The sequence below is a fragment of the Streptomyces viridochromogenes DSM 40736 genome, from assembly GCF_000158955.1.
In the GTDB taxonomy this organism is placed as follows: domain Bacteria; phylum Actinomycetota; class Actinomycetes; order Streptomycetales; family Streptomycetaceae; genus Streptomyces; species Streptomyces venetus.
In genome coordinates this window covers 1,472,165-1,514,965 of sequence record NZ_GG657757.1, presented here as the reverse complement: position 1 = coordinate 1,514,965, position 42,801 = coordinate 1,472,165, and the positions used below count along the sequence as shown (strand labels likewise).

Genomic DNA, 42,801 nt, shown 5'->3' with positions numbered 1-42,801 from the left:
GAGCATCCTGGCCTGTGGTGCTGACCCGCCGTCACGGCCACCGTTTCCCGAGCACGGGCCCGCCGGAGACGCCGACGCGACAGCTGGGCGACGACCCTTCGGACCCGGGCTCGCGAGTCCGCCGGGACCGTACGGTGCGCGGCGCCCTGCTGCTGGTCCCGGCCGTGGCCGCGGTGTGGGGCGCACTCGACGAGTACACCCCACTGCTGGTCGGGGACCTCGGCGTCGCCGAGGCGACGGTGCCCTACCTGATCATGCTGATCTGGGCGGGCGTCACCGTCGGCAGCCTCCTGACCGGACCGGCCGAACGCCTCGGCACGGCCGGACTCGCTGCGCTGCTCGCGGGCGCCGCACTCGCTCTGGCGGCGGGTGCCGCGGCCCGCTCACTGGCCGGCATCGCTCTCGTGAGCGTCGCCTTCGCCGGGTTCCAGCTCGCGGAGGTGCTGGCCGACGTCCGTCTCCAGCACCGTATCGACGAGTCCCGGCGGGCCACGCTCACCTCCCTGGCGAGCCTGGGCACCGAACTCGCCACGGTCGCCACGTTCGGCGTGTACGCGCTGCTCGGCACGGACCTGGCGCACAGCACCGTCTTCGCGGTGCTCGCGGTTCCCTACGTGGTCACGGCGTTGGCACTGGCTAGAGCTTCGGCTGCCACGGCACGACCCTGAAGTCGCCCGTACCCTTCTTCACCTTCTCGTACGGGGCGGAACTCACGCACTTCGGCGGCTCGTTCCCCTCGCCGGGGCGGCCGGTCGAGGCCCAGCTGTAGCCGAGCCGGTCGTGGTGGCCGAGATCGTGGACGGTGACGCCGACCCGCTTGCCCTCCGCGCCCGGGAGGTCGGATTCGGTGATGACGCCGGACACGACGGCCACCTTCCCGCCGGTGACCAGACAGTCGACCTTGACCTTGGCCCGGGCGCCGAAGTCCTTGAGGTAGTGGCTGAACTCGAAGGTGCCGGTCGCCTTCATCGGGTCGGCGGTGTCCTTCGCCGCCAGATGCGCGTCGAACGAGAACGTGATGTCGTCCCCGGCCGAGCGGTACAGCTTGGCGGTGCCGGTGAGCGCGGCGGCCTCCCGCTCCCGGGGCGGGGCGTCCGAAGCGGTGGCGGTCTCCCGCTGCCGCGGCGGCTCGTCGGACGCGGTGGCGGCAGAGGCCGCTCCGGCGGTGAGGAGCAGGGCGGAGCCGAGCACGACGATCTTCGTACGGCGGTTCATCACGGTCCTTTCGGCAGGTCGAGTGGACGGCCCCCACTCTTCCGGCGCCGCGCCCCCGCCACATCGCACCCGAGGCGGGACCCTGCCTCCGCCGACCGGCGGGGAGGCAGGACCGCCCTGCGCCCCAGGGATGAGCCGACCTGCGACCTCGGCGGCGCAACGAATCGCCGCTCACACCCGGAGCACGCAACAAACCGGTCATCGGCGCGCAACGGCGCCTTCTTGTCCCTCCCGCTCCGCCGCCCGTACCGTCTACGTGGCCCCCACAACCACCCTTCCGCCCGGTGAGGAACACCCATGCGCACCGCCCTGCTCCAGAGCTCCGGCCGCCCCGGCTCGACCGTCGAGAACCTCAAGGTCCTCGACGAGGCCGCGGGCCGGGCCGCCGCCGCGGGCGCCGGGCTGCTCGTCACGCCGGAGATGTTCCTGACCGGGTACGCGATCGGCGACGACATCGGCCGCCTGGCGGAGCCCGCCGACGGACACCGCGCGGACGCCATCGCGGAGATCGCGTCGAGCCACGGCCTGGCGATCGCCTACGGCTACCCCGAGCGGGACGGCGACGCGGTGTTCAACTCCGCCCAGCTGATCTCCGCCGACGGCACCCGTCTCGCCAACTACCGCAAGACGCACCTCTTCGGCTGCTTCGAGCGCGACCACTTCCACCCGGGTGACCGGACGGTCGTCCAGACCGAGATCGACGGCCTCCGCGTCGGCATCCTGATCTGCTACGACGTCGAGTTCCCGGAGAACGTCCGCGCCCACGCCCTGGCCGGCACCGACCTGCTGGTCGTCCCGACGGCGCAGATGCACCCGTTCCAGTTCGTCGCCGAGTCGCTGATCCCGGTGCGGGCCTTCGAGAACCAGATGTACGTCGCGTACGTCAACCGGGCCGGCCAGGAAGGGGAGTTCGAGTTCGTCGGCCTCTCCACGCTCGCCGGGCCCGACGGGGTCGCCCGCACCCGCGCCGGACGCGGCGAGGAACTGGTCCTCGCCGACGTCGACCCGGTGTTCCTCGCCGCGTCGCGCGAGGCCAACCCCTACCTGCGGGACCGGCGCCCGGGCCTGTACGGGCCGCTCGTCTGAGAACCCCCTGATCCGCACACCCTGATCGTTCCTCTGCAAGGAGTCCGCACCCCATGACGTCCACCGTGCCCAACGCCGTCGAGCACGCAGACGCGCAGCAGCCGCCGATCACCATGTTCGGCCCGGACTTCCCGTACGCGTACGACGACTTCCTCGCCCACCCGGCGGGGCTCGGGCAGATACCCGCGACGGAGCACGGTACGGAGGTCGCGGTCATCGGCGGCGGCCTGTCCGGCATCGTCGCCGCGTACGAGCTGATGAAGATGGGCCTCAAGCCGGTCGTGTACGAGGCCGACCGGATCGGCGGCCGGCTGCGGACGGTGGGCTTCGACGGGTGCGACGAGTCCCTCACCGCCGAGATGGGCGCGATGCGCTTCCCGCCCTCCTCCACCGCCCTCCAGCACTACATCGACCTGGTCGGCCTGCAGACGCGGTCCTTCCCCAACCCCCTGGCGGAGGCGACCCCGTCGACCGTCGTCGACCTCAAGGGCGAGTCGCACTACGCCGAGACGATCGACGACCTGCCGCAGGTGTACCGGGACGTCGCCGAGGCCTGGAACCGCTGCCTGGAGGAGGGCGCCGACTTCTCCGACATGAACCGCGCCCTGCGCGAGCGGGACGTGCCGCGCATCCGCGAGATCTGGTCCCGGCTCGTCGAGAAGCTCGACAACCAGACCTTCTACGGCTTCCTGTGCGACTCCGAGGCGTTCAGGTCGTTCCGGCACCGGGAGATCTTCGGCCAGGTCGGCTTCGGCACGGGCGGCTGGGACACCGACTTCCCCAACTCCATCCTGGAGATCCTGCGCGTCGTCTACACCGAGGCCGACGACCACCACCGCGGCATCGTCGGCGGCTCCCAGCAGTTGCCCCTGCGCCTGTGGGAGCGCGAGCCGGCGAAGATCGTCCACTGGGCGCAGGGGACCTCGCTCGCGAGCCTGCACGAGGGGGGCGAGCCCCGCCCGGCCGTCACCCGCCTGCACCGCACGGCCGGCAACCGCATCACCGTGACCGACGCCCACGGGGACATCCGCACCTACCAGGCGGCGATCTTCACCGCCCAGTCCTGGATGCTGCTGTCGAAGATCGCCTGCGACGACTCGCTCTTCCCGATCGACCACTGGACGGCGATCGAGCGCACCCACTACATGGAGTCCTCCAAGCTCTTCGTCCCCGTGGACCGGCCGTTCTGGCTCGACAAGGACGAGGAGACGGGCCGGGACGTCATGTCGATGACGCTCACCGACCGCATGACGCGCGGCACTTACCTGCTCGACGACGGTCCCGGCAAGCCCGCCGTCATCTGCCTCTCCTACACCTGGTGCGACGACAGCCTGAAGTGGCTGCCGCTGTCCGCGAACGAGCGGATGGAGGTCATGCTGAAGTCGCTCGGCGAGATCTATCCCAAGGTCGACATCCGGAAGCACATCATCGGCAACCCGGTGACGGTCTCCTGGGAGAACGAGCCCTACTTCATGGGCGCGTTCAAGGCCAACCTGCCCGGCCACTACCGCTACCAGCGGCGCCTCTTCACGCACTTCATGCAGGACCGGCTGCCCGAGGACAAGCGCGGCATCTTCCTCGCCGGTGACGACATCTCCTGGACGGCCGGCTGGGCCGAGGGCGCCGTCCAGACCGCCCTCAACGCGGTCTGGGGCGTCATGCACCACTTCGGCGGCACGACCGACCCGACCAACCCGGGCCCCGGCGACGTCTACGACGAGATCGCCCCCGTCGAGCTGCCGGAGGACTAGCGGACACCCCATGGGGCCGGCGACCCGGGCTCGGTCAGGGGCGTGAGCAGCATGCGCCCCGCGAAGCCCACCGCCGTGTCCAGGCGGGCGGTGAACTCCTCGGCGACGTCGGGGAAATCGCGCAGCGCCCAGAGCGCCCGGGCCGCCGTCCAGGTGGCGTCGCGGGCACGGTCCAGGCTCCACGAGCCGAGCAGATGGGTCAGCGGGTCGGCGATCTGGAGGAGGTCGGGGCCCGGCATCAGATCTTCGCGGATGCGCTCCTCCAGCGAGACGAGGAGATCGCCCACCGCGTCGAACTCGTCCTCCAGCTCGGCGGGTGCGCAGCCGAGCGTACGGCAGGTGTCCACCACGGCCAGCGCGAGATCGTGCCCGATGTGCGCGTTGATGCCCGCCAGCGCGAACTGCAACGGCCGTACACCGGGATGGCGGCGGAACTGGAACAGCGGCCTCCAGCAGGCGGGCGGAAGCCGCTCGTCCGCCACTGCCTCGACGGCGTCCAGGTACCGCCGCGCGAACCGTACGTCCAGCGTGATCGCGGCGTGCGGGTCCGCGAACCGCCCGGTGTCGACGTACCGGTCCACCGCCTCCGTCACGGCGAGGTAGACGCGGTTGAAGACGGCCACCCCGTCCCGGGGGTGCAGGGCGGCGTCGAGGGCGCGCATACGGGAGATGACTCCGTCGACCGGAGTGTCCACGGCTGGGGGGACTTGTTCGCATCGCGGCATGCGGGCAGAGTCCCAGCTCTAGGCTGGCGGGAGTACCGGCGGGCCCGGCGCTTCCCCGAAACGGGGGAACACCGCCCGCCGCAGGGGGAGGGGGAGCGGCACCGTGTCAGGCTCACGTGCCCGGCGCCTAGCCGCCCGCAGGGCCGAGCGCAGGCGCGCCGCCCGGCGCGGCGCGATGGTCGTGGCGGCCTCGGTCGTGGTCGCCGCCGGAGTCGTCGCGGGGGGCCTCGCAGCCGTCGACGACGGGCGGGCCGCCGACGAGGCTGCACGCCCCTCAGTGTCCGCCTCGCACCGCCTGGCACCGCTGCCCGCCATGCCGTCGGCGTCCGCGCCGACCGCCGCCGAGTCCGCTGCTCCCACGCCTTCTCCGAAGCGGAGCGCGAGCCCCGCACCGTCCCCGTCGTTAGCCGCGCGGGACGAGCGGGACGAGGAGCCGACCGCCGTGACCCGGCCGGCTCTACCGCCACCCCGACTCCCAGGTGCTCGACTGGGTCCGGGCCCACTCCGGCGACCCCCGCCGCGCGGTCATCGCGTCCCGCATCGCGGAGCAGCCGGCCGCCGTCTGGTTCGCCGACTACGCGCCGGACACCGTCACCGCCCGCGTCGCCGCCGTGACCTCGGGCGGGGCCGCGCAGGGCCGCGTGCCCGTCCTCGTGCCGTACGCGATACCCGGCCGGGACTGCGGCGGCCACTCCCAGGGCGGGGCACCGGACCTGGACGCGTATGACGCCTGGATCGACCGGTTCGCCGCGGGACTGGGCACGGGCGAGGTCATCGTCGTCCTGGAGCCCGACTCCGTCGCCCAGACCGAGTGCCTGTCCGCCGGCCGGCGCGCGGACCGGTTCGCCTCGCTGGCCCGGGCCGGACGCGTGCTGAAGGCCGCCAACCCCCGGGCGCGGGTGTACTTCGACGCGGGTCACTCGGGCTGGAACGCGCCGGGCGAGCAGGCGGCGTGGCTGCGGCAGGCCGGGGCCGCCTCGCCCGAGTCCTCCGACGGGATCTTCAGCAACGTCTCCAACTTCCACACCACGGCCGCCGAGGCCGCCTACGACCGGCGGGTCCTCGACGCGCTCGGCGGCCCGGCGAGCCTCGGCGCCGTCATCGACACCAGCCGCAACGGCAACGGCGCCCCGGCCGACGGGGAGTGGTGCGACCCGGCCGGCCGCAAGCTCGGCCGCACCCCCACCCTCAGCACCGGCGAGGCCCGAATCGACGCCTACCTCTGGGTCAAGCTGCCGGGGGAGTCGGACGGCTGCAAGGGCAGGCCGGGGACGTTCACGGCGTCGTACGCCTACGACTTGGCGTCGTCGTAGGAGGAGGTGCCCTCGTCCAGCAGCGGGTGCTGCGTCTTGAGGTGGGCCGGGGCGAAGGTCCGCAGCGCGTGGTAGCCGGTGATGACGACCAGGGTGCCGAGGGCGATGCCGCTCAGCGAGAACGTGTCCGTGATCTTCATGGAGACGTTGCCGACGCCGACGATGATGCCCGCGGCCGCCGGCACCAGGTTCAGCGGGTTGCGCAGATCCACCTTGGCGTTGATCCAGATCTGGGCGCCGAGCAGCCCGATCATGCCGTACAGGATGACGGTGATGCCGCCGAGGACACCGCCCGGGATGGCCGCGACGACCGCGCCGAACTTCGGGCAGACGCCGAAGAGGAGCGCGAAACCGGCGGCGGCCCAGTAGGCGGCCGTGGAGTAGACGCGGGTCGCCGCCATCACGCCGATGTTCTCGGAGTACGTGGTGTTGGGCGGGCCGCCGACCGCGGTGGACAGCATCGAGCCGACGCCGTCGGCCGCGATCGCCGTGCCGAGCTTGTCGTCCAGCCGTTCGCCGGTCATCTCGCCGACCGCCTTCACATGCCCGGCGTTCTCCGCGACCAGCGCGATGACGACCGGCAGGGCGACCAGGATCGCCGACCACTCGAACGACGGGGCGTGCAGCGTGGGCAGCCCGATCCAGTCGGCCTTGCCCACGCCGGAGAGGTCGAGCCGCCAGTGGTCGGTGAGCTTGCCGCTCGCGTCCACCGAGTGGATCTTGCCGAAGGCCAGGTCGAAGATCCACGAGATGCCGTACCCGAAGACCAGCCCGAGGAAGATCGCGATCCGGGACCAGAAGCCGCGCAGGCACACCACGGCGAGCCCGGTGAACAGCATCACCAGCAGCGCCGTCCACTGGTCCTGAGGCCAGTACGTCGAGGCCGTCACGGGCGCCAGGTTGAAGCCGATCAGCATCACCACCGCGCCGGTCACGATCGGCGGCATCGCGGCATGGATGATCCGCGCCCCGAACCTCCGCACGGCGAGCCCCACCAGGAACAGCGCTCCACCGACGACGAAGACCGCGCCGGTGACGGTGGCGCTGCTGCCGCCCTGCGCGCGGATGACCGCCGCCACGCCGACGAAGGACAGCGAGCAGCCCAGGTAGCTGGGGACGCGCCCGCGCGTGGCGAGCAGGAACACGACGGTCGCGACGCCCGACATCATGATCGCGAGGTTGGGGTCGAGGCCCATCAGGACCGGAGCCACGAAAGACGCCCCGAACATGGCCACCACGTGCTGGGCACCGAGCCCGGCCGTGCGGGGCCACGAGAGCCGCTCGTCGGGGCGGACCACCGCGCCGGGCGCCGGGGTGCGTCTGTCGCCGTGCAGTTTCCAGCGGACGCCGAGATCCATGGTGCGGTTTCGCTTTCGTCGTGCGTGCGAGTGTCCGGACCATTGTCGGGGTGCGTCAGGGGCGGTGGTGACCGGGGGCCGACCGGGACGGCGGCGGTCCGCTCAGGGCCGCGGGTCGGGGACCGCCGCGTCCGGCTTGCTGATCGTCGCCCGCTCGCCGGGACGCAGCACGCCCGCGAACGCCATCAGACCGCAGGACAGCAGCGTCACCAGGCAGAAGGACACCATCAGGCTGGTCGCCTGTGCGAGCATGCCGATCGCGCTCGGCGCGATCAGACCCGAGGTGTACGTGATGGTCGCTACACCCGCGATGGCCAGGCTCGGATTGGAGCCGCTGCGCCCCGCCGCCGCGAAGCACAGCGGTACGACGACGGCGATGCCCAGCCCCATCAGCGCGAACCCGGCCATCGCCACCGCCGGCTGCCGGGCGGCGACGATCATCAGTCCGCCGAGGACGGCGAGCACCCCGCTCGCGCGCACGGTCCGCACGGCACCGAAGCGGTCCACGATCCGGTCGCCCGCGATCCGGGCGACGGCCATGGTGAGGGTGAAGCCCGTCGTGCACGCCGCCGCGAGACCCGCCGAGGTCTCCAGCTGCTCGCGCAGGTAGACCGCGGACCAGTCCAGGCTCGCGCCCTCGGCGAACACCGCGCAGAACCCGATCGCGCCGATGAGCAGCGCCGACCGGGGCGGCAGCGCGAACCTCGGCGGCGGCTCCTCGTCCTCGGCGGGCTGCAGGTCGAGCACCCACCGGCAGGACAGGACACCGACGAGGGTGAGGACCGCGGCGGCCAGCACGTGGTGCAGCCGGGCGTCCGAACCGAGGTGCGCGGCGAGGGTGCCGGCCGCCGAGCCGACCAGGGCACCCGCGCTCCACATGCCGTGCAGTCCGGACATGATCGACCGGTCGAGGCGGTTCTCGACCTCGACACCCAGGGCGTTCATCGCCACGTCCGCCATGCCCGCGGTCGCGCCGTACGTGAAGAGGGCCAGGCAGAGCGTGAGCAGGTTCGGGGCGAGGGACGGCAGGACCAGGGACATCGTCCACAGGGCGATCAGTCCGCGCAGTGCGTTACGGGCCCCGAAGCGGTGGGTGACACTGCCCGCGAGCGGCATCGCCACGGACGCGCCCAGCGCCGGAAAGGCCAGCGCGATCCCCAACTGCCCCGCGGTGACGCCCGCGTGGTCCTGGATCCACGGCACGCGCGTGGCGAACGAGCCGGTCACAGCGCCGTGTACGGCGAAGACGGCGGCCACGGCGTACCGGGACCGCTTCACCTCGCGCAGTTCGTCGGCCACGTTGCCCATTCTGCGATCCCCCTCCAGGTCTCCGCCGCACTCACCAGGTGCGGGCGTAAACTATCAGGAACCCTGCCTGATAATAAGAGGGTTTCCAGCGGACCACGGCCGACGGACTCACCCGTCTGGAAGGATCCCGGCATGCCCGCATCCCCGAGCACCGCCCGGGCCATCAACGACCGGCTCGCCCTGCGGCTGCTTCAGCAGGAGGGCCCGCTGACGGCAGGGCAGTTGAAGCAGCGGACCGGTCTGTCCCGGCCGACCGTCGCCGACCTCGTCGAACGACTCACCGTCGCCGGTCTGATCGCTGTGGTCGGCGAGGCGGGGGAGCGGCGGCGCGGGCCCAACGCCAAGGTGTACGGCATCGTCGCCGACCGGGCGCACCTCGCCGCGCTCGACGTACGCACCGAGAGCGTCGCCGTGACCGTCGCCGACCTGGTGGGCCGGGTGCTGGCCGAGGCGTCGGTGCCGATCGGCGGGGACACGGGGACCGGCCCCGCGGTGGAGCAGGCGGTCGCCCTGGTCGAGCGCGTGGTGAAGGAGGCCGGTGCGGACCGGCTGCACACGGTCGGCATCGGGGCGCCCGGGCTGATCGACCCGGCCAGCGGCGAACTGCGCGACTCCTCCGGGCTGCCCGAGTGGCACCGCCGGCTCGTCGCCGCTCTCCAGGAGCGGCTGCCCGAGGCTCGGGTGAGCGTCGAGAACGAGACCAACCTCGCGGCGCTGGCCGAGCAGCGCGACGGCGTGGCCCGGGACCGCGACACGTTCGTCCTGCTGTGGCTGGGGCACGGCACGGGCGCGGCGGTGGTCCTCGACGGTGCGTTGCGCCGCGGGGCCTCGGGCGGCACCGGCGAGATCGGCTTCCTGCCCGTGCCGGGCACCACAGGGCTGCCGTCCGCGACGGACTGCGAGGGTGGGTTCCATTCGCTGGCCTCGTCGGCCGCGGTGCTGGAACTGGCCGCGGAGTGCGGTGTTCCGGTGGCGGCGGGAGAAGAACCGTCGACGGTGGGAGTGGTTCGGGCGGCGACCGGCGTGGTGCGGTCGGCGGTCGGGCTGGTGGAAGACGGTGGGGCCCGCTCAGAGGCTTTCGGGTCCGCCGCTCGATTCCTCGATGCCCTCGCCGACCGGCTCGTCGTGGGGGTCGCCTCGGTCGTCGCGATCCTGGACCCCGGATGCGTGGTGCTCGGCGGCGAGGTCGGCCGAGCGGGCGGCGACGAACTCGCCGCCCGCGTACAGGACCGCATCGCCCGGATGACGCCCCTGCCCACCGAGGTGCGGACGACCACCCTCGGCGGCGGCGCGGTCCTGCGCGGCGCCCTCCTCACGGCCCGCGACCGCGCCCAGGAGGAGCTCTTCACCCCCGGGGAACGGCCGGTTCAGTCCTGGTAGGCCGTACCCGGTGCTCTCACGACGTGGACCGCTCGCTCCCCTTCCGAGCCGGCCCCCCGCCCCCGTACCGCCGTGCCAGGTACTCCTCGAACGTCCCCGTGCCGACAGCCTGCCGCGGCGCCAGATGACCACCGTCGCGAAAGCCCCGGTACGCCGCGCCCCACAGCGGGACGTTCACCACCGCCCGGCGGCGGCCGGTCGCCTTCAGGTACGCCCGGGCCAGGGACTCCAGCGTCCGTACCTCCGGCCCGCCCATGTCCTCGACCCGCCCCGCCGGCGCGCCCGCGGCCAGCCCGGCCAGCCGGTCCGCGACCTCGTCCACCTCGACGGGCTGGTCCCGGACGCCCGCCGGCAGGAGCAGCACCGGCAGCTTCGACAGCACCTGGAGCAGCATGACCAGCAGATCGTGGAACTGCGTCGCCCGCAGCACGCTCCAGCCGATCCCCGACTCCTCGATCAGCCGCTCCACCGCGAGCTTGCTCCGGTAGTAGCGGAAGGGCACCCGGTCGACGCCCACGATGGAGATGTGGACGAGGTGCGCCACCCCGGCGCCGCGCGCCGCCCTGATCAGGTGCGCCGCCGCCTGCTCGTCGCCTTTCGGCGACGACGCGCAGTGCACGATCGTGTCCACACCGGAGACGGCCGCGTCCAGCGCGCCACCGCCCTCCCGCAGGTCGACGGCGTACGGCTGGGCGTGCCGGCTGAGCACCCGCACCTCGTGCCCGTCCGCGCGCAGCCGCTCGACGACGAGCCGGCCGAGTGTTCCGGTGCCGCCGGTCACCAGGATCGTGCTCATGCTGTTCCGTCCCTTCGCAGCCCGGCGCCCCCGGGGGGAGCACCCGTCGTCGCTCACGCGTGACGAACTCCAGCTTCTCCGGGGCGACCACGGTCCGCACCCCGGTGATCAGCGAAGGAGGACCCGAACACCGTCCGCGCGGCGTGGGAAGGCCCGACGGCGGGCAAGGGCCGTCGTCACCGCCGCCGGGCCGGTCTGCGGGTTGCGGTCTGCGAGTTGCGGGTTGCGGGTTGCGGGTTGCGGCGACCCTAGAAAGGACTAGACCACACCGTCAATAGGTACGGACCGATCCCGAGCCGGTCAAGGGTGGGCGCCCGCCCCGCAGTTGGACCCGCCGTCGCGCTCGGGTAGCACGGCGACACTTTCTGTGAGGCACCCCACATTTTGGTCGGCGATCAGGCATGGCACACTGGCCATGTATCAACAGCAGCGCACTCCGGGGTCGGTGAAAGTCCGAACCGGCGGTTACAGTCCGCGACCCGGTCGCTTCCAGCGGCCGGTTGACCAGGTGAAATTCCTGGACCGACGGTTAAAGTCCGGATGGGAGGCAGTGCGCGGCGAGCGGGCATACATGCGCGCCGCCGAGAAGTTCGCCCTCGGGCGAACCACATCCGGCGTCGCCCCCAGTGTCCCTGCTCGTACTTCTGTCGACATCGACAGCCCCGGAGTCCGTGCCCGAAGAGGCAGGAGGACCCGGGAAGTGTTCACCGGAATCGTCGAAGAGCTGGGCGAGATCACCGCCGTCGAGACCCTCGACGACGCCTGTCGCTTCCGCCTGCGCGGCCCAGTTGTCACCCAGGGTGCCAAGCACGGCGACTCCATCGCCGTCAACGGCGTCTGCCTCACGGTCGTCGACCACGAGGGCGACGAATTCACCGCGGACGTGATGGCCGAGACCCTGAACCGCTCCAGCCTCGGCGCCCTGAAAGCCGGCTCCCGCGTCAACCTCGAACGCCCCATGGCCGTCGGCGAACGCCTCGGCGGGCACATCGTGCAGGGCCATGTGGACGGCACCGGCGAGATCCTGGAACGCAAGCCGTCCGACCACTGGGAGATCGTGAAGATCTCCCTCCCCGCGGACCTCACCCGCTACGTGGTCGAGAAGGGCTCCATCACCGTCGACGGCATCAGCCTCACCGTCGTCGACGCCGGCCCGGACCACTTCACCGTGAGCCTCATCCCCACCACGCTCGCCCTGACCACGCTCGGCCACAAGCAGCCCGGCGACCCGGTCAACCTCGAAGTGGACGTCATCGCCAAGTACGTCGAGCGGATGATGGGCGACCGAGCGCAGGAGGCGGCCAAGTGAACTGGCTCAACTCCGAGGCGTTCACGCTCTTCGGCCAGCACATCAAGTGGTCGGACATGATCGGCAACGTGATCGGCCTGATCGGCCTCGCCTTCGGCTGGCGGCGCTCCATATGGACCTGGCCCACCCAGTTCCTCTCCGGCCTCATCCTCTTCGCGGCCTTCGCCACCGCCCACCTCTCCGGCAGCGCCGGCAAGCAGATCGTCGTCATGCTCGTCGCCGCCTACGGCTTCTGGCAGTGGAACCGCGGCCGACGACAGGCCCAGGACGGCACCATCGCCGTACGGTTCGCCACCTGGCGCGAGCGCGGAGTGCTCGCCGGGGCGGCCGCCCTCGGCACCCTCGCGGTCGGCGGGCTGTTCACCGCCTTCCCGACCCTGTCCTGGGACCCCTGGCCGGACGCCTACATCTTCGTCGGCACCGTCGTCGCGATGTACGCCCAGGCCCGCGGCATGGTCGAGTTCTGGCTCGCCTGGCTCCTGGTCGACCTCGTCGGCGTCCCGCTGAACTTCGCCAACGGCTTCGCCTTCTCCGGCTTCGTCTACGTCATCTACGGTGCGCTCGTCCTGTGGGGCCTGCGCGACTGGTGGCTGCGCTCCCGCGCGGCAGCCCAGCCCACCCTGGAAGGAGCGCCGGCATGAGCGCCGCAACCGTCCTGTACAGCACAGAGGTCGAGGACTTCACGCTCGACACCGTCGAGCAGGCCATCGCCGACATCGCGGCCGGCCGCCCCGTCGTGGTCGTCGACGACGAGGACCGGGAGAACGAGGGCGACCTCGTCATCGCCGCCGAGAAGGCGACCCCCGAGATCGTCGCCTTCATGATGAGCGAGTGCCGCGGCCTGATCTGCGCCCCCATGGAGGGCGACGAACTGGACCGGCTGAAGCTCCCGCAGATGGTCGAGGACAACACCGAGTCGATGAAGACCGCCTTCACGGTCTCCGTCGACGCCACCGCCGCCCACGGCGTGAGCACCGGCATCTCCGCCCCCGACCGCGCCACCACGCTCCAGCTGCTCGCCGACGGCACCGCCCAGCCCGACGACTTCGTGCGCCCCGGCCACATCTTCCCGCTGCGCGCCCGGTCCGGCGGCGTCCTGGCCCGCAACGGCCACACCGAGGCCGCCGTCGACCTCGCCCGCCTCGCGGGCCTGCGCCCGGTCGGCGCGATCGTCGAGATCGCCGGCGAGGACGGCCGGATGCTGCGCCTGCCCGAGCTGATCCCGTTCGCCCGCAAGCACGGCCTGACGATCATCTCCATCGAGGACCTGATCGCCTACCGGCGCGGCAGCGAACCCACCGTCCGCCGCGAGGCCAGGACCCAACTGCCCACCGCCCACGGCACCTTCACGGCCTACGGCTACCGCTCCACCCTCGACGGCGTCGAACACGTCGCCCTGGTGCACGGCGAGATCGGCGACGGCGACGACGTCCTGGTCCGCGTCCACTCCGAATGCCTCACCGGCGACGTCTTCGGCTCCGCCCGCTGCGACTGCGGGCCCCAGCTGGACGCCTCCCTGGCCCGCATCCAGGCCGAAGGCCGCGGAGTGGTGGTCTACCTGCGCGGACACGAGGGCCGCGGCATCGGCCTGATGTCCAAGCTGCGGGCCTACGAACTCCAGGAGCGCGGCCGCGACACCCTCGACGCCAACCTCGAACTCGGCCTGCCCGCCGACGCCCGCGACTACGCGGCCGGCGCGCAGATCCTCGCCGACCTCGGTGTGCGCGGCGTCCGGCTGCTGACCAACAACCCCGACAAGACCGACGCGCTCGTCCGCCACGGCATCGCGGTCAAGGCCCGCGTGCCCATGCCCGTGAGCGTCGGCGAGCACAACCTCCGCTACCTGCGCACCAAGCGGGACCGGATGGGCCACGACCTGCCCTGGCTGGACACGACCACCGTGCCGGCCTGCGGCAACCAGTAAGAGAGCACAGAGGGAGAGACGTGAGCGGCAAGGGTGCACCGGAGCTGTCCGTACGCAATGTGGGTGACCTCAGGGTCGCCGTCATCGCGGCACAGTGGCACGAGAAGGTGATGGACGGTCTGGTCGACGGCGCCCTGCGCGCCCTGCACGACCTGGGCATCGACGAGCCGACCCTCCTCAGGGTCCCCGGCAGCTGGGAGCTCCCCGTCGTCGCCAAGGTCCTCGCGGGCCGCGGCTACGACGCGATCGTGGCCCTGGGTGTCGTCATCCGCGGCGGCACCCCCCACTTCGAGTACGTGTGCCAGGGCGTGACCCAGGGCCTGACGCAGGTGTCGGTCGAGACCGGCGTCCCGGTCGGCTTCGGCGTGCTGACCTGCGACACCGAGGAGCAGGCCCTGGACCGCGCCGGCATCGAGGGCTCCAACGAGGACAAGGGACACGAGGCGGTGACGGCGGCCGTGGCGACCGCGGCCACCCTCCGCTCAGTATCCGAACCCTGGCGCTGACGAAAGCCACCTGTGGCATAGGCTGAGCGACACCATGTCCAAGAAGACGTTCGAGGAGCTCTTCACCGAGCTCCAGCACAAGGCCGCCCAGGGCGATCCCGCCACTTCCCGCACCGCAGAACTGGTCGAGAAGGGCGTCCACGCCATCGGCAAGAAGGTCGTCGAGGAGGCCGCCGAGGTCTGGATGGCCGCCGAGTACGAGGGCAAGGAAGCCGCCGCCGAGGAGATCTCGCAGCTGCTGTACCACGTCCAGGTGATGATGGTCGCCCGCGGCATCTCCCTCGACGACGTCTACGCCCACCTCTGAGCCACCCCCGTTCCCGCAAGACACCACGCAAAGGAAGCCGACCTCATGCTGCGCATCGCCGTCCCCAACAAGGGTTCCCTGTCCGGCCCTGCGGCGGAGATGCTGCATGAGGCCGGCTACCAGCAGCGCCGCGAATCCAAGGAACTGCGGATCGTCGACCCGACCAACGAGGTCGAGTTCTTCTACCTCCGCCCCCGCGACATCGCGATCTACGTCGCCTCCGGCCAGCTCGACATCGGCCTCACCGGCCGGGACCTGCTCATCGACTCCGGTGCCGACGCCGAGGAGATCCTCGCCCTCGGCTTCGCCCGCTCCACCTTCCGCTACGCCGCCAAGCCCGGCACCATCAGCGGCCTGGCGGACCTCGCGGGCAAGACGGTCGCCACCTCCTACGAGGGCATCGTCGCGGCACACCTCGCCGACCACGGCATCGACGCCTCCGTGGTCCACCTCGACGGCGCCGTCGAGACCGCAATCCAGCTCGGCGTCGCCCAGGTGATCGCCGACGTCGTCGAGACCGGCACCTCGCTGCGCAACGCGGGCCTGGAGGTCGCCGGCGAGCCGATCATGAAGTCCGAGGCCGTGGTGATCCGCCGCACCGGCGCGGACGCCGACGACCCGAAGGTGCAGCAGTTCCTGCGCCGCCTCCAGGGCGTCCTGGTCGCCCGGACGTACGTGATGATGGACTACGACTGCCGGGTGGAGCAGCTGGAGAAGGCCGTCGCCCTCACCCCCGGCCTGGAGTCGCCGACCGTCTCCCCGCTGCACAACGAGGGGTGGGTCGCCGTCCGCGCGATGGTCCCGGCCAAGGAGGCGCAGCGGATCATGGACGACCTGTACGACATCGGCGCCCGGGCCATCCTGACCACGGCCATCCACGCCTGCCGTCTCTGAGGGGCGCGCACCGATGTCCGATCTGCCCACCCTGCCCGTCACTTTCCGGCCGGGCAGCACCCGCGCGGTGCTGCTCACCGCCGCCGTCGCCATCTTCGTGGTGATCACGGCCGTCGCGATGCTGCTGAAGCAGCTCAGTCCCGCCGAGCGCCTCAGCTTCGTCGTCACGGCCCTCCTGCTGGACGCGGTGCTGCTCCTGCTGGCACGGCCCAAGGTCGTCGCCGACGAGGACGGCGTCACTGTCGTGAATCTCACGAACAAGCGCCGGCTGGACTGGGCCGAGATTCTCCAGGTGACCCTCCGGCCCGGCGACCCCTGGGTCTTCCTCAACCTCAGCGACGGCACCAGCCTGCCTGCTCTCGGCATCCAGCCGGGCCTCGCCAGGCAGCGCGCGATCGCCGACGCCCGTGCCCTGCGGGCGCTCGCCGAGGCCCGTTCCGTGGCGGACCCCGAGCGGTCTCAGGGCTGACTCGGGGAGATCCTCAGGGTGGTCACCCTGCCGCATCGGGCCATGTCTTGATTAATCTGTTTCCGGAGGCGCGAACGGATGCGCCTCCGCCCCTGCCGCCCCGCCCGGTGCGCCAGGGGCTCCTGCTAACCGAGGAGTGACCCTCTCCGGCGATGGACGGATCGTCCTGTAGTACCTGCGCCGCCCCCTGCCGACATAGCGCGGACCGTGTCCGCGACCGTGCGGAGGCGGCGGCATCATGACCACCCCCCTGCTGCTCCTGGCAGCCGCGTTCCTGCTGATCCTGGCCAACGGGTTCTTCGTCGCGGCCGAGTTCGGCCTCGTGACGGTCGAGCGGGCGGAGGCCGAGAAGGCCGCCGCCGACGGCGACCGGCGCGCCCACCGCGTCGTCGAGTCCCTCAGGGAGCTGTCCTTCCAGCTCTCCGGCACCCAGCTCGGCATCACCATCACCTCCCTCGTCGTCGGCATGCTCGCCGAACCGGCGCTGGCCGAGCTGCTGCACGGCCCGTTCACCGCGATCGGCATCCCCGAGGGAGCCGTCTCCGGTGTCACGGTCGTCGTCGGCATGCTCGTGGCCTCCGCCGTGCAGATGGTGATCGGCGAGCTCCTGCCCAAGAACTGGGCGGTGTCCAAGCCCCTTCAGGTCGCGCGCTTCGTCGCGGGCCCGCAGCACGTCTTCGCCCGGCTGTTCCGCCCGGTCATCGCCGGCCTCAACGCCGTCGCGAACCGGCTGGTGCGCGCCCTGGGCGTCGAGCCCGCCGAGGAACTGGCCTCCGCGCGCACCCCCGGCGAACTCGTCTCCCTGGCCCGTCACTCGGCCCGGGCCGGCGCCCTGGAACAGGACACCGCCGATCTCTTCGTGCGGACCCTCTCGCTGGGCGAGCTGACCGCACAGCACGTGATGACGCCGCGTGTGAAGGTCAGCGCGCTCCAGTCCTCCGCCACCGCCGAGGACGTGGTCAACCTGACCCGCGCCACCGGACTGTCCCGCTTCCCGGTCTACCGGGAGAAGATCGACGAGGTCGTCGGCATGGTCCACCTCAAGGACGCCCTGGCCGTCCCCGTGCAGGAGCGGCTGCGGACCCCCGTGGGCCGTATCGCACGCCCGGCGCTGCTCGTCCCCGAGACCCTGCCCGTGCGGCCGCTCCTCGCCCGCCTGCGCAGCGAGCAGCCCATCGCGGTCGTCGTCGACGAGTACGGCGGCACGGCCGGTGTCGTCACCCTGGAGGACATCGTCGAGGAGATCGTCGGTGAGGTCCGCGACGAACACGACGGCCACGACCTGCCCGAGCTCGCCTCCGCCCCGCCGGAGGACGGCCGGCCCGCCTGGGACGTCGACGGCAGCTGCCGGGTCGACGTCCTCCAGCGGATAGGCCTCGAGGCGCCCGAGGGCCCGTACGAGACCGTCGCGGGGCTGATCGCCGACCTGCTGGGCCGTATCCCGGCCGTCGGCGACAAGGCGGAGCTGCCCGGCTGGCGGCTGTCGGTGCGCCAGGTCGGCCACTACCGCGCGGAGCGGGTCCGGCTCGTCCGGACCGCCCCGGTCGCCGTGATGGAGGCCGCCCGATGAGCGTGCTCCAACTGACCTTCGCCGCACTGCTGGTCCTCGCCAACGGCTTCTTCGTCGGCGCCGAGTTCGCGCTCGTCTCCGTACGCCGCAGCCAGATCGAGCCCCTCGGCACCGCCCGGGCCCGGCAGGTCCTCTACGGCCTGGAGCGGCTGCCGCAGATGATGGCGGCGGCCCAGTTCGGCATCACGATCTGCTCCCTCACCCTCGGCGCGGTCGCCGAACCGACCGTCGCGCACCTGCTGGAGCCGGTCTTCGAGTGGATCCACCTGCCGCACGGCATGATCCACCCGCTCACCTACGTCCTCGCCCTCGCCGCGGTGGTCTTCTTCCACCTCGTCATCGGCGAGATGGTCCCGAAGAACCTGGCGATGGCGGCCCCCGAGAAGGCCGCCCTGTGGCTCAGCCCGGGCCTGGTCTGGTTCGCCCGCTTCTGCAAGCCGATCACCGCCGCGCTCGGCGCCGTCTCCCAGGGCATCCTGCGGCTGTTCCACGTCGAGCCCAAGGACGAGGTCGAGGCCGTCTTCACCAGCGAGCAGCTCAACCGGCTGGTGGAGGACGCGGGTCAGGCGGGCCTGCTCGACCCCGAGGAGGCCGAACGCCTGGAGGACGCCCTGGAGCTGGGCTCCCGCCCGGTGACGGACGTCCTGCTGAAGCGCGAGTCACTGGTGACGGTCAGCCCGTCGGTCACCCCCGGGCGCATCGTCGAGCTCACCGCCCGCACCGGGTACTCCCGCTTCCCGGTCGCCGCGGAGAACGGCGCGTTCATGGGTTACCTCCATGTGAAGGACGTCCTCGACCTGGAGCACTCCGACCGGGCCGTGCCCCAGCAGTTGTGGCGGCCCATGACGACGCTGAGGTCCGAGCTGCCGTTGGACGACGCGCTGACGGTGATGCGGCGGGCCGCCACACATCTGGCCCAGGTCGCCGACGCGTCCGGGAAGGTGCTGGGGCTCGTCGCGCTGGAGGACGTGCTGGAGCTGCTGGTGGGGGAGGTGCGGGATCCCGCGCATCGCGAGGTGCGCGAGGTCCGGCTGACCGAGCCGAGGTCCGGCGAGGAGGTGCTGGCGACGTAGCTGGGGCCGGGCGGGTGCGCAGCCCGGCGCAGCGGGGTGCCGCCGCGCCCACCTGTGCCGCCCCAGCGGCACGACTGCCCGCAGGCTCAGCCGGTTCACAGTCCGGGCGGATCCTGTGGCCCCCGCCCGGACAGCACCTCCCCGTACGCCTGCATCAGATCCGGCAACCGCAACGTCGCCAGATCCTCCCGCTCCAGCACCCCGGGATACACGGACAACCGCAGATCCCGGTACGCACAGCTCTTCTCGTACAGCGTCCGCAGGAACCGGCCGTTGCCCAGCTCGTCGATCCACCCCTGGTCCACCACGTGCCCGGCGATCGACCGCAGCTCGTCGAGGGACTCCTCGTCCCACACGTCGCCGTTCTCCGCCGCGAGCACCTTGCCGATCTCGGTCAGCTCCAGGGGGCGGTAGGAGGGGAAGTCGACGCGGGTGGTGAAGCGGGAGGACAGCCCGGGGTTGGCGGCGAGGAGACGGTCCATGCCCTCCGGGTAGCCGGCCAGGATCACCACGAGGTGGTCGCGGTTGTCCTCGGCACGCTTCAGCAGCACCTGGAGCGCCTCGTCGCCGTACGCGTCCCCCTTGCCGTAGCCCGAGTTGGACAGCGAGTACGCCTCGTCGACGAAGAGCACGCCGCCGAGGGCGGAGTCGATGAGTTCGTTCGCCTTCACGGCCGTCTGGCCCAGGTACTCGCCGACCAGGTCCGCCCGCTGCGCCTCCACGAGATGGTCGCCGCCGAGCAGCCCGAGGGCGTAGAACACGCGGCCGAGGATCCGGGCGACGGTGGTCTTGCCGGTGCCGGAGGGGCCGGAGAAGACGAAGTGGCGTTTCGGCGGCTGGACCGGGAGCCCCTGCCCGGCCCGCAGCCGGGCCATGTTCAGCTGCGCCGACAGGGCCTTGACCTGCCGCTTCACCGGTTCCAGGCCGACCATGCGCTCGAGCTCGGCGAGCGCCTCCTCGAGTAACGCGGGGTCGGTGGGCCCGGCGGGCAGGGACGGCGCCGGGCCGGCCTTCTCGCGTACCGCCGGGCCGGTGAGCGGAGGCAGGGGAGCGGAGACCGGCGGCTCGGGGTCGGGCATTCTCAGGTCGCGGCCCTCGGCACCGAAGAGCGGGTCGAATCCGTCCGGGCCGTCCACCGCGTCCTGGCCGGCACCGGTGAGCGTGATCGCCGCGAGGTCGGTGGTGTCGTCGTAGCCGTCGCCCTCGGCTATCGCGGCGAGCCGGGCCGAGGTGTCCATGAAGGCGGGGTCGACGCGGTGCACGGCCCGGTACAGGGGGAGCGCGGCGGCGCTGCGCCCGGTGCCCTCGTGCGCGCGGGCCAGCCAGTAGCGCAGCTCCTTGCGCTGCGGCTGCTCGCTTCGACAGCGCATCAACGCGGCGGACAGCAGCGGTTCGGCCTGTCCGTACATCTCCAGGCGGACTCGGGCCATACCGCCGAACAGGCCCGCCTCGATACCCAGCATCGGGTCGTCCACGAGCGGGTCCGTGTGCCGGACCAGCTGCTCCCAGTCCTTGACCAGATAGGCCCGGCAGGCGTGCAGGAAGCGGACGTGGGCGTCGGTGTCCACCGGCGGCAGCCCGGCGAGCGCCCGGTCCAGTTCGGGGACGTGGCGGCCGTCCAGCCAGTGGGAGGCGTGCGCGAGCAGCAGGTCGCGCGGGCTCTCCAGCACGGGCTGCACCCACCAGCCCAGCCAGTACCAGGAGTTGAGGGTGCGGCGGTACCGGGTGCGCTGTTCGCCGAAGCGGTCACGGTGCCGGAACATCCTGAGCAGCGCCGTCGTCGTGTCGACGCGCAGCGCGTGCAGCCCGAGCCAGCCGTCGGCCATGCCGGGGTCCATCCGTACGGCCGCGCGGAACTCCTCCTCCGCCTGCGGATAGGCGCCCATGGTGTAGGCATCCACGCCTCGCAGCCAGGCGAGGTCGGCCGGGGCCTGAGGGCCCTGCGTGCCGAAGTCCATCACGTCCCCCACAAACCGTGCCCCCGTCGGTGTCCCAACGAGCCGTCCCCCCAGTCGGCTGCCCTGCTCGAACCGCTGTGCCACGGACCGGAGTTGCAAGGTGTACGAAGCAACCGTCCGTTGGTCGCAACGAGGGCATCGTACCTGCGGGGGCGGCGACCCCGTAGGGTGCCGCACGGGCCGTTCGGCGAGGTGGGAGCGGATGCGGCAGAGCCGCGCACGGTGACCGAGGGTGAGCGTCAGGCACCGCCTGCCGCCCGGAAAACCGGCGGAAGACAGAACGAAGCCCCCGATCACGGGGGAACAACCGGGGGCTTCGCGTCTGTGGGCGGCTCGAATGGCCGCACATTCAGAACGTAAGTCCTGTACGGCCTGGCGGTCAAGCCGAGTTGAAGCACTCCGGCAAGTTGTCCCGCAAGCGCATTCACAAGTTCAGCACACTGCGGGCGGTCCGTCACCGTGGGTGAGGGGATGGTCCGGTCCAACGGCCTCCGCAGGTCCCGGGAGTACCTCGAACCCCTTCTCTTGCTGCCGTACCAGGAGATCGGCGAAGGGTCGCGAGGGGTCGTGGGCGAAATGGCGCCGTTCCGCCGGGACCCAGCCGTTCCAGAACTCTCGCTGCTCCTCCCCGTCGCGTGCCCGCCCCCGTGCCCAGGCCTCCTCGCACGGCAGCTCCATCCACAGCAGCAGGGCGAGGTGGGGCCGCAGCGCCCGGCGTCCCGCGCCCACGCCCTCGACGAGGATCACTGGCGCGGGCGGCAGGGGGCGCCTGGGGCCGAAGCGGCGGGCGCGCCAGTCGTAGGGGGCGTAGTGCGCGGTCCGGCCGTGGGTCAGCGGTTCGAGCACCTGGTCGAACAGGCGCCCCGTCCAGTCGAACAGTTCGTCGTGGCTGGCGATGTCGTCGAGGCGCAGCACCGGCGCGCCCCCCAGCGCTGTCGCCAACTGCCCGGCGAACGTGGTCTTCCCGGAGCCCGCGTGGCCGTCGACGCCGACGAGACGGACCGGGCCGCAGGAGGGCGGGAGCCGGCGGATCCGGGAGGCCAGGTCGCGGACGGCCGGTCCCGGAGCATGGCGGAAGGGTGGATTCATCTCGCTCAGCACTCTAACGACGGCGCCCTCGGCCCGTGCCAGTGGTCGACGCCAATATTGGTCGGGCGTGGCGCGCGTCGAAGTGCTGGCGGGACCCGGCGGGCTGTGCTCCTATGTGGCGCATACATGTGTGCGCCCGGCCGGGCGGTGGACCCGTGTCGCCCGTGCCCGACTCCGACAACCGGGGGTCCTGCCATGAGCAGAGCCGAACAGCCCTCCCGCAGAACCGTTCTGGCCGCCGCGGTCGCCGCCGTCACGGCGAGCGCGGGCCCGGCGGCCGCCGTCACCGAGGCTCCCATGACGACCGACGCCGCAGACCCCGCCCGTGCGGTCCCGGCCCGCACGGTGGACAACCGGGCGTGGGTCTCGTACAGCGACTGGCACGGGGGCGCCCTCCAGGGCACGCGCGCCGTCGCGGGCACCCACCCGGGCGTGGTGATCGCGACGCCCGCCGGTACGACCGACTACACGGATCCGCACACCGGCACCACGGCCGCCTGGGAGTACGGCGCCTGGACGTCCCCCGCCCATCGCTTCGCCGTCCCCGCGACGGAGGCGATCGTCTCCTGGAACGCGCACACCCCGGCCGGGACGTGGCTCCAGGCCGAGCTCAGGGCCGACTACACGGACGGCACCAGCAGTCCCTGGTACGTGATGGGCCGCTGGGCAGCCGGCGACCAGGACATCCGGCGCACCTCGGTCGACGACCAGAGCGACGGCAAGAGCAGCGTCTGGACGGACACACTGGCGATCGACGATCCGTCGACGGGGCTGCGCATGGCCGCCTGCCGGCTGCGCCTGACCCTGTACCGCAGGCCGGGCACCAAGGCCACGCCCACCGTGTGGCGGCTCGGCGCGATGGGCTCCGACGTGCCCGACCGGTTCACCGTCCCGGCGTCCGTGCCCGGCCTCGCGAAGGAACTGGTCGTGCCGCGGTACTCGCAGGAGATCCACAAGGGCCAGTACCCCGAGTACGACAACGGCGGCGAGGCCTGGTGCAGCCCGACCTCCTCCCAGATGATCATCGAGTACTGGGGAGGCCGGCTCACCCCGAAGCAGCTGGCCTGGGTGGATCCCTCGTTCGCCGATCCGCAGGTGTGCCACGCCGCCCGGTTTACGTACGACTACCAGTACGCGGGCTGCGGCAACTGGCCGTTCAACGCCGCCTACGCGGCCACCTTCAAGGGCCTCCAGGCCGTGGTCACCCGGCTCGGCTCGCTCGGCGACCTGGAGACGCTGATCGCGGCGGGCATCCCGGCCATAACGTCCCAGTCGTTCCTGAAGGAGGAGCTGTCCGGCGCCGGGTACGGCACCGCCGGGCACCTGATGACCGTCGTCGGCTTCACGCCAGGCGGCGACGTGATCGCGGGCGACCCCGCCTCGGAGAGCAACGACGCCGTGCGGCGTGTCTACCGGCGGCGGGAGTGGGAGAACATCTGGTTGCGGACCAAGCGGTACAACGCCTCCGGCAAGGTCGTCTCCGGCACCGGCGGCGTCTGCTACCTGTACTTCCCGGCGCGCCCGACCGCGGGCCAGCGCAAGGCCCTGGCGGCCGTGGGCGTGCGGGCGTGATCCCGCCCGGACCACTGTGACCTGACCCACGACGGGGCCCTCCGACCTGCCATACTGCGGGTGTCCCGCCTCGCCCGCCCGTTGGAACCAGGGTCGAAATTGAATATCAGTCAACAACCTGCCGCGCGTCCCAGGGCCCGTGGCACCGAGCGCTCGCTGGCGCGCCGCGCCGAACTCATCGCCATCGGGCGGAGGTTGTTCGCCGACACGTCCTACGATGCCCTGTCGATGGACGACATCGCCCGGCAGGCGCACGTCGCCAAGGGGCTCATCTACTACTACTTCCAGTCCAAGCGCGGCTACTACCTGGCCATCATCCAGGACTCGGTGACCGACCTGGTCACCCTGGCGGCGAGCGGACTCGAACTGCCCCCGGTCGACCGTGTCCAGCGCACCATCGACCGCTATCTGCGCTACGCAGAGCACAACCAGGCCGCGTACCGCACGATCGTCAGCGGGGGCGTCGGCTTCGACACCGAGGTGCACGCCCTCCGCGACGGGGTGCGCGAGGCCATCGTCGCCACCATCGCCGAGGGGGCGTACGGCCGCGTCGACATCACCCCGCTGGCGCGTATGGGGCTGCTGGCCTGGGTGTGCAGCGTCGAGGGGGCCACCCTCGAATGGATCGACCGCCCCGAGCTGCCCCGGCAGACCATGTGCGAACTGCTGCTGAAGGGGCTCGGCGGCGCCCTGCGGGCGATCGAGGACCTGGACCCCGCCTACCCGGCTCCGGAGGCCGCCCACCAGGGGGCGTGAGAAGAGCGGAGGGAACCGGCACGGCCCCTCCGCCCCATGGGTCGGCAAGGTCTACTTGATGGCCTTGATCAGCTCACCGTTCGTCGTGTCGCCGCTCAGCTCCCAGAAGAACGTACCGCCCAGGCCCTGCTGGTTCTTGTAGGTCATCTTGGTCCCGATGGTCGCCGGGGTGTCGTAGCTCCACCAGTTGCTGCCGCACTTGGCGTACGCCGTGCCGGCCACCGTCCCCGTCGCCGGGCACTTGGTCTTGAGCACCTTGTAGTCCTCGATGCCCTGCTCGTAGGTGCCCGCCGCCGGGCCGGTCGCCGTGCCGCCGGGCGCCGACCGGGTGACGCCCGTCCAGCCGCGGCCGTAGAAGCCGATGCCGAGCAGCAGCTTCGAGGCGGGGATGCCGAGGCCCTTGAGCTTCGCGATGGTCGCCGACGTGTGGAAGTCCGCCTTCGGGATGCCGGAGTACGAGGTCAGCGCAGAGTGCGGGGCCGTCGGACCGGCCGCGTCCCAGGCGCCGAAGAAGTCGTAGGTCATCGGGTTGTACCAGTCGACGTACTGGGCGGCGCCGGCGTAGTCCGCGGCGTCGATCTTGCCGCCCGGGGTGGCGTCGGCGGTGATCGCCGCGGTGACGAGGTTGCCGGAGCCGAAGGTCGTGCGCAGTGCCTGCAGCAGGTTCCGGAAGGCCGCCTTGCCGCTGGTGTCGCAGGTCGCGCCGCAGGCGTTCGGGTACTCCCAGTCGATGTCGATGCCGTCGAAGACGTCCGCCCACTTGGAGTTCTCGACCAGGTCGTAGCAGGACCGGGCGAAGGCGGCCGGGTTCCTCGCGGCCTCGCCGAAGCCGCCCGACCAGGTCCAGCCGCCGAAGGACCACAGCACCTTGAGGTCCGGGTGCTTCTGCTTCAGCCTGCGCAGCTGGTTGAAGGTGCCGCGCAGTGGCTGGTCCCAGGTGTCGGCCTTGCCGTCGACGGACTCGGCGGCGGTGTAGGCCCGGTCGGTGGCGGCGTAGGCGTCGCCCATCGCGCACTTGCCGCCGGTGACGTTGCCGAAGGCGTAGTTGATGTGCGTGAGCCTGGCCGCCGAGCCCGAGGTCTCGATGTTCTTGACGTAGTACTTGCGGTCGTAGGTGCCCCATTCGGTGAAGTAACCGATGACCTTGGAGCCGGCCTTGAGGCCGGGAGCGGCCTTCGCCTCGGCGGCGGCTTCCTGAGCCGAGGTCGCCGCGGTAGCGGAGGTGCCCGCGCCGGCCAGCAGACCGGCGCCGAGGACGGCGCAACAGGCCGCGGACACGAGGGCCCTGAAACGGGAGCGGTGGGGGGTGTGCATCCGGTGTCTCCTCGTGGGGGAGAAGGGACGCGCGCACGCGCGCCGATTGGCATGAACGCGTTAATCGGTGGAGCGAAACAGTAGGAGGACTAGACCAGTTGGGTCAATGGTGCGGACCAATTTCGCTCTGCCGGACCCGCTCGGGTATTTCTTGAAGTAAGCGGTCGTTAACTGGTGACGGGATGCCTCCGATCGGGCATACTCACAGCGCACAGCCGCTGGTCAGCAGGTTCCGAGACCCGGGACTGCAAGCATCGGCCAGGCACCAGAACGACCCGGCGGCGCCGCCCTCACCCACGGGCCCGACCGCCAGTGCCCGACAGGGAGGAGAGCGTCGCCATGCCCGACCGCGCCCCGCAGCCGGTGGACCGACAACTGCCCACGGACGAGGCCCGGGATCTGATCTCGCTCGTCCGCGACATCGCGCAGCAGGAGATCGCCCCGCACGCGGCCGAGGAGGAGGACGCCGGCCGCTTCCCGCGTGAACTCTTCGGCCTGCTCTCGCGCTCCGGCCTGCTCGGTCTGCCGTACGACTCGGAGTACGGCGGGGGAGACCAGCCCTACGAGGTCTACCTCCAGGTCCTCGAAGAGCTCGCCGCGGCCCGCCTCACCGTCGGCCTCGGCGTCAGCGTGCACACCCTGGCCTCGTACGCGCTCGCCGCCTACGGCACCAAGGAGCAGCAGGTCGAGCACCTGCCCGCGATGCTCGGCGGCGGCCTGCTCGGCGCCTACTGCCTCTCCGAGCCGCACTCCGGGTCGGACGCGGCGGCCCTGCGCACCAAGGCGGTGCGGGAGGGCGACGACTGGGTGATCAACGGCACCAAGGCCTGGATCACGCACGGCGGGATCGCCGACTTCTGCACGGTCATGGCGCGCACCGGCGAGGAGGGCCCGCGCGGCATCACCGCGTTCCTGGTGCCGGGCGACGCGCCGGGGGTCAGCGCCGCGGCGCCCGAGAAGAAGATGGGCATGAAGGGCTCGCCCACCGCGCAGGTCCACTTCGACGACGTACGGGTCTCCGACGACCGCCGCATCGGCGAGGAGGGCCAGGGCTTCGCGATCGCCCTGTCCGCGCTCGACTCCGGGCGGCTCGGTATCGCGGCGTGCGCCATCGGCGTGGCGCAGGCGGCGCTCGACGAGGCGCTGGCGTACGCGGCGCAGAGGCGCCAGTTCGGCAAGCCGATCGCCGACTTCCAGGGCCTGCGCTTCATGCTCGCCGACATGGCGACGCAGATCGAGGCGGGGCGCGCGCTCTACCTGGCGGCGGCGCGACTGCGCGACGCCGGCCGGCCGTTCGCCCGGCAGGCCGCCATGGCCAAGCTGCACTGCACCGACACGGCGATGCGGGTCACCACCGACGCCGTGCAGATCCTCGGCGGCTACGGCTACACCGCCGACTTCCCGGCCGAGCGCTACATGCGCGAGGCCAAGGTGCTCCAGATCGTCGAGGGCACCAACCAGATCCAGCGGATGGTCATCGCCCGCCATCTCGTGGGTCCAGAGGAACGCTGAACTGGTCGAGGCCGCGCCAGGGGGCCGCGAGCCGCATCCACTCCGGGTCGTGACGGCCCGGCAGGGTGCGGCCCCGCTCGGCCCAGGCTCGCATCAGGTCGCGGTAGATCGGCGGGTCCTGATAGCGCGGCGCGGGCGGCCGAACCGATTCTGCGGGCGGCGGGACGTACAGGAGGCGCTGACGCCCGGTCGCTGAGGAGATGGGGGTCATACCAGGGCAACGCGGCTGAGGCCGGACAGGTCACCGGCAGCCGGAATCGGGCGTGCGTTCAGGCACGCCCGATTCCGTGTGTCCTCCGGGAGCCGGCCGCGGCGTACCGCCGGTCACTCGTCCGGGCACACCGAACCGCACCACGGCGGACCGCGTGCCGTGGTGCGGCGCAGCTACTCGGGGTGGGCGAGCGGGCCGGAAGCCCAGCGCTCAGGCCGCCTGGCGGCGCATGACGGGGATCCTGATGGGGCGTGAGCCCGGCCCGCCGACGTGCGAGAAGGGCTGGGTCCGCCAGTCGAGTCCCTGAGGGAGCGTCAACAGCAGGGCGGTGTCCTGCTCCTGAGGCTCGACGGACTCGTCGGCGGCGCGGGCGTCCGTGGCCCGGCGGCCCGTCCCGGCGCAGACCGTGAGCCCGAACGGGTTCCACGGTGAGGCGCACAGCGCGTGCTCCGGCAGGACCTCCTCGTCCGCCAGGAGGGCGATGGGCTGCGCGCAGTCCGGGCAGACGACCCGGAACATCTCGAAGGTGTCGTAGGCGTCGAGTTCGTCGTCGAAGGTGTCGGGTTCGACGCCCTCCGGCTCGGGCTCGACGACGAGCTGCTGCCGCTTGGGTGCGGTGCGACCAGGGCGCTTAAGACTCTGCATTGGGTTCTCCCCCTCGGGCTGGGCCGATAAGGCACTGCGGCCTCGACCACAGCAAGCACTTCCCGTCCCCCCTCGGCGGTAACCACGAGAACATCACGGAGACCGTTCGGGCCCTGTGGCGTTCGTCACATGCCGTGCGCAGGTGCCCACTGCGGCGGTTTTGTCCCCCCGGACTACCGACCGTCTTCTTCCGGCCACATCACGAACCGGGCATGACCAGGGCTCCTCAGCTATCCGAGGAGATCAACCGCCCTGTAGGTTCTTGCGCCATGGAGGAGCTGGACCGACAGATCGTGCAGCTGCTCGTCAAGGACGGGCGGATGAGCTACACAGACCTGGGCAAGGCCACGGGTCTGTCCACGTCGGCCGTGCACCAGCGGGTGCGGCGGCTGGAACAGCGTGGCGTCATCCGCGGCTATGCCGCGGTCGTCGACCCGGAGGCGGTCGGGCTGCCCATGACGGCGTTCATCTCGGTGAAGCCGTTCGATCCCAGCGCGCCGGACGACATCGCGGAGCGGCTGGCGGGCGTGCCGGAGATCGAGGCGTGTCACAGCGTCGCGGGGGACGAGAACTACATCCTCAAGGTCCGGGTCGCCACACCGCACGAGCTGGAGGAACTGCTGGCCCGGGTGCGGTCGTTGGCGGGGGTTTCGACCCGGACGACGGTGGTGCTGTCCACGCCCTACGAGGCGCGGCCGCCGCGCATCTGATGCCGCGGCCGCGGGTGGTTCGTGGTTGATCGCGCGGTTCCCCGCGCCCCTTTCGGGGCGTCGGAGCGGGGCCTGTGAGACTGTTCCCCATGAGTGAGTCCAGCACCCCGCCGAAGACCCTTCTGCTCCGTCGCGGAGAGGTCCACAGTCCTGCCGATCCCTTCGCCACGGCGATGGTCGTGGAACGGGGACAGGTGGCGTGGGTCGGGTCGGAAGGGGCCGCCGACGCATTCGCCGACGGGGTCGACGAGGTGGTCGACCTCGACGGGGCGCTGGTCACTCCGGCGTTCACGGACTCGCACGTGCACACCACGGCCACCGGCCTCGCGCTCACCGGCCTCGACTTGTCCTCGGCCCCCTCGCTCGAAGCGGCCCTGGCCCTCGTACGCGACTTCGCCGCCGCCCGGCCGGGCGACCGGGTGCTGCTCGGGCACGGCTGGGACGCCGCCCGCTGGCCCGGCGGCAGGCCGCCGACGCGGGCCGAACTCGACGAAGCCGCCGGTCGCCGTCCCCTCTACCTCAGCCGGATCGACGTCCACTCGGCGGTCGTCACCACGGCCCTGCTCGACCTGATCCCGGATGCGGTCACCCGTGACGACGGACCCCTCACCGCCGACGCCCACCACGCCGTGCGCGCCGCCGCGTTCGCAGCCGTGACGCCCCAGCAGCGCGCCGACGCCCAGCATGCCGCCCTCGAACACGCCGTCTCGCTCGGTATCGGCACGGTCCACGAGTGCGCCGGCCCGGAGATCTCCTCCGAGGACGACTTCACCGGGCTGCTGCGCCTCGCCGCCGAGGAGCCCGGGCCGCGCGTCGTCGGCTACTGGGCCGAGCGGGACGTGGCCAAGGCCCGGGAACTGGGGGCGATCGGCGCCGCGGGCGACCTCTTCGTCGACGGAGCCCTCGGCTCGCACACCGCCTGTCTGCACCAGCCGTACGCGGATGCCGGCCACACCGGCAGGGCCTACCTGGACGCCACCGCGGTCGCCGCGCACGTCGTGGCCTGCACCGAGGCGGGTCTCCAGGCCGGCTTCCACGCCATCGGCGACGCGGCCGTGGACACCGTGACCGAAGGCGTTCGGGCCGCCGCCGAGAAGCTCGGCCTCGCCCGGGTCCGGGCCGCCCGCCACCGCGTCGAGCACGCCGAGATGCTCACGCCCGAGACCGTCGCCGCCTTCGCCGAACTCGGCCTCACCGCCTCCGTCCAGCCCGCGTTCGACGCCCTGTGGGGCGGCGAGGACGGTATGTACGCGCAGCGGCTGGGTGCCGAGCGGGCACGGGCCCTGAACCCGTTCGCGGCCCTGTTGCGCGCAGGCGTCCCGCTGGCCTTCGGCTCCGACAGCCCGGTCACCCCGCTCGACCCGTGGGCACGGTCCGGGCCGCCGCGTTCCACGCACGCCGGAGCACGCGTCTCCGTACGGGCCGCGTCACGCGCACACGCGGGGCGGCTGGCGGGCGTCGACGGGACGACGCGGGCGTCCTGTGCGGGCGCCCCCCGCCGACTACGCGGTGTGGCGTTACCGGCGAACTGGTGGTCCAGGCTCCCGACGACCGGGTCGCCCGCTGGTCGACGGATCCCCGCTCCGGCACTCCGGGGCTGCCCGATCTGACCCCGGGCCGCGACCTGCCCGTCTGTCTGCGCACCGTGGTGGGCGGACGCACGGTCTTCGTACGGCCGGGCGAGTGATCTACGGGGGTGGCGCGCACGAGATCGTGCGCCGCACCCCCGGCGCGCGACCTGCGCATCCTCCGCGCTGACCAGGGCCTTGCCGCACAAAGCGCAGGTCGAACGGCTGTTGACAGGCTGCCGCAGGGGGCCGGTAGGTTCGGCCCAGTCCACCACCGGACGCCCGACCGGGGAACGTCCGCGCACTCGCCGCAGCGCCGCCGGGTCAGGGACGGTGTGCCGCACCGGGCACCGCCACTGGGAGCCAGGCTCAGGCCGGCGCAGCGCCGAGGGAACGTTCCGGCCGGTCGGGGAGGTGTGACCCGGGTGGGGCCCGGACGCTCAGTAGACAACGGCTTTCGGTCGATCCGCAGCCAGCGGGTCCCAGGTCGGCCCGAAGGGCGCCGGGCCCCCATCCGCCGTACGCTCGCCCCCGAAGGCGCATTCTTACCCGCGTCTCGCGGATTCGACACCACCATTCGAACGTCCTGTCACGTCATCGCAGGCCGGGCCCACTATGGTGGATCCTTGCGTACGGACATGAAGGGGCATCAGTGAACGACGGCGACGGAACCCTCGCGGCAGGAGCCCAGGGGAGGAAGTTCGGCCCGCTCGGCACCGCCTTGGTGATCATCCCGACCTACAACGAGGCGGAGAACATCAAGAGCATCGTCGGCCGGGTGCGCGAGGCCGTCCCCGAGGCGCACGTGCTCGTGGCCGACGACAACAGCCCGGACGGCACGGGCAAGCTGGCCGACGAGCTGGCCGTCGACGACGCCCACGTCCACGTGCTGCACCGCAAGGGCAAGGAGGGCCTCGGCGCCGCCTACCTCGCGGGCTTCCGCTGGGGCCTGGAGCGCGACTACGGCGTGCTGGTCGAGATGGACGCCGACGGCTCCCACCAGCCCGAGGAGCTGACCCGTCTGCTCACCGCCCTCAAGAGCGCCGACCTGGTGCTCGGCTCGCGATGGGTGCCGGGCGGCCGGGTGGTGAACTGGCCCAGGTCCCGAGAGGTGATCTCCCGGGGCGGCAGCCTCTACTCCCGGCTGGCGCTCGACCTGCCGCTGCGCGACATCACCGGCGGCTACCGTGCCTTCCGCCGCGAGACCCTGGAGGGCCTCGGTCTCGACGAGGTCGCCTCGCAGGGCTACTGCTTCCAGGTCGACCTCGCCCGTCGCGCGGTCAAGGCCGGCTACCACGTGGTCGAGGTGCCCATCACCTTCGTCGAGCGTGAACTCGGCGACTCCAAGATGAGCCGTGACATCCTCGTCGAGGCGCTGTGGCGGGTCACGGCGTGGGGCGTGGGCGAGCGGGTCGGCAAGGTCACGGGGCGCGGCGGCAGGCCGTCGAAACCGTAGCCGCCGTCCCGGAGCGCTTTCCGGACCGCGGGTCACAGGACGGGTCACGGAAAACACCTGATCGAGCGCTTATCCCGCACTGAGCCGGGGCCAGGCACACTGGAGTCATGACGACTGGCGCTCAGACCCCCAGTGACCCCGCCCGGCCGCGGCGCTCCCGGCTGCGTACGTTCCTGCCGTTGGGTATCGCCGCGTGGTTCGTGCTGGAGATCTGGCTGCTCACGATGATCGCGGGGGCGTCGAGCGGACTGGTGGTCTTCCTCGTCCTGCTCGCGGGTTTCGTGCTCGGCGCGGTGGTGATCAAGCGGGCCGGCCGGCGGGCGTTCCGCAAGCTCTCCGAGGCGCTGCAACAGCAGCAGAGCGGTGTGATGCCCGAGGCGGCCCGGCCGAACAGCGAGGGCAACGGTCTGATGATGCTGGGCGGCCTGCTGCTGATGATCCCCGGAGTGGCGTCGGACGCGGTGGGCCTGCTCCTGCTGCTGCCCCCGGTCCAGAAGGCCGTGAGCCGTTCCGCGGAGCGCACCTTCGAGCGCAAGCTCCGCGAGGCCGACGCGGGCACCCTCGGCGGTGCCTTCCAGCAGGCCCGGATGCACCGCCCCGACGGCAAGGTCGTCCAGGGCGAGGTCATCAGGGACGAGCCGGGCGACGCCCCGCGGGAACCGCGCCCGCCGCTCACGCACTGAGCGCGGCCCACGGGCCCCGGCCACTGAGCGCGGCCCATGGCCTCAGGTCGGCAGAGCAGACAGAAAACCGCGGGCGCCGTACTTCACGTACGGCGCCCGCGGTCTGATGCGCTGTGATTTCGGCCAGGCCCCGAAGGGACTTATGCCGACTTGCGGCTGTCTCGGGGATGAATCGCGATGTTCATCGCACCGGAGCGCAGAACCGCCAGGCGCTCCTCGAGGACCTCTTCGAGTTCCTCACGGGTGCGCCGCTCCATCAGCATGTCCCAATGCGTACGCGCGGGCTTGCCCTTCTTCTCTTCAGGGACATCGCCGTCCACGAGGAGTGCCTGGGCCCCGCAGACCTTGCACTCCCACTCCGGCGGGATCTCCGCCTCGACCGAGAAGGGCATCTCGAAGCGGTGCCCCTTCTCGCATGCGTACTCCACGGCCTGGCGCGGGGCCAGGTCGATGCCGCGGTCCGTCTCGTAGCTGGTCACCACGAGGCGCGTGCCGCGAAGAGCTCGCTCACTCATGAATCGTGCCTCCCGGGCTTGTCGCCCACAGGACAGGTGTCGCTGTCGTCGTCATCCGGTCAACGTCCGGTCGGCGGTAAAGATTCCCGTTCCGAGTCCCGTTCCGGGTCATGCGTCGCCGTCGTAGCCGCCCTTGTTGTACCCACCAGCGCCCGGTTTGTCACATCTGCTGGCAGATGTAACCTAGCGTTTCGGCATCTTTGACGCGCAGTAACGGTACGCCTGGCAGGCCAAACGCGTACACTACAGCCCTTTCGCTTCGAGTGCTAAATCCTGTCAGGAACCGGATTCCCCGCTTCGGCGATCGCACGCTGTACCGGAACCCGGGCGAGCAGAGCGAACCCGATGACGAAGAACCCCACCAGCGAGATGATCGCGTCCCGGTAGCTCCCGGTCAGCTGGTAGGTGACGCCGAACAGCAGCGGCCCCAGCCAGCTCATCCCGCGGTCGCTCATCTCGTACGCCGAGAAGTACTCGGCCTCCTTCCCGGGCGGCACGAGATGGGAGAACAGGGACCGGGACAGCGCCTGGCTGCCGCCGAGGACCAGTCCGATCCCGGCGGCCAGGACGAAGAACCACACCGGCACCCCGGCCGGCAGGAAGTATCCGGCCGCCAGCGTCAGCGTCCACGCGGCCAGCGAGCCGAGGATCGTGCGCTTGGCCCCGTAGGTCCGGGCCAGCCGGCCCATCGCCAGCGCGCCCACCACCGCCAGCACCTGCACCAGCAGGACGGCGCCGATGAGGGTGGACTGCCCGAGGCCCAGTTCCTCGGAGCCGTAGACCGAGGCCTGTGAGATCACCGTCTGGACGCCGTCGTTGTAGACGAGGTAGGCGAGCAGGAAGGCGAGGGTCAACGGGTGGCGGCGCATGTCGCGGACGGTCGCCGCGAGCTGGCGGAAGCCCGGCAGGGCGGCCTCCCGCGGGGTCGTCCTGCGGTCGCGCAGCCGACGGAGCGGGATGAGGGCGAACGCGCCCCACCACAGGCCGGCCGACGCCAGGCAGATGCGGACCGCGGTGCTCTCGGAGAGGCCGAAGCCGTCGTGCCCCGTGTAGAGGACCAGGTTGACGACGAGGACCAGGGAACCCGCCGCGTAGCCGAAGGCCCAGCCGCGGGAGGACACCGCGTCCCGTTGCTCGGGCGGAGCGATCTGCGGCAGATAGGAGTTGTAGAGCATCATCGCGACGGACTGCGCCGCGTTCGCGACGACCAGCAGGAGCCCGCCGAGCAGATAGCGGTCGCCGTCCAGGAAGAACATGGCCGTGGTGGCCGTGGCCCCCAGGTAGGCGGCGGCCGCGAGGAGCGGCTTCTTGCGGCCCGTGCGGTCGGCGGCGGCCCCCACCAGGGGCATCGCCAGCACCGCCACGATCACCGACAGGGACACCGAGTACGCGAAGAAGGACCCGGCGCGCACCGGGATCCCGAGCGGGTGGACGTACCCCTCGGCGTCCGCCGCCGACTCGGCGACCGACGTCAGGTACGGGCCGAGGAACACGGTGAGCACGCTCGTCGAGTAGACGGAGCACGCCCAGTCGTAGAAGTACCAGCCGCGCTGCTCGCGTCTGCGCTCCGCCGCCCCGTCGGCCGACGGTGTATGCACGGTGTCGGTCCCCACCCGTGCCCTCGCTTCCCCGTGAACGCGCGGAGGGCGTGGGCCCCGCGTCTCAGACCCAGACGCCGCGGTCCTCCATGACCTTGCGCAACGTGTCGATGTGATCGGTCATGATGCCATCCACGCCCAGATCCAGGAGCCGGTGCATACGCTCGGGCTCGTTGACGGTCCACACGTGCACCTGGAGCCCGCGCGCGTGCGCGGCGTGCAGGAAGCGGTCGTCCACGACCTGGATGCCGGACTGGATCTCGGGGACCTGGGCGGCGACCGCCGAGCGGCGCACCGCCGCAGGCAGCCCCCAGGAGCGCAGCCGCAGGTTGAGCACGCCCCGCGTGCCGTAGGACGTGGCCAGCCGCGGGCCGGCCAGCCGCTGGGCGCGCACCACGCGCGCCTCGGAGAACGAGCCGAGGCAGATCCGGTCCCAGGAGTCCGTCCGGCCGACCAGCTCCAGGAAGGCCAGCAGGGCGGCCTCCGCCTTGACGTCGACGTTCCAGCGCACGTCGGGGAAGGTCTCCAGGAGCTCCTCGAAGAGGGGCACCGGCTCCTCGCCCGCCACGCGCGCGTGCCGTACCTCCTGCCACGGCAGGTCGGCGATCCTGCCCGCGCCGTCCGTCACCCGGTCCAGGGTCGCGTCGTGGAAGGCGACGAGCCGGCCGTCCCGGGTGGCGTGGACATCGGTCTCGATGTACCGGTAGCCCGCCTCGACGGCGCACCGGAACTGCCGCACGGTGTTCTCCAGGCCCTCCGCGGCCCCGCCCCGGTGGGCGAAGGCGATCGGGCCGGGATGGTCGAGATAGGGGTGGCGTATCCGCGGGGTCACGGACGCAGTATCGCTCCTCGCGGTTGACCTGTGGCAACGACCGTGCTGCCGTCGGATGCCGGGAGGACGGCGAACACCCGCAGGAACAGCTGGGCGAGCGGGCCGATCGACACCGCGTACAGGAGGGTGCCGACGCCGACGGTGCCACCCAGGGCGAAGCCGGTCGCCACGACCGTGAGCTCGATGCCCGTGCGCACCAGACGGATCGAGACCCCGGTGAGCTGGTGCAGTCCCGTCATCAGGCCGTCGCGCGGGCCCGGGCCGAAGCGCGCCGCGATGTACAGGCCGGTCGCCGCGCCGTTCAGGACGATCCCCGCCACCATCAGCGCGATGCGCGGCGCCAGGCCGTGCGCGTCGGGCGCCAGGGCCAGTGTCGCGTCCATCGCCATGCCGATGACCAGCACGTTGGAGATCGTGCCCAGCCCCGGCCGCTGGCGCAGCGGGATCCACGCGAGGAGCACCGCGGCGCCCACGAGGGTCAGCACCACTCCGATCGACAGCCCCGTCCGCTCGGCGATGCCCTGGTGCAGTACGTTCCACGGCTCCAGGCCGAGTCCCGACCGGACGAGCAACGCCGAACTCGCGCCGTACAGCGCGAGACCCGCGTAGAGCTGGATGAGCCGCCGACCGAGACGGCGCTGCGTGGACATGTGGTGCCCCCTGTGGTGGTAGTGGACTGACGCATGACACCATGTGGCTTGGACGCTGAGTCCAACCAGGGCCAATCCGGGGAAGGTGGACTGATTCCGATGGCGCAGTGGACCTCGGCCGTGGGGGCGGCGCAGCTCGCCCGGCTGCTCAACTCCCAGCAGGACCGCCCGGCGGGGCCCGGCACCCGCAGGCCGCCCGCCTACCGCGCGCTCGCGGACGGCATCCGGCTGCTGGTGCTCGAGGGACGGGTCCCGGTGGCCGCCCGGCTGCCCGCCGAGCGCGAACTCGCGTTGTCCCTCTCCGTGAGCCGTACGACGGTCGCGGCCGCGTACGAGGCGCTGCGCGGCGAAGGGTTCCTGGAGTCGCGGCGGGGCGCCGGAAGCTGGACCGCGGTGCCGGCGGGGAACCCCGTGCCGGCGCGGGGGCTGGAGCCCCTGCCGCCGGAGGCCCTCGGCTCGCTGATCGACCTCGGCTGTGCCGCCCTGCCCGCGCCCGAACCGTGGCTGACCCGGGCCGTGCAGGGCGCTCTGGAGGAACTGCCGCCCTACGCGCACACGCACGGCGACTATCCCGCCGGGTTGCCCGCGCTGCGGTCGATGATCGCCGAGCGGTACACCGCGCGCGGGATCCCGACCATGCCCGAGCAGATCATGGTCACCACCGGGGCGATGGGTGCCATCGACGCGATCTGCCATCTGTTCGCCGGACGGGGCGAGCGCGTCGCCGTCGAGTCGCCCTCGTACGCCAACATCCTCCAGCTCATGCGGGAGGCCGGGGCCCGGCTCGTGCCCGTCGCCATGGCCGAGGGGCTCACCGGGTGGGACATGGACCGGTGGCGGCAGGTCCTGCGGGACGCCGCCCCGCGCCTCGCCTACGTCGTCGCCGACTTCCACAATCCGACCGGGGCGCTCGCCGACGACGACCAGCGACGGCGGCTGGTGGACGCGGCGCGGTCCGCGGGGACCGTGCTGATCGCCGACGAGACGATGAGCGAGCTCTCGCTGGAGGACGTGCGGATGCCGAGGCCGGTGTGCGCGTTCGACCCGGCCGGGTCCACGGTGATCACGGTGGGGTCGGCGAGCAAGGCGTTCTGGGCCGGTATGCGCATCGGGTGGGTACGGGCCGCGCCGGACGTGGTCCGCAGCCTGGTCGCCGCGCGGGCCTACGCGGATCTCGGTACGCCCGTGCTGGAGCAGCTGGCCGTGAACTGGCTGTTCGGAACAGGTGGCTGGGAGCGGGCCGTCGCGGCGCGGCGGGAGCAGGCGCGGCAGAACCGGGACGAACTCGTGGCGGCGGTGCGCCGGGAGCTGCCCGGGTGGGAGTTCGAGGTGCCGCGCGGTGGGCTGACGCTGTGGGTGCGGACCGGGGGGCTTTCCGGGTCGCGGCTCGCGGAGGCGGGGGAGCGGGTCGGGGTCCGGGTGCCGTCCGGGCCGCGGTTCGGGGTGGACGGGGCGTTCGAGGGGTATGTGCGGCTGCCGTTCACCGTGGGCGGCGCGGTGGCCGAGGAGGCGGCCGCGCGGCTGGCGGCGGCGGCACGGATCGTGGAGTCCGGTGGGGTCAGCGGTACGGAGGCACCGCGTACGTTCGTCGCTTAGCGCTCGGCGGGGGCCGGCTTCGTCAGCACCGGGACCGGCTCGGCTTCGGCCGGCTCCGGGACCGGCTCCGGCTCGCCTTCCGCCGGTGCCGGCACCGTCTCTCCGTCCGCCGGTGCCGTGCGGGGCGGGAGGAGGTCCAGCACCGCCTGGCGGTGGGCTTCGGTCGTCGCGTCGTCGTAGGGGTGCGGCGTGGCAGGGACCTGGAGGCGGTGGACCGGGCCCGTGCCCAGGCGGGCGTAACCACGGCCGGGTGGGACCTCGTCGACGGGGGTGGTGTGCGGGGGCGCCCCCAGGACGGACTCGCACTGCTCGCCCGTCGCCGGACCGAGGACGACGCGGGCACGCGTGTGGTGCCGTACCGGTTCGCTGAGCATCTCCATGCAGTCCAGCTGGTCGGCCACCACCACCGTCACGTTCACCGGGCGGCCGTGCCGCAGGGGGACCTGGAGGAGGGACTGGGGGTCCTCGCGGTCGTCGGCCGCGGCCAGATGGGTGAACGCCGTCGGACGGTCCAGGAGGATCCACAGCGGGCGCCTGGTGTCGTCCGGCGGCGGGTGCCCCGCCTGGTGGGCACGGTTGGCGGCGATGAGGCGTCGCTCGGTCTCGTGCGCGGCCCACTCCAGGCTCGCCAGGACCCCGGCGAGTCCGCACTCGACGGCCAGGACGCCGTCCCGGCCGGTCAGGCAGGCGTACTCGCCGGTGCCGCCGCCGTCGACGATCACCACGTCGCCGTGCCGGAGCGCCTGCAGGGCGATGGACCGGAGCAGGGAGGACGTGCCGCTGCCCGGCAGGCCGAGGGCGAGCAGATGGGGCTCGGTGGAGCGCAGACCCGTGCGCCAGACGACGGGGGGCGCGTCCCGCCGCTGCTCGCCGCAGGTCAGGGGGAGTGTGCGCCGGACCCGGGTCGGGTCGGTGAAGCCGAGGACGATCTCGCCGGGCGCGGTGACGAAAGGCTGGGCGACGATGTCGACGGCGAGCGGTGAGAGCACGTCGACCGTCAACTGGTTGCCTTCCTCGTCCCACGTGAAGTGGTATTCGCGGCCACGGCCCGACTTGGCGGCGAGAAGGTGCTCGACCTTGGCGCGGGCCTCGGCCTCCCCGTCGGCGAAGTACGCCGGGTAGCGCCACCACCAGGTGGCGAGATCGCTGCGGCGTCGACGCGTAAGTGGGAGACTGTCCCACCGCGCCGCGTGGCGCGTACAGCGGCTCAGGGTCTCGGTCGTGGAGAAGTAGGGCACGAGCGCCTCGTACAGCGACTCCAGGCGCTGGGTCTGCGACTCGTCGGGCCCCTCCGGTACTACCGCGGCACCCTCCCGGCCCTGCCAGGCCGCCGCCGCCATCAGGGTGATGGCGGCGAGCAGCGGCCCGTACGGAGCCAGCGCCACGACCAGGATCACGGAGGCCATCAGGAACAGCAGCGCCCCCCGCTTCTCCTTGGGGGTCTCGGTCCATCTGCGCCGCCCGGCCGCTGCCAGCCGGCGCAGACCCCGCGTGATCGTGATCAGCGGGTGGAGGACGTCGGTGGCGCTGTCGGCGGCCGTCCGGGCCAGCTCCCGGCTCCGGGCGAGCTGTGCGCCGCCGTTGCTCAGAATGCGGGGGAGGGGGCGCCGGGCCACTGCTGCCTCCAGTCAGTACGTACGGGCGGGGTGCGTACGGGGAGCGGGGTCGTCAGAACTTGATTCCTCCCAGGAGGCTCGCCAGGCTCTCGCCGCCCGCCTTGATGCTCGGGGCGATGGCCGTACTGGCCAGATAGAAGCCGAAGAGCATCGTGACCACGGCGTGCGACGCCTTGAGGCCGTCCTTGCGGAAGAAGATGAAGACGACGATGCCGAGCAGGACCACGCCTGAGATGGAGAGAATCATGTGGGTTCTCCTGGTTCGCGGGGACAGTCACCATGAGTACTTCCAGGCTCACAGGATGTATCCATACGATAAAAGGTGCAACTGGGTTAAATCCGGACCATTTCCCCCCGGTTGACGGAGTGGTCCCTGGCCGGCCGAACCGGGCCGTGGTCCTCGCCCGGTCTGTGGTGATCTTTACCTCGGGCACATCGGGTCATGTGCGGCGTGAGCCAGTACCCTGGCGATTCACTCGTACGGCTGCGCCACTCGCAGGCGTACGCACCCGACGTGACGCGCAGGAGAGGCGGTCCGGCCGATGACCGAAGTCCCCGACCCCGAGGTCGTGGAGCTGGCGACCAAGATCTTCGATCTGGCCCGGCGGGGACAGACCGAGGCGCTCGTGGCGTACGTGGACGCGGGCGTTCCGGCCAACCTCACCAACGACCGCGGCGACTCGCTCGTGATGCTCGCCGCCTACCACGGCCACTCCGACGCGGTGCGCGCCCTGCTCGACCGCGGCGCCGAGGCCGACCGGGTGAACGACCGAGGCCAGACCCCGCTCGCGGGAGCGGTCTTCAAGGGCGAGGCGGACGTGATCAAGGCTCTTCTGGAGGGTGGCGCCGACCCGGCCGCCGGTACGCCCTCGGCCGTCGACACCGCCCGGATGTTCGGCCGGACGGAATTGCTCGAACTGTTCGGCGATCACTGAGCCGACCAGTCTGACCTGGAACGACAACGAAAACGGGGGAGGCGGTAAAGGGCCGCCGAAATTTCGGTCGCGGCAGACGGAAGTGCCGAGTCATCATGACGACGTGGTTCACGGACGTGATGGTTGGGCAGGTGTTGCCGCACCGCGCGGGCCGTGACGCGGTCCGCAAGGGCCACCGACGAGAGGCAGAGGAAGATGGTCTACAGCAAGCAGGAAACGGCGGGCACTCCGACGTGTTGTCGCGCGGCCAGGTAGTACACGTCCCCGGTTGCGTCGACGCTTGATGTGAGGCTGTTTCCCATGTTCGATCCGGTCATAGCGCCCAGCGGTACGCTGCTCGGCCTGCTCCAGCGGGGTCGCGGCGACGGCACGCTGCACGCGCTCACCGCCCCCCGCGCCGAGGCGCTCGCGGCGTTGAACCACTGCGTGCTGCGCGATCCCCGCCACGACTGGCAGGTGGAGAACCGCTCCCTCTACTACGCCCGCCTCTACCTCGACCTGAACGGCGAGCTGGACGAGGTCGAGGCCCATCTCTTCGGCGCCGAGGACGTCCTCGACAGCGACGAGTCACGCACCGGGCTCGCCCTCGCCGTCCTCGGGCACCTCGCCTCCTACGGCAGGCGGGACGCGCTCGAACTGCTGCGCAGGTACGCCGCCCACGGCTCCAACTGGGCCTGGGCCCTCGACGAACTCGCCCTGCGGGACGACGACGCGGGCCTGCGCGCCCTCGCCGCGCCCGTCCTCGCGCGGTTCCCGGCCGACCCGGAGGGCGAGGCCGAGCTGGCCGTCGCCGTCCGTGACGCCTTCGAGCCCCGGCCGTGGCGGCTGTGGGCCGAGGATCCGCGCGAATCCGTCGCCACGCGTGTGCGTGCCGCCCACGAGGCGGGCTGTTTCGACCGCTGGCAGCGGCAGATGCGGCCGACCGGGCCCCGTCCCGGATGGAGCGTGAGCGCCGTCTTCGAGTGGGCCCAGCAAGGCCTCGAACGGGGCGCGGCACTCCATGTCCCGGCCGCCCGCTGCCTCACCGCCGTGGCGGGCCCCGACGACCGGGCCGAGATCGTCCGGGCGGCGAAGGACGGCAGCGACGGAGCCCGGTGCACCGCCCTGCGCTATCTCGCCGACGGAGGCGATCCCGACGCCCTCGACCTGATCGAGGGCGCCGTGGCCACCGGCTCGACGGTCGTCGTGGACGCCGCCGTCGACGCCTTCGAACGCATGCGCTCGCTCGCCGCCGTCGACCGGGCGCGCGGCTGGGCCCGGCGGCCCGACCCGCTGGGCGCCGCCGCCGGACGCGTTCTCGCCTGCCGGGGCGGGGCGCGGGACCGCGACCTGGTCCTCACGGCCCTGCGCGAGGCCGTACGGGGTGAAGGCCCTGACGCGCCGACGCTGTGGACCCTCGTCGACGGCACCGGGCGGCTCGGCATCGCCTGCGCCGCACCCGTGCTCCGGCACGTCTACCGGGAGACCGCCTCCTCCCATCTGCGCGGCCGGGCGGCCCGCGCCCTCGCCGCCACCGACCCCTCCTTCGCCACCGGCTTCGCCGTCGAGTGCCTGTGGGACTGCGAGGAGACCACCCGCGAGATCGCCGCCCGGCACGCCGAGACCGGAGACGCCCGCGTCGTCGAGCGACTGCGCCGGCTCGCCGCGGACCCGGCCGAGGAAGCCGAGGTCCAGACGGCCGTACGCAGCCGGATCGGTCCCGAGGAGACCGCTGTGTGACCCCCTCGGTGCCAGATCGGCGGGGCGGAATCAGGCCGCCCGGGTGAACGAGGGGTGACTCGCGGGTCAGGAGGGCATGGACGCCGTCTGACCTGCGCGGGTGCACCTCAGAACGCTCATAGGACGTTCCTCGGCCGGAAAGATCCACGTTGACGCGGCCACGTCCGGCACGGCGACAACACCGGTATGCGTGTCGTCATCGTGACCGAATCCTTTCCCCCCGACGTGAACGGCGTGGCCCACTGCGCGCTCCAGACCGCCCGGCACCTCGTCGATCGCGGTCACGCCCCCGTCGTCGTCGCCCCGGCCCCCGCGCCGGGGCACAAGCCCGACGCGTCAGCGCCGTGCCCCGTCGTCCACGTCCCCTCCCTCCCGCTCCCCGGCTACCCCCAGGTCCGCGTCGCCCTCCCCAGCCGGCGTCTGGCCGCCACCCTCGTCGAGCACCGTGCCGACGTCGTCCACCTCGCCAGCCCCTTCGTCCTCGGGGTGCGCGGCATGGCCGCCGCCGCCCGCCTCGGCATCCCCGCCGTCGCCGTCTACCAGACGGACCTGGCCGGATACGCCCGTACGTACATGGGCGCCGGAGAGGCCGCCGCCTGGCGGCGCATCCGCTCCGTCCACGGCGCGGCCGACCTCACCCTCGCTCCGTCCACCGCGGCCCTGCGCGACCTGGAGACGCACGGGGTGCCGCGGGTCGAGCTGTGGCCGCGTGGTGTGGACACCGCACGGTTCCGGCCCGACCGCCGTGACGAGGCGCTGCGGCGGGAACTCGCCCCGAACGGCGAAGTGATCGTCGGCTACGTCGGCCGGCTCGCCCCCGAGAAGCAGGTCGAACTCCTCGCCGGTGCCTGTGGCCTGGACGGCGTCCGCGTCGTGATCGTC

Annotated in this window: 38 protein-coding genes, 3 pseudogenes and 1 riboswitch; of the genes and pseudogenes, 25 read left to right on the top strand and 16 right to left on the bottom strand. The window is 72.0% G+C overall.

All coding sequences use genetic code 11. The features are described 5' to 3' along the window. Window positions 1-668, top strand: a pseudogene (locus SSQG_RS06485) (MFS transporter); the annotation flags it as partial. On the opposite strand, the gene SSQG_RS06480 reads toward SSQG_RS06485, so the two are convergent. Further along, window positions 637-1,215: a hypothetical protein gene (locus SSQG_RS06480; protein WP_003988928.1), complete on the bottom strand. Its 579-nt coding sequence runs from the start codon at window positions 1,213-1,215 to the stop codon at window positions 637-639. The pseudogene SSQG_RS06485 and the gene SSQG_RS06480 overlap by 32 nt on opposite strands. A 297-nt stretch (window positions 1,216-1,512) precedes the next feature. Here SSQG_RS06480 and SSQG_RS06475 point away from each other — a divergent pair, with 297 nt between their 5' ends. Then, window positions 1,513-2,301 (top strand): carbon-nitrogen hydrolase family protein, encoded by a 789-nt coding sequence (locus SSQG_RS06475; RefSeq protein ID WP_003988927.1) that lies wholly within the window; start codon window positions 1,513-1,515, stop codon window positions 2,299-2,301. 53 nt (window positions 2,302-2,354) lie between these two features. Then, complete coding sequence (locus SSQG_RS06470) at window positions 2,355-4,052, top strand: flavin monoamine oxidase family protein (protein ID WP_003988926.1); 1,698 nt, start codon at window positions 2,355-2,357, stop codon at window positions 4,050-4,052. Here SSQG_RS06470 and SSQG_RS06465 read toward each other — a convergent pair. Further along, a complete protein-coding gene (locus tag SSQG_RS06465) occupies window positions 4,049-4,777 on the bottom strand; it encodes a DUF5995 family protein (protein WP_039932058.1) in 729 nt (242 codons plus the stop codon). The genes SSQG_RS06470 and SSQG_RS06465 overlap by 4 nt on opposite strands. Before the next feature lie 175 nt (window positions 4,778-4,952). On the opposite strand from SSQG_RS06465, the pseudogene SSQG_RS06460 reads away from it, so the two are divergent. Next, a pseudogene (locus SSQG_RS06460) lies at window positions 4,953-6,090 on the top strand (glycoside hydrolase family 6 protein). Here SSQG_RS06460 and SSQG_RS06455 read toward each other — a convergent pair. Both SSQG_RS06455 and SSQG_RS06450 read right to left on the bottom strand, forming a co-directional pair. Further along, window positions 6,069-7,448: a uracil-xanthine permease family protein gene (locus SSQG_RS06455; protein ID WP_003988922.1), complete on the bottom strand. Its 1,380-nt coding sequence runs from the start codon at window positions 7,446-7,448 to the stop codon at window positions 6,069-6,071. The pseudogene SSQG_RS06460 and the gene SSQG_RS06455 overlap by 22 nt on opposite strands. Window positions 7,449-7,550: 102 nt before the next feature. After that, the gene (locus SSQG_RS06450) at window positions 7,551-8,756 is read right to left on the bottom strand and encodes an MFS transporter (protein ID WP_003988921.1); all 1,206 of its coding nucleotides are present in this window, start codon (window positions 8,754-8,756) and stop codon (window positions 7,551-7,553) included. A gap of 132 nt (window positions 8,757-8,888) precedes the next feature. On the opposite strand from SSQG_RS06450, the gene SSQG_RS06445 reads away from it, so the two are divergent. Then, the gene (locus tag SSQG_RS06445) at window positions 8,889-10,136 is read left to right on the top strand and encodes an ROK family transcriptional regulator (RefSeq protein WP_003988920.1); all 1,248 of its coding nucleotides are present in this window, start codon (window positions 8,889-8,891) and stop codon (window positions 10,134-10,136) included. Window positions 10,137-10,152: 16 nt separating this feature from the next. On the opposite strand, the gene SSQG_RS06440 is transcribed toward SSQG_RS06445, so the two are convergent. After that, the gene (locus SSQG_RS06440) at window positions 10,153-10,932 is read right to left on the bottom strand and encodes an SDR family oxidoreductase (protein WP_003988919.1); all 780 of its coding nucleotides are present in this window, start codon (window positions 10,930-10,932) and stop codon (window positions 10,153-10,155) included. A gap of 427 nt (window positions 10,933-11,359) precedes the next feature. Next, a riboswitch (FMN riboswitch) is annotated at window positions 11,360-11,490 on the top strand. Between the two features lie 142 nt (window positions 11,491-11,632). On the opposite strand from SSQG_RS06440, the gene SSQG_RS06435 reads away from it, so the two are divergent. The 9 genes from SSQG_RS06435 to SSQG_RS06395 all read left to right on the top strand — a co-directional run bounded on the left by SSQG_RS06435 (window position 11,633) and on the right by SSQG_RS06395 (window position 18,984). Then, window positions 11,633-12,241, top strand: a complete 609-nt coding sequence (locus SSQG_RS06435) for a riboflavin synthase (protein ID WP_003988918.1) — start codon at window positions 11,633-11,635, stop codon at window positions 12,239-12,241. Next, window positions 12,238-12,882: a nicotinamide mononucleotide transporter family protein gene (locus SSQG_RS06430; protein WP_003988917.1), complete on the top strand. Its 645-nt coding sequence runs from the start codon at window positions 12,238-12,240 to the stop codon at window positions 12,880-12,882. Before SSQG_RS06435 ends, SSQG_RS06430 begins: the two co-directional genes overlap by 4 nt. Next, the gene (locus tag SSQG_RS06425) at window positions 12,879-14,165 is read left to right on the top strand and encodes a bifunctional 3,4-dihydroxy-2-butanone-4-phosphate synthase/GTP cyclohydrolase II (RefSeq protein ID WP_003988916.1); all 1,287 of its coding nucleotides are present in this window, start codon (window positions 12,879-12,881) and stop codon (window positions 14,163-14,165) included. Before SSQG_RS06430 ends, SSQG_RS06425 begins: the two co-directional genes overlap by 4 nt. 20 nt (window positions 14,166-14,185) lie before the next feature. Continuing rightward, on the top strand, window positions 14,186-14,671 hold the full coding sequence (gene ribH, locus SSQG_RS06420) for a 6,7-dimethyl-8-ribityllumazine synthase (RefSeq protein ID WP_003988915.1): 486 nt from the start codon (window positions 14,186-14,188) through the stop codon (window positions 14,669-14,671). A 34-nt stretch (window positions 14,672-14,705) separates the two neighbouring features. Continuing rightward, window positions 14,706-14,978, top strand: a complete 273-nt coding sequence (locus SSQG_RS06415; protein WP_003988914.1) for a phosphoribosyl-ATP diphosphatase — start codon at window positions 14,706-14,708, stop codon at window positions 14,976-14,978. A 45-nt stretch (window positions 14,979-15,023) separates the two neighbouring features. After that, on the top strand, window positions 15,024-15,872 hold the full coding sequence (gene hisG, locus SSQG_RS06410; protein ID WP_003988913.1) for an ATP phosphoribosyltransferase: 849 nt from the start codon (window positions 15,024-15,026) through the stop codon (window positions 15,870-15,872). Between the two features lie 13 nt (window positions 15,873-15,885). Next, window positions 15,886-16,341, top strand: a complete 456-nt coding sequence (locus tag SSQG_RS06405) for a PH domain-containing protein (protein ID WP_003988912.1) — start codon at window positions 15,886-15,888, stop codon at window positions 16,339-16,341. 238 nt (window positions 16,342-16,579) lie between these two features. Further along, entirely contained in the window at window positions 16,580-17,911 is a 1,332-nt protein-coding gene (locus SSQG_RS06400) for a hemolysin family protein (protein WP_003988911.1), read from the top strand. After that, window positions 17,908-18,984, top strand: a complete 1,077-nt coding sequence (locus tag SSQG_RS06395; protein ID WP_039932057.1) for a hemolysin family protein — start codon at window positions 17,908-17,910, stop codon at window positions 18,982-18,984. The genes SSQG_RS06400 and SSQG_RS06395 overlap by 4 nt, the downstream gene beginning before the upstream one ends. A gap of 95 nt (window positions 18,985-19,079) precedes the next feature. On the opposite strand, the gene SSQG_RS06390 is transcribed toward SSQG_RS06395, so the two are convergent. Together SSQG_RS06390 and SSQG_RS06385 are read right to left on the bottom strand one after the other, a co-directional pair. Beyond that, the gene (locus SSQG_RS06390; RefSeq protein ID WP_003988909.1) at window positions 19,080-20,942 is read right to left on the bottom strand and encodes an AAA family ATPase; all 1,863 of its coding nucleotides are present in this window, start codon (window positions 20,940-20,942) and stop codon (window positions 19,080-19,082) included. Window positions 20,943-21,374: 432 nt separating this feature from the next. Further along, window positions 21,375-22,031, bottom strand: coding sequence for a uridine kinase family protein (locus SSQG_RS06385; RefSeq protein WP_003988908.1), 657 nt, complete (start codon window positions 22,029-22,031; stop codon window positions 21,375-21,377). A 195-nt stretch (window positions 22,032-22,226) separates the two neighbouring features. Between SSQG_RS06385 and SSQG_RS06380 the strand changes: the two genes are divergently transcribed. Together SSQG_RS06380 and SSQG_RS06375 are read left to right on the top strand one after the other, a co-directional pair. Beyond that, complete coding sequence (locus SSQG_RS06380; protein WP_003988907.1) at window positions 22,227-23,603, top strand: peptidase C39 family protein; 1,377 nt, start codon at window positions 22,227-22,229, stop codon at window positions 23,601-23,603. Window positions 23,604-23,702: 99 nt separating this feature from the next. Further along, complete coding sequence (locus SSQG_RS06375; RefSeq protein WP_003988906.1) at window positions 23,703-24,359, top strand: TetR/AcrR family transcriptional regulator; 657 nt, start codon at window positions 23,703-23,705, stop codon at window positions 24,357-24,359. A gap of 51 nt (window positions 24,360-24,410) precedes the next feature. On the opposite strand, the gene SSQG_RS06370 is transcribed toward SSQG_RS06375, so the two are convergent. Then, complete coding sequence (locus SSQG_RS06370) at window positions 24,411-25,673, bottom strand: glycoside hydrolase family 18 protein (RefSeq protein WP_003988905.1); 1,263 nt, start codon at window positions 25,671-25,673, stop codon at window positions 24,411-24,413. A gap of 339 nt (window positions 25,674-26,012) precedes the next feature. On the opposite strand from SSQG_RS06370, the gene SSQG_RS06365 reads away from it, so the two are divergent. Beyond that, a complete protein-coding gene (locus SSQG_RS06365; protein ID WP_003988904.1) occupies window positions 26,013-27,185 on the top strand; it encodes an acyl-CoA dehydrogenase family protein in 1,173 nt (390 codons plus the stop codon). On the opposite strand, the gene SSQG_RS43930 is transcribed toward SSQG_RS06365, so the two are convergent. Both SSQG_RS43930 and SSQG_RS06360 read right to left on the bottom strand, forming a co-directional pair. Further along, on the bottom strand, window positions 27,148-27,396 hold the full coding sequence (locus SSQG_RS43930; protein ID WP_003988903.1) for a hypothetical protein: 249 nt from the start codon (window positions 27,394-27,396) through the stop codon (window positions 27,148-27,150). The two genes, SSQG_RS06365 and SSQG_RS43930, sit on opposite strands and share 38 nt — an antisense overlap. Before the next feature lie 210 nt (window positions 27,397-27,606). Further along, the gene (locus SSQG_RS06360; protein WP_003988902.1) at window positions 27,607-28,041 is read right to left on the bottom strand and encodes a hypothetical protein; all 435 of its coding nucleotides are present in this window, start codon (window positions 28,039-28,041) and stop codon (window positions 27,607-27,609) included. Window positions 28,042-28,310: 269 nt separating this feature from the next. Here SSQG_RS06360 and SSQG_RS06355 point away from each other — a divergent pair, with 269 nt between their 5' ends. The 4 genes and pseudogenes from SSQG_RS06355 to fxsA all read left to right on the top strand — a co-directional run bounded on the left by SSQG_RS06355 (window position 28,311) and on the right by fxsA (window position 32,458). After that, window positions 28,311-28,751, top strand: a complete 441-nt coding sequence (locus SSQG_RS06355; protein ID WP_039932055.1) for an Lrp/AsnC family transcriptional regulator — start codon at window positions 28,311-28,313, stop codon at window positions 28,749-28,751. A gap of 89 nt (window positions 28,752-28,840) precedes the next feature. Then, a pseudogene (locus SSQG_RS06350) lies at window positions 28,841-30,438 on the top strand (amidohydrolase). 533 nt (window positions 30,439-30,971) lie between these two features. Further along, window positions 30,972-31,775, top strand: coding sequence for a polyprenol monophosphomannose synthase (locus SSQG_RS06345; RefSeq protein WP_039932054.1), 804 nt, complete (start codon window positions 30,972-30,974; stop codon window positions 31,773-31,775). A 107-nt stretch (window positions 31,776-31,882) separates the two neighbouring features. Further along, complete coding sequence (fxsA, locus tag SSQG_RS06340) at window positions 31,883-32,458, top strand: FxsA family membrane protein (protein WP_003988898.1); 576 nt, start codon at window positions 31,883-31,885, stop codon at window positions 32,456-32,458. 140 nt (window positions 32,459-32,598) lie between these two features. Here the strand turns inward: fxsA and SSQG_RS06335 are convergent, their stop codons facing one another. From SSQG_RS06335 to SSQG_RS06320, 4 genes are all read right to left on the bottom strand, one after another. After that, on the bottom strand, window positions 32,599-32,973 hold the full coding sequence (locus SSQG_RS06335) for an RNA polymerase-binding protein RbpA (protein WP_003988897.1): 375 nt from the start codon (window positions 32,971-32,973) through the stop codon (window positions 32,599-32,601). A 266-nt stretch (window positions 32,974-33,239) separates the two neighbouring features. Continuing rightward, a complete protein-coding gene (locus SSQG_RS06330; protein ID WP_003988896.1) occupies window positions 33,240-34,586 on the bottom strand; it encodes an MFS transporter in 1,347 nt (448 codons plus the stop codon). 49 nt (window positions 34,587-34,635) lie between these two features. Next, window positions 34,636-35,403, bottom strand: coding sequence for a glycerophosphodiester phosphodiesterase (locus tag SSQG_RS06325; protein ID WP_003988895.1), 768 nt, complete (start codon window positions 35,401-35,403; stop codon window positions 34,636-34,638). Then, a complete protein-coding gene (locus SSQG_RS06320) occupies window positions 35,400-36,053 on the bottom strand; it encodes a YczE/YyaS/YitT family protein (RefSeq protein WP_039932051.1) in 654 nt (217 codons plus the stop codon). Before SSQG_RS06320 ends, SSQG_RS06325 begins: the two co-directional genes overlap by 4 nt. A gap of 99 nt (window positions 36,054-36,152) precedes the next feature. Here SSQG_RS06320 and SSQG_RS06315 point away from each other — a divergent pair, with 99 nt between their 5' ends. Then, window positions 36,153-37,649: a PLP-dependent aminotransferase family protein gene (locus SSQG_RS06315; protein ID WP_003988893.1), complete on the top strand. Its 1,497-nt coding sequence runs from the start codon at window positions 36,153-36,155 to the stop codon at window positions 37,647-37,649. On the opposite strand, the gene SSQG_RS06310 is transcribed toward SSQG_RS06315, so the two are convergent. After that, window positions 37,646-39,265: a membrane protein gene (locus tag SSQG_RS06310; protein WP_039932050.1), complete on the bottom strand. Its 1,620-nt coding sequence runs from the start codon at window positions 39,263-39,265 to the stop codon at window positions 37,646-37,648. The two genes, SSQG_RS06315 and SSQG_RS06310, sit on opposite strands and share 4 nt — an antisense overlap. A 52-nt stretch (window positions 39,266-39,317) precedes the next feature. Beyond that, complete coding sequence (locus tag SSQG_RS06305; protein ID WP_003988891.1) at window positions 39,318-39,512, bottom strand: hypothetical protein; 195 nt, start codon at window positions 39,510-39,512, stop codon at window positions 39,318-39,320. Window positions 39,513-39,807: 295 nt separating this feature from the next. Here SSQG_RS06305 and SSQG_RS06300 point away from each other — a divergent pair, with 295 nt between their 5' ends. The 3 genes from SSQG_RS06300 to SSQG_RS06290 all read left to right on the top strand — a co-directional run. Beyond that, window positions 39,808-40,200, top strand: coding sequence for an ankyrin repeat domain-containing protein (locus SSQG_RS06300; RefSeq protein ID WP_003988890.1), 393 nt, complete (start codon window positions 39,808-39,810; stop codon window positions 40,198-40,200). Window positions 40,201-40,500: 300 nt separating this feature from the next. Next, entirely contained in the window at window positions 40,501-41,919 is a 1,419-nt protein-coding gene (locus SSQG_RS06295) for a HEAT repeat domain-containing protein (RefSeq protein WP_003988888.1), read from the top strand. A 186-nt stretch (window positions 41,920-42,105) separates the two neighbouring features. Further along, window positions 42,106-42,801 (top strand): glycosyltransferase (locus SSQG_RS06290; RefSeq protein ID WP_003988887.1); only part of this gene is annotated, 696 nt, incomplete at its 3' end.

Coding starts and splice junctions, on each gene's coding strand:
- SSQG_RS06480 (WP_003988928.1), bottom strand. CDS start 1,215: ATGAACCGCCGTACGAAGATCGTCGTGCTCGGCTCCGCCCTGCTCCTC.
- SSQG_RS06475 (WP_003988927.1), top strand. CDS start 1,513: ATGCGCACCGCCCTGCTCCAGAGCTCCGGCCGCCCCGGCTCGACCGTC.
- SSQG_RS06470 (WP_003988926.1), top strand. CDS start 2,355: ATGACGTCCACCGTGCCCAACGCCGTCGAGCACGCAGACGCGCAGCAG.
- SSQG_RS06465 (WP_039932058.1), bottom strand. CDS start 4,777: ATGCCGCGATGCGAACAAGTCCCCCCAGCCGTGGACACTCCGGTCGAC.
- SSQG_RS06455 (WP_003988922.1), bottom strand. CDS start 7,448: ATGGATCTCGGCGTCCGCTGGAAACTGCACGGCGACAGACGCACCCCG.
- SSQG_RS06450 (WP_003988921.1), bottom strand. CDS start 8,756: ATGGGCAACGTGGCCGACGAACTGCGCGAGGTGAAGCGGTCCCGGTAC.
- SSQG_RS06445 (WP_003988920.1), top strand. CDS start 8,889: ATGCCCGCATCCCCGAGCACCGCCCGGGCCATCAACGACCGGCTCGCC.
- SSQG_RS06440 (WP_003988919.1), bottom strand. CDS start 10,932: ATGAGCACGATCCTGGTGACCGGCGGCACCGGAACACTCGGCCGGCTC.
- SSQG_RS06425 (WP_003988916.1), top strand. CDS start 12,879: ATGAGCGCCGCAACCGTCCTGTACAGCACAGAGGTCGAGGACTTCACG.
- SSQG_RS06415 (WP_003988914.1), top strand. CDS start 14,706: ATGTCCAAGAAGACGTTCGAGGAGCTCTTCACCGAGCTCCAGCACAAG.
- hisG (WP_003988913.1), top strand. CDS start 15,024: ATGCTGCGCATCGCCGTCCCCAACAAGGGTTCCCTGTCCGGCCCTGCG.
- SSQG_RS06405 (WP_003988912.1), top strand. CDS start 15,886: ATGTCCGATCTGCCCACCCTGCCCGTCACTTTCCGGCCGGGCAGCACC.
- SSQG_RS06400 (WP_003988911.1), top strand. CDS start 16,580: ATGACCACCCCCCTGCTGCTCCTGGCAGCCGCGTTCCTGCTGATCCTG.
- SSQG_RS06395 (WP_039932057.1), top strand. CDS start 17,908: ATGAGCGTGCTCCAACTGACCTTCGCCGCACTGCTGGTCCTCGCCAAC.
- SSQG_RS06390 (WP_003988909.1), bottom strand. CDS start 20,942: ATGGACTTCGGCACGCAGGGCCCTCAGGCCCCGGCCGACCTCGCCTGG.
- SSQG_RS06385 (WP_003988908.1), bottom strand. CDS start 22,031: ATGAATCCACCCTTCCGCCATGCTCCGGGACCGGCCGTCCGCGACCTG.
- SSQG_RS06380 (WP_003988907.1), top strand. CDS start 22,227: ATGAGCAGAGCCGAACAGCCCTCCCGCAGAACCGTTCTGGCCGCCGCG.
- SSQG_RS06370 (WP_003988905.1), bottom strand. CDS start 25,673: ATGCACACCCCCCACCGCTCCCGTTTCAGGGCCCTCGTGTCCGCGGCC.
- SSQG_RS06365 (WP_003988904.1), top strand. CDS start 26,013: ATGCCCGACCGCGCCCCGCAGCCGGTGGACCGACAACTGCCCACGGAC.
- SSQG_RS43930 (WP_003988903.1), bottom strand. CDS start 27,396: ATGACCCCCATCTCCTCAGCGACCGGGCGTCAGCGCCTCCTGTACGTC.
- SSQG_RS06360 (WP_003988902.1), bottom strand. CDS start 28,041: ATGCAGAGTCTTAAGCGCCCTGGTCGCACCGCACCCAAGCGGCAGCAG.
- SSQG_RS06355 (WP_039932055.1), top strand. CDS start 28,311: ATGGAGGAGCTGGACCGACAGATCGTGCAGCTGCTCGTCAAGGACGGG.
- fxsA (WP_003988898.1), top strand. CDS start 31,883: ATGACGACTGGCGCTCAGACCCCCAGTGACCCCGCCCGGCCGCGGCGC.
- SSQG_RS06335 (WP_003988897.1), bottom strand. CDS start 32,973: ATGAGTGAGCGAGCTCTTCGCGGCACGCGCCTCGTGGTGACCAGCTAC.
- SSQG_RS06320 (WP_039932051.1), bottom strand. CDS start 36,053: ATGTCCACGCAGCGCCGTCTCGGTCGGCGGCTCATCCAGCTCTACGCG.
- SSQG_RS06315 (WP_003988893.1), top strand. CDS start 36,153: ATGGCGCAGTGGACCTCGGCCGTGGGGGCGGCGCAGCTCGCCCGGCTG.
- SSQG_RS06305 (WP_003988891.1), bottom strand. CDS start 39,512: ATGATTCTCTCCATCTCAGGCGTGGTCCTGCTCGGCATCGTCGTCTTC.
- SSQG_RS06300 (WP_003988890.1), top strand. CDS start 39,808: ATGACCGAAGTCCCCGACCCCGAGGTCGTGGAGCTGGCGACCAAGATC.
- SSQG_RS06295 (WP_003988888.1), top strand. CDS start 40,501: ATGTTCGATCCGGTCATAGCGCCCAGCGGTACGCTGCTCGGCCTGCTC.